This window comes from Pseudomonas sp. GW821-FHT04C07, from assembly GCF_059420325.1.
Window position 1 is genome coordinate 684,114 of record NZ_JBWKTM010000001.1, and the last position, 56,051, is coordinate 740,164.

Genomic DNA, 56,051 nt, shown 5'->3' on the forward strand with positions numbered 1-56,051 from the left:
GGTGTCCTTGACCTACTACCCTCATCTGCTGGTCATAGAGCTTGGCCCATGGCCGGAAGCCGATGTTCCCGGCGTGCAGTTGATAACGTTGACCGGCGTTGAAGTCATTGAATTTCACACTCAACTGACAGTCGCGCCAAAGCCGTTCGGTGTCCGGACCGATATTGGTCGGCTCTACCGAGAATTGGTAACGAACAGTCAACTCATGGCTACCGGGCTGAACTTCGAAATAGCGCTTGTCGGTTGAGGTTTTTCCGTCGACTTTCAGCGCTTGCAGCGTCGTGTCCTGATGAGCTTTGAGATCGATCCAGGCTTGCGCCGGATCAGGGGTGGGCAGTCCAGCACAGCCAGCTAACATCAGCAGGCCACCCGTCAGCATTAACACGCGCATAGCGAAGCTCCAGGAAGGCGAGATAGTCTTGCAGCAGACATTCACGGGATGGTTCGATTTGGATAGGCAGCAGCGTATGAGCCATGGGGTACTCGACCGTCTTTTATGGCTTTTGTTTCCAGGGTTGTTGCTTTTGCTGCTGAACGGTTGTTCCAGCGTCAGTTACTACAGCCAATTGGCCAGCGGTCAGTGGCAGCTACTGCAGGCCCGCGAGCCTGTGGCCAAGGTGATTGCCGACCCTGCTCGTGACCCGAAGCTGCGCGAGCGTCTGGCCCAATCGCAGAAAGCCCGCGACTTCGCCAGTGAGCACTTGCACCTGCCCAATAACAAAAGTTATCGCCTGTACGCCGATATCGGCCGGCCTTATGTGGTGTGGAACGTGTTCGCCACGGCCGAGTTTTCCCTGACGCCGCAACATCATTGTTTCCCGATTGCCGGTTGTGTCGCCTATCGCGGTTATTACAGCCAGGGCGCGGCGCGAGGTGAGGCGGCGTTGCAACGCCAGCAAGGCATGGATGTGTCGATCAGCGGCGTCGAGGCCTATTCGACCCTGGGCTGGTTCAACGATCCGATTATCAATTCGATGATGGGTTGGGGTGATGAGCGACTGGCGACGCTGATCTTCCACGAGTTGGCGCACCAGCGTTTTTATGTAAAGGACGACACCGAGTTCAACGAGTCTTTCGCCAACTTCGTCGAGCAGGAAGGCACTCGCCAGTGGCGTGCGGCCCGCGGGTTGCCGCCAGCCAGCGAGGCTGATGTGCAGCAGCGGGATCAGTTTATCCAGCTGCTTCTGGACACCCGCACACGGCTTGAGCGGCTATATGCATCACCGCTGCCGACCGCGCAGATGCGCCAGCGCAAAGCTGAGGAGTTCGAGCGGTTGCGCCGCGACTATCGACAACTGCGTGACAGCCAATGGGCCGGTGCGAATCGTTACGACGCCTGGATCAACGCGCCAATGAATAACGCTCGGTTGCTGCCCTTCGGACTCTACGATCAGTGGGTGCCGGCGTTTGCGGCGTTGTTAAGGCAGTCGGGTGGGGATTGGGTGAAGTTTTATGGCGAAGTGGAGAAATTGGGCGCTTTGCCGGTTGAGCAGCGCAGGGCGGCGCTGAAATCGTTGGCCGGCTCCAAAATGCCACTGGCAGTACAAAAATCATCGCGGGCAAGTCGGATCGCCAACACGCTCGCTCCTACGGGGTCAATCGGCGGCGGTTAGACATCCTGTAGGAGCGAGCGGTGCGGCGATCCGACTTGCCCGCGATGGGGCCGGAAGGATTGACCTCAAATCAAAGCCAGACTGCATCCCAAAGCGGATAGTCCGCGACCCGCTTTACCAGCCCGGCGCGCAGTGGGTTTGCAACGATGTAGCGGGCAACCGCTTGCAAATCTTCTTCTCTGCGGATAGCTCGGTCATGGTAGCCATGTTGCCACAGCGAGCCTTCGCGTTGCGCCGAACGATTCAGGGCTACCGTAATGCGGGATTTGGTGCGTGCCATCAATGTTGAAAGGTTGATGTTTTGCAGTTCGATCAGCCAGTGGAAATGATCGGGCATTACAACCCAGGCCAACGAGTCGGCGAATTGTTCTTGCTGAGCTTTTTTGAATGCATTGACCACCAAGCGACCACTTTTCAGGTTGTTGAAAACAGGCTCCCGGTTGAGGACGACCGCTGTCAGTAAGTAGATTTGGCCGGGCTCTGAATGGCGTCCTGTACGAAGTCGATGAGCGTGGGGAGAGGTAGGCATTGATGATCCTCCTTGATCGTGGCCTGTGCATTTGAGGCTAGATCGACGAAGGGGAGATGAGGGCATGGCTGTGCATCAGGATGTGTCTGTGAAGACGCCATCGCGGGCAAGCCTCGCTCCTACAGGATGTCTAACCGCCGCCGATTGCCCCCGTAGGAGCGAGGCTTGCCCGCGATTCGATTTGATTAGCGCTGCAAAAACGCCTGATGCAACTCAGCCAGCGTCTCGAAGTGATAAGCCGGCTGCTCAGCGCTTAATTCTTCACGGCTACCAAAGCCGTAGCCCACAGCTGCCGCATCCAGCCCGTTGCGCCTGGCGCCGATGAGGTCGTGTTTGCGGTCGCCGATCATCAGTGTGTCGCTTGGGTCGAGACCTTCTTCGGCCAGCAGATGGCGGATCAGCTCGACCTTATCGGTACGGGTGCCGTCCAGTTCGCTGCCGTAGATCACTTTGAAGTGCCGGGCGAAATCAAAGTGTCGGGCAATTTCCCGCGCAAACACCCAAGGTTTCGAGGTCGCAATATACAGCTGCCGCCCTTGCCCGTTCAGAGTTTCAAGCAGTGGCGTGACACCGTCGAACACGCGGTTTTCATACAGCCCGGTGACCTTGAAGCGCTCACGATAGAAATTCACCGCTTCCCAGGCCCTGGCCTCGTCGAAGTCGTAGAACTGCATGAAAGCCTGCAGTAGCGGCGGGCCGATAAAGTGTTCAAGCCTGGTCAGGTCCGGCTCATCAATGCCCAGTTTGCTCAGCGCGAACTGGATTGAACGTGTAATGCCTTCGCGAGGGTCGGTCAGGGTGCCATCGAGGTCGAACAAAACAGTTTGGTAATGCATGGTGATTCCTGAGTAATAGCGCTAGCCACACAGGCCACTAGGGTCAAGCCTGGTCGTAGCCTTCGGCCAGATGGAGATCCTTGAGCTTCACGTAATTGGCCGCGCTGTAGGTGAAAAAGGCGCGCTCTTTGTCAGTCAGCGGCCGGACCTGTTTGACCGGGCTGCCCACATAGAGAAAACCGCTCTCCAGGCACTTGCCTGGTGGTACCAGACTGCCAGCACCGATGATTACGTCGTCTTCCACCACTGCGCCGTCCATGACAATGCTGCCCATGCCAATCAGGATTCGGCTGCCAACAGTGCAGCCGTGGAGCATCACTTTGTGGGCGATGGTCACGTCATCACCGATCAGCAGAGGGAAACCGTCCGGATTGAAGGGACCTGCGTGAGTGATGTGCAACACGCAGCCGTCCTGCACGCTGGTGCGCTCCCCGATGCGGATGCGGTGCATGTCGCCGCGGATCACCGTCAACGGCCAGATCGAGCTGTCAGCACCGATTTCAACGTCGCCGATGACCACCGCCGAGCAGTCGACAAAAGCCCGCTCGCCCAGTGTAGGCGTGTGGTTCTGGTAGGTGCGAATGGCCAAGTTGCGTTACCTCTGTGACATTTATTAATGGGGTTGATAGCTGCGGTGAGCGTCGATTGTAATTAAGATGGCCCAATGTTTCTTCCAGCCAAGGTGCCAAACCGTGAGCGTGAACAACCCTCTTCTGCAGCCCTACGACCTGCCGCCGTTCTCGGCGATCCGCGCCGAGCATGTGCAACCGGCCATTGAACAGATCCTCGCTGACAACCGCGCCGCTATCGCTGGCATCCTCGAAAGTCAGGGCAAACAGCCTACCTGGGCCGGTCTGGTGCTGGCCATGGATGAACTCAACGATCGCCTGGGCTCTGCCTGGAGTCCGGTCAGCCATCTGAATGCCGTATGCAATAGTGCTGAACTGCGCGAGGCTTACGAGTCCTGCCTGCCAGCACTGAGCGCCTACGCCACCGAATTGGGCCAGAACCGCGAATTGTTCGAGGCCTATGAAGCGCTGGTCAACAGCCCGGAAGCGGCCGGTTTCGACGTCGCGCAAAAAACCATTCTTGAACACGCGCTGCGTGACTTCCGTCTGTCGGGTATCGATTTGCCTGCGCCTGAGCAAAAGCGTTACGCCGAGGTCCAGAGCAAACTGTCCGAGCTGGCCAGCCGTTTCTCCAACCAATTGCTCGATGCCACCCAAGCCTGGACCAAACACATCACTGACGAAGCAGCCCTTGCCGGCCTGACCGATTCGGCCAAGGCGCAAATGGCCGCCGCCGCCCAGGCCAAAGACCTGGAAGGCTGGCTGATCAGCCTGGAATTCCCAAGCTACTTCGCGGTGATGACCTACGCGCATGACCGCGCGTTGCGCGAAGAAGTCTACGCCGCTTACTGCACCCGTGCGTCGGACCAAGGCCCGAACGCCGGTCAGAACGATAACAGCCCGGTGATGGAAGAGATCCTAGACCTGCGTCAGGAGCTTGCAAAACTATTGGGTTTCACCAGTTTCTCGGAGCTGAGCCTGGCGACCAAAATGGCCGAGTCCAGCGATCAGGTGCTGAGCTTCCTGCGTGATCTGGCCACGCGCAGCAAACCGTTCGCCGCGCGGGATCTGGAGCAACTGAAGGCTTACGCCGCTGAACAGGGCTGCCCGGATCTACAAAGCTGGGACAGCGGTTTTTACGGCGAAAAACTCCGTGAACAACGTTACAGCGTCGCCCAGGAAGCCCTGCGTGCGTACTTCCCGATCGATAAAGTACTGAGCGGCCTGTTTGCCATCGTCCAGCGTCTGTATGGCATCGAAATCGCCGAGTTGAAAGAATTCGACACGTGGCACCCGGACGTTCGCCTGTTCGAAATCAAGGAAAACGGCGAGCACGTCGGGCGCTTCTTCTTCGATCTGTATGCCCGCGCCAACAAGCGTGGCGGTGCCTGGATGGACGGCGCTCGCGACCGTCGCCGCACTGCTGAAGGCGTGCTGCAAAACCCGGTGGCGAATCTGGTCTGCAACTTCACCCCGGCGGTCGGCGGCAAGCCTGCGCTGCTGACCCACGATGAAGTCACCACTCTGTTCCACGAATTCGGTCACGGTCTGCATCACCTGCTGACCCGCGTCGAATACTCTGGTGTGTCCGGTATCAACGGCGTGGCGTGGGATGCGGTCGAGTTGCCAAGTCAGTTCATGGAAAACTGGTGCTGGGAGCCGGAAGGCCTGGCGCTGATTTCCGGTCATTACGAAACCGGCGAGCCGCTGCCGCAGGACTTGCTGCAAAAAATGCTCGCAGCGAAAAACTTCCAGTCCGGGCTGATGATGGTTCGTCAGTTGGAATTCTCGATGTTCGACTTCGAACTCCACTCCGCTCATGGCGACGGCCGCAGCGTGCTGCAAGTGCTCGAGCGCGTGCGCGACGAAGTTTCGGTCATGCGTCCGCCGGCCTATAACCGCTTCCCTAACAGCTTTGCGCACATCTTCGCTGGCGGTTACGCGGCGGGTTACTACAGCTACAAATGGGCTGAAGTGCTATCGGCTGATGCATTCTCGAGGTTCGAGGAAGAAGGTGTGTTCAACGCCGACACCGGTCGCGCGTTCCGCGAAGCGATTCTGGCGCGCGGCGGTTCTCAGGAGCCGATGGTGCTGTTCGTCGATTTCCGCGGACGTGCGCCGTCAATTGACGCACTCTTGCGCCACAGCGGCCTGAGTGAGGACGCGGCAGCATGAGTGACAGGCCTGTGAGTAAAACCAAAAAACGCTTCATCGCCGGGGCAGTCTGCCCGGCGTGCAGCGAGCCGGACAAATTGATGATGTGGAGCGAAGACGACGTGCCGCACCGCGAATGCGTGGCCTGCGGTTATAGCGACACGCTCAACGAGCAAGGTCTGTCGGTACCCAAGGAGTTGGGTACGCGGGTCAATACTTCAGCGTTGAAAGTGCCGGATGCCAAGGTGCAGACCGTGCAGTTTTTCCCCAATCCGAAGTTGAAAAAAGACTGACGATCCCCTCGACCTGCCAGTCTCCCACGGGGCTTGGCAGGTTTTCTCGCAGAGTGCTTATTGCGTGTCGGCGGCTTTGAACCAGCTTTTGACCGAGCAGGTGGCGAACACACTGGTACTGCACGCACCGCTGACCAGCGCAGCGCGCAGCTTTTCGATGTCAGCCTTCATCATGTAGCGAATCCCGTCCTTGAAGTGGGTGCTGTCGCCAAAGCCGCCTTGGGTCATTTCGTTCAAGGCGTCCTCCTTGCTCCAGCCCTGCACCACCACCCGGTACATCGCGGCCATCAGACCGGTGCGGTCCGAGCCATGTTTGCAGTGAATCAGTACCGGACCTTTGCTTTCAGCGGACTTGATTGCCCGCAAGGCCCTCAGTACCTCGGCGTCATCGACATGGTTGGTTTTATACGACAGGTGCACCTGGGTGATGCCCGGTGCCGACAACCAGTTGGAGTCGGACTCCGGCAGAAAGTTGATGACCGTCCCGACCTTGAGTTTTTCCAGCGACGGCACCGCTGCGCGATCGGGTAGCGTGCTGCGGTAGAGCGTCGGGGACATCTGGTAGAGGTTGTACTGCGCGTCGACCGGTTGAGCCCATTCGGCGGGGCGGGTCGACTGGGTTTCGTCAGCCTGAACCTGAGCTATCGCAAAGAGCGCCATGAAAGAAAAGCACAGTGCGGGTAAGACGCGGGTTTTCGACATGCGTGAGGGGGCCGTGAATGAGAAATGGGCGAGTGGAATCTAGCGTGGGGCCGAATGGGTCAAAGGCCCGTGAGTGGCTTGTCAAAGAATCGTGAAGTCTGTTGGGACGGCGGGATTATCGAAAACTCTGCAATTTTAAGCTGAATCGATTCATCTTTATGCTTAGCCTGCTACCATTTGTAACTAAAATTTGCTGATGTGCTCTTTTCCTTCGGGTTGAGCTCGACCCACATCGCTGCCAAAAAAACGACAAGCTGCTCTTTAGATGCGGCTGATAAATCCGTGAATGCCTGATGAGGTGCACCCATGTCCGATCAAGATCGAGACAACCCGCGGCGTGAGTTTTTACGCAAATCCCTGACCTTGATCCCTGTGGTCACCGTTGCCAGCACTGCGCTGGGCAGCTCCGTGCTGCTGGCGGCACCTGAGGCGGCTCCTGCCAACCCGGGCAAGACGCCTGTCAGCAGCGCTGCCTATGAGCCGGTTTTTTTTACCGCCCAAGAGTGGGCGTTTATCCAGGCTGCGGTCGCGCGTCTGATTCCCGCCGACGAACAAGGTCCGGGAGCCCTCCAGGCGGGTGTGCCTGAATACATCGACCGGCAAATGAACACGCCTTACGCCGCTGGAGCCTTGTGGTACATGCAAGGGCCATTCAATGCCGACGCGGCACCGGAAATGGGCTGGCAGAGCAAGTTGGTGCCCAAAGAGATCTATCGCCTGGGTATTGCTGCGACGGATGCGTGGTCAAAAACGCTCAACGGTAAGCTATTTGCTGCGCAAGACAGCGCTACCCAGGACGATTTGCTCAAGCAACTTGAGGCCGGCCAAGCGCAATTCGACAGCGTACCGTCGAAGATTTTCTTCAACATCCTGCTGCAAAACACCAAGGAAGGGTTCTTCTGCGACCCGATCCACGGTGGCAATAAAGGCATGGTCGGCTGGACCATGATCGGTTTCCCCGGCGCTCGCGCCGATTTCATGGATTGGGTGGAACGCAACGAGCAATACCCCTTCCCGGCAGTGTCGATTCGCGGCGAGAGGGCTTGAGCATGGCAACTGTAATGAAGAAGGTCGACGCAGTGATCGTTGGTTTCGGCTGGACCGGCGCAATCATGGCCAAGGAGCTGACGGAAGCAGGCCTCAATGTGCTGGCGCTGGAGCGCGGGCCGATGCAGGACACCTACCCCGACGGCAACTATCCGCAGGTCATCGACGAACTCACCTACAGCGTGCGTAAAAAACTCTTTCAGGACATATCGAAAGAGACCGTCACCATTCGCCATAGCGTGAATGACGTTGCCCTGCCGAATCGCCAACTCGGCGCCTTTCTGCCGGGTAATGGCGTCGGTGGCGCTGGTTTGCACTGGTCCGGCGTGCACTTTCGGGTCGACCCGATCGAGTTGCGCATGCGCAGTCATTACGAAGAGCGCTATGGCAAAAGCTTCATCCCCAAGGACATGACCATTCAGGACTTCGGTGTCAGCTACGAAGAACTGGAGCCGTTTTTCGACTATGCCGAAAAAGTCTTTGGCACTTCGGGCCAGGCCTGGACCGTGAACGGTCAGGTGGTGGGCGAAGGCAAAGGCGGCAACCCTTACGCGCCAGATCGTTCGAATCATTTCCCACTGCAATCGCAGAAGAACACCTACTCCGCGCAGTTGTTCCAGAAAGCCGCCAATGCCGTGGGTTACAAACCCTACAACTTGCCATCCGCCAATACCTCGGGGCCATACACCAACCCTTACGGTGCGCAGATGGGCCCCTGCAATTTCTGTGGTTTTTGCAGCGGCTACGTCTGCTACATGTATTCCAAAGCCTCGCCGAACGTGAACATCCTGCCAGCGCTCAAGCCGCTGCCGAACTTCGAGTTGCGGCCTAACTCCCATGTGCTCAAGGTCAATCTCGACAGCACCAGGACCAAGGCTACCGGCGTCACCTATATCGACGCCCAGGGCCGGGAGATTGAGCAGCCAGCGGATCTGGTAATCCTGGGTGCGTTCCAGCTCCACAACGTACGGTTGATGCTGCTTTCCGGCATTGGCAAGCCTTATGACCCGATCAGCGGCGAAGGCGTGGTGGGCAAGAATTTCGCGTATCAGAACCTGGCCACCATCAAGGCCTACTTCGACAAGGATGTGCACACCAACAACTTCATTGGCGCTGGCGGCAATGGTGTGGCGGTGGATGATTTCAATGCCGACAATTTCGACCATGGCCCCCACGGTTTCGTCGGCGGTTCGCCGATGTGGGTCAACCAGGCCGGTAGTCGGCCGATTGCCGGGACCTCCAACCCACCGGGCACTCCGGCCTGGGGCAGTGCCTGGAAACGAGCGACAGCCGATTACTACACCCATCAGGTGTCGATGGATGCCCACGGTGCGCATCAGTCCTACCGTGGCAACTACCTCGATCTCGATCCGGTGTACCGCGATGCCTACGGCCTACCGCTGCTGCGGATGACCTTCGACTGGCAAGAAAACGACATCAAGATGAATCGCTTCATGGTCGGGAAGATGAGCAAGATCGCCGAAGCGATGAATCCCAAGGCCATCGCCCTGCTTGGCAAGAAAGTCGGCGAACACTTCAACACCGCGGCCTACCAGACCACTCATCTCAATGGTGGCGCGATCATGGGCACCAATCCGAAAACCAGTGCGCTCAATCGCTACCTCCAGAGCTGGGACGTGCATAACGTCTTTGTTCCCGGCGCATCGGCTTTCCCGCAAGGTTTGGGTTACAACCCCACCGGTCTGGTGGCTGCGTTGACTTACTGGTCGGCCCGAGCGATCCGTGAGCAATACCTGAAGAACCCCGGCCCGCTGGTTCAGGCTTAAGGAGCGATGACCATGAAAGCACTCGTTATCGCGACCTTTACGCTGTTGAGCAACCTGTCGGCATTGGCTGCTGAAGTTGATCAACAAGCGCTGATCAGTCAGGGCCAATACCTGGCTCGCGCCGGAGACTGTGTGGCCTGCCACACCGCCAAGGGTGGCAAACCCTTTGCGGGCGGGCTGGCGATGGAAACGCCGATCGGCACCATTTACTCCACTAACATCACGCCGGACAAAACCGGCATTGGCGAATACAGCTTCGAAGACTTCGACAAGGCCGTGCGCCACGGCGTCGCGAAAAGCGGTAGTACACTTTACCCGGCCATGCCATACCCATCCTATGCGCGCGTCAGCGAAGCGGATATGCAGGCGCTATATGCCTACTTCATGAAGGGCGTTGCACCAGTGGTTCGGGACAATAAAGACAGCGACATTCCCTGGCCGTTGAGCATGCGTTGGCCATTGGCGATGTGGCGCGGGATGTTCGCGCCGAGCGTCAAGGACTATCAGGCCGTCGCAGGTGAAGACCCTGTGGTCAGCCGTGGTGCGTACCTGGTGGACGGTCTCGGCCATTGCGGTGCCTGCCATACGCCGCGAGCCCTGACCATGCAGGAAAAAGCCTTGAGCGCCAATGAAGGCCGTGAGTTTCTCTCGGGCAGCGCGCCACTGGAAGGCTGGATTGCGAAGAGCCTGAGGGGTGACCACAAGGACGGTCTCGGCAGTTGGAGCGAAGAGCAGCTGGTGCAGTTTCTCAAGACCGGCCGCAGTGATCGCAGTGCAGTGTTCGGTGGCATGAGCGATGTGGTGCTCCACAGCATGCAGTACATGACGAATGATGACCTCACCGCGATCGCTCGTTACCTCAAGTCACTGCCATCCAATGACCCCAACGACCAGCCGCACCCCTACGACAAGCAGGTCGCCCAGGCATTGTGGAAAGGTGACGACAGCAAACCCGGGGCGTCGGTCTACATCGATAACTGCGCTGCCTGCCACCGTACTGACGGTCACGGTTACACGCGAGTATTCCCGGCGTTGGCGGGCAATCCGGTGTTGCAGTCAGATGACCCAACCTCGTTGATTCATATTGTTCTGAAGGGCGGCACCTTGCCCGCTACCCACACGGCGCCTTCGACCTTCACCATGCCCGCGTTTGCCTGGCGGTTGTCCGATCAGGAGGTGGCCGATGTGGTCAACTTTATTCGCAGTAGTTGGGGCAACAAGGGGGCCGAAGTTAAGCCCGGTGAAGTAGCCACCTTGCGCAAAGATGAGATGAAAACCATGTCGGGGGACAATGTAGGACAAATAACAAAAAATAATTAATGTTTGTTTGATGGCTGTCACTTGAACCTGTGCGGCGACGCGCCGCACAGGTTTAATCTGAAACACCGCTGAAGTGCCGAATGGTACTGGCCAGAATTTTGACACTCAAATACTGTATGCACATACAGCATAGAGGTCCGTTCGATGTTCACTCCCCTGCCTCCTCGCGGACGCGGCACCGCAACCAATCCGCACAACCGCTTCGCGCCGAACCGCTCGGTCGCCGAGGATGACGGCTGGAATCAGGAAGCGCCGATGACGCAAGGCACCGAGGTGCGCATCGAGACGGCGAAAACCATCATCACTCGCAACAACTCGCCAGACTTGCCCTTCGATCGTTCGATCAATCCCTATCGTGGCTGCGAGCACGGCTGTATTTACTGCTATGCACGGCCCAGTCATGCCTATTGGGACTTGTCGCCAGGGCTGGATTTCGAGACCAAGCTGATTGCCAAGACCAACGCCGCCGCTGTGCTGGAGCAGCAGCTTTCCAAGCGCGGTTATAAGTGCGCGCCCATCAATCTTGGGTCCAATACTGATCCTTATCAGCCAATCGAGCGCGAGCACAAAATCACTCGGCGAACCCTGGAAGTGCTGCTGCGATACCGCCATCCGGTGACTATCATCACCAAAGGCTCATTGATTCTTCGTGATCTGGACCTGCTCGTCGAGCTGGCGCAACAACGGTTGGTGGCGGTGATGATCAGCCTGACCACGCTCGATGATGAGCTCAAACGCATCCTCGAACCGCGAGCTGCTGCACCAAAGGCCAGGTTGCGGGCAATCAAGGTCATGCGTGAAGCGGGAATTGCGGTAGGCGTGCTGTGCTCACCGATGATTCCGATGATCAACGACAGCGAACTGGAAAGTCTGCTTGGCGAAGCCCACGCCGCTGGCGCACAAAGCGCGGCCTACATGATGCTGCGCCTGCCGCTGGAGGTCGCGCCGCTGTTCGAGGAGTGGCTGGCCGCCCACTACCCGCAGCGTGCAGCCCATGTGCTGAGCCTGATTCGCCAGAGCCGAGGCGGTGAGCTGTACGACAGCCGTTATGGAGCGCGAATGCGCGGCGAAGGACCGTTTGCCGATCTTCTGGCGCAACGGTTTGCCAAAGCCATCAAGCGTCTGGGGCTCAATCGAGGGGAGGGATTCAATCTCGATTGCGAGGCTTTTTGTCCGCCGGGCGGCCAGATGTCATTGCTTTGAGAGGAATTGGCCTATCGTTGAATAGTGCCAATAATAGTGAGGCAGCTGGTACTCTGGTCACGTTTTTCCATGAGCGAAAGTGGCGGACTAGAGCGTTTGATTCAGTTCGAGTCAAGTTTTGGCGGTTACCGTATTCATATAGTGACTGATTGGTCACGGTCAGTGGTTGAGTGGTTTTTAGCCAGGCACTGACCCTGTGCTGCTGAAAAATTCCCTTAATCCGTCAAAGAGGATGAATCATGCGTGACAAGGATAAACAGCCGTTGGCTGCGTCGGCTTCAGCCCTTGCGGAGGCTGAAAGCGCCGATGCAGCGCTGCAGCATATCGTTGACGGCTTTCTGCACTTCCATCACGAGATCTTCCCGCAACAGGAAGAACTCTTCAAAAAACTCGCCACGGCCCAACGGCCAAGGGCGATGTTCATCGCGTGTGCCGATTCGCGCATCGTCCCGGAATTGATTACCCAAAGCGCTCCGGGCGACCTGTTCGTGACCCGCAACGTGGGCAACGTGGTGCCGCCTTATGGCCAAATGAATGGTGGTGTCTCCACGGCCATCGAATATGCGGTACTGGCGCTCGGCGTGCAGCACATCATCATTTGCGGACACTCGGATTGCGGCGCGATGCGCGCGGTGCTCAACCCGCAAAGCCTGGAAAAAATGCCCACCGTCAAAGCCTGGCTGCTCCATGCGGAGGTGGCCAAGACAATGGTTCAGGACAACTGCGATTGTGCAGACGAAAACGAAAGCATGCAGGTGCTGACCCAGGAAAACGTCATCGCCCAATTGCAGCATTTGCGCACTCACCCTTCGGTGGCGTCGCGCATGGCTAGCGGTCACCTGTTTATCCATGGTTGGGTTTACAGCATCGAAACCAGTGAAATCAAAGCCTACGACGCGGACCAGGGCTGTTTCCTGCCTCTGGATGGCAGCCATCCGATTCCCGTTGCGACGCCCAAAGCGCGCTTCTAATCTGCTACCCCTGTGTGGTTTGGCTGCGGACGACAGTTGGCATGGGTTCAGCCGGAGTTTGAACCCAAGGCTGTTGCCCAGGGCAAGATCGCAGCCGAGGCAACTCACCGACCGCGAGGCGGGCACAAAACCCGTAGCAGTTGCCGAAGGCTACGTTCGGCTGCGAAGCAGCCGTAAATCCAGCGCTTTCATTCTTTCTGTATGAAGGCGGTTGCTGTATTGCGACCGCTTCGCGGTCGAACGTAGCCTGACGGCAACTGCTACGAGAGCAGGATGTGCCTGAAATTGCTTAATTGGCCAGCTCCTGCTCAAACAGCCGGCGTATCCAGCTCCAGCTCTACGCCCAGTTGGCGCGACAGGCACGGCCAGCGTTTCCACGCGGCTCCGGTATCCGGGCTGTTGAGTTTTTCGCGGTAAGCCTCGACGGATTCCAGCGCGAAGCTCTCTTCATTGAGCATTTCGTCTACGGCGTGGTGCACGGCCTCATCCAGTTGGTTGGCGAATGTTTCGCCGATCAGCTGGTGGGCAATCAGGTTGGCGACAGTCATATCCAGTGGGATCAATGGCTGACCGAAATGCTTGATGTAGAGATCGTTGACCTCTTCGACCAGTCGATGAGCCAGATAGGCTTCGTCCAGCAGGCTATCAAGGCCTTCATGGCCGGCCATGATTGCCGGTGGCTGGATGAAGAACTGTTCGGCGATTTTCAGAACCGGTTTGATCTGGTCTTCGATACCCGCTTCACGCGCCACTTCGTTGGCCGCGTCGAGCAGGTCCGGGACTTGTTCTATATAAGCTGTGACAAAACGGGTCAAAACGCCCTTGGCGTCGGCATCGGACAGTTGGATGGCCGGATGAAGGTGCGGCAATTGAGTTTCCAGCTGACGTGTCAAATGGCCGGTCTGGGCCTCATGTTGATGGGCACGTTGGATCTGCTCGCGCAATGCGGCGGTGTTCATGAAAACTCCAGGGAACAAGGCAATGAAATAGGGAAGACATAAGTTAGCTTGCGTGCAAAAACTGCTAAGACGCATTTGTCATAATTATTTCATGGTTATGCGCTAGCGCTATATCGATTTGCCACCATTCGTCAGGTATCCCTCTCCATCCGTGGTCTCTGGCACAAGGCCGGCGTGTCTCAGTTGATTTACGCCATCGCGTTGCGAGGTCGAAGTCGCTGTCTATACTCGGGTCTGTATGAAGTTAGCTGATAACGCCCGGCTGCAGGTGCAGCCAAGGCGTGGCGGTTTAAGTTCGTAGTCTAGGCAGCCACTCCCTTGGCCGCAGGTGAAAGCCGGCGGGATAAAAAGAACGATAAGGGGAACCCGCGATGATGCGACATCCACAAGTCTGGATGGGCCTTGTGTTGTGGTCGATATTCAGCCAGGCGCAAGCCGCCTGGACCGTGAATATGGCGCCAGGGGCTACTGAGGTGAGTCACGCGGTATTCGACCTGCACATGACCATTTTCTGGATCTGTGTGGTGATTGGCATCATCGTCTTCGGTGCCATGTTCTGGTCGATGATCGTCCACCGTCGCTCCACCGGCCAGGTAGCTGCCAAATTTCATGAAAGTACGACGGTCGAGATCCTCTGGACTGTGGTTCCGTTCGTGATTCTGGTGGCAATGGCCGTTCCCGCGACCATAACCATGATCAAAATGTACGACACCAGTGAGCCGGATGTGGACATCCAGGTCACCGGCTATCAGTGGAAATGGCATTACAAATACCTCGGGCAGGACGTTGAGTTCTTCAGCAACCTGGCCACCCCCGCCGAACAGATTCATAACCTGGCCACCAAAGGCGAACACTATCTGCTGGAAGTCGATCAGCCGCTGGTGTTGCCGGTTGGCGCCAAGGTGCGCTTTCTGGTGACCGCTGCCGACGTCATCCACTCCTGGTGGGTGCCGGCATTCGCGGTCAAGCGCGATGCGATTCCGGGGTTCGTCAACGAAGCCTGGACCCGGGTCGACAAGCCCGGTATCTACCGTGGCCAGTGTTCGGAGTTGTGCGGCAAGGACCACGGTTTCATGCCGGTTGTGGTCGAGGTCAAGAGCAAGGCTGATTACGACACCTGGCTGGCTGACCGCAAAGCCGAGAGCTCCAGGCTTAAAGAGCTGACCAGCAAAGAGTGGACACTCGACGAACTGGTGGCTCGCGGCGACAAGGTCTATCACACCACTTGCGTCGCCTGTCACCAGGCTGAAGGCCAGGGCCTGCCGCCAATGTTTCCGGCGCTCAAGGACTCGCCGATTGCTACCGGACCAAAAGAAGATCACCTGCACCGCGTCTACTTCGGCAAGCCCGGCACCGCTATGGCGGCGTTCGGCAAACAGCTTTCGGAAGTCGATATCGCTGCTGTCGTGACCTACGAGCGCAACGCCTGGGGCAACAAGAAAGGCGACATGGTGACGCCTAAGGATGTTCTGGCTCTGAAACAGGCGCAAAGCCAATGACCCAGTCTATTGCGTGCTTCAGGAACCGCTTGGGGCTTGTCGCCCCGGATCGTCCAGCCCACCCGTTTGCAGGAGACAGGACATGAATGCTGTGAGCGATGACCACGGTCATGCAATCGTTGATGCCCACGCCCACGGTCCCGCCAAGGGCCTGATGCGCTGGGTGCTGACCACCAACCACAAAGACATCGGGACGCTGTACCTGTGGTTCAGCTTCAGCATGTTCCTGCTCGGCGGCTCGTTCGCCATGGTGATCCGTGCCGAGTTGTTCCAGCCGGGGCTGCAAATCGTCCAGCCAGAGTTCTTCAACCAGATGACCACCATGCACGGTCTGGTCATGGTCTTCGGTGCGGTGATGCCAGCGTTCGTCGGCCTCGCCAACTGGATGATCCCGTTGATGATCGGCGCGCCGGACATGGCCCTGCCACGGATGAACAACTTCAGTTTCTGGCTGTTGCCGGCTGCTTTCCTGTTGTTGGTGTCGACCCTGTTCATGCCCGGTGGCGGGCCGAACTTCGGCTGGACCTTCTACGCACCTTTGTCCACGACCTACGCGCCGGAAAGCGTGACTTTCTTCATCTTCGCCATTCACCTGATGGGCATCAGCTCGATCATGGGCGCCATCAACGTGATCGCCACCATCCTCAACCTGCGTGCTCCGGGCATGACGTTGATGAAAATGCCGCTGTTCGTCTGGACCTGGCTGATCACCGCGTTCCTGTTGATCGCGGTGATGCCGGTGCTGGCCGGTTGCGTGACCATGATGTTGATGGACATCCACTTTGGCACCAGTTTCTTCAGTGCCGCCGGTGGTGGTGATCCGGTGCTGTTCCAGCACGTATTCTGGTTCTTCGGTCACCCCGAGGTGTACATCATGATTCTGCCGGCCTTCGGTGCCGTCAGTTCGATCATTCCGGCTTTTTCGCGCAAGCCGCTGTTTGGCTACACCTCGATGGTCTACGCCACGGCGAGTATCGCTTTCCTGTCGTTCATCGTCTGGGCGCACCATATGTTCGTGGTGGGCATTCCGTTGGTGGGCGAGCTGTTCTTCATGTACGCCACGCTGCTGATCGCGGTGCCGACCGGGGTCAAGGTGTTCAACTGGGTCAGCACCATGTGGCAGGGTTCGCTGACCTTCGAGACGCCAATGCTGTTCGCGGTGGCTTTTGTGATCCTGTTCACCATCGGCGGTTTCTCCGGGCTGATGCTGGCCATCGCTCCGGCGGACTTCCAGTACCAGGACACCTACTTCGTGGTCGCGCACTTCCACTACGTGCTGGTGCCGGGGGCTATCTTCGGGATCTTCGCCTCGGCCTATTACTGGCTGCCGAAATGGACCGGGCACATGTACGACGAAACCCTGGGCAAGCTGCATTTCTGGCTGTCCTTCATCGGCATGAACATGGCGTTCTTCCCGATGCACTTCGTGGGACTTGCAGGGATGCCGCGGCGGATTCCGGATTACAACCTGCAATTCGCCGACTTCAACATGGTGTCCTCGATCGGAGCTTTTACGTTCGGTGCGACCCAGATCTTCTTCCTGTTCATCGTGATCAAGACCATTCGCGGCGGTGAGCCGGCACCGGCCAAGCCTTGGGAAGGTGCGCAGGGTCTGGAGTGGAGCATCCCGTCACCGGCGCCGTATCACACGTTTGTTACTCCGCCGGAAGTGAAATGAACGCGTTTACCTGTGAGGTCTGCGCTCATGGCTGACTCAATTTCGCTCAAACGACTGGTCACTCGACTGCTGATGGTGGTGGTAGCGATGTTTGCTTTCGGATTTGCCCTGGTGCCGATCTACGACGTGATGTGCAAGGCTTTCGGTATCAACGGCAAAACCGCCGGGCAATACGAGGGTGAGCAGGTGGTCGACACTTCGCGGCAGATCCGTGTGCAGTTTCTGTCGACCAACGCCGTGGACATGGTCTGGGGCTTTTATCCCAAGGCCGATGACATGGTGATCCATCCCGGCGCGGTGAACGAAATGCTGTTTGTCGCCTATAACCCGACCGATCACCCGATGAGTGCCCAGGCGATTCCGAGCATTTCTCCAGGCGATGTGGCGGTGTATTTCCACAAGACCGAATGCTTCTGCTTTACCCAGCAAGTGCTGCAGCCCGGTCAGCGGATCGAAATGCCGGTGCGTTTTATCGTTGACCGTGACATGCCCAGGGATGTGAAGCACCTGACGCTGGCTTACACGCTGTTTGATATCACGGCTCGTCATCCGCCGGTGGCTACCAATACCGGCGGATAAGAATCAGGGCGTGTTGACGCTCACTAACGAACGCGCCCGATAAGGAGAACAATAAATGGCAAATCATGAGCATTATTACGTTCCCGCCCAGAGCAAATGGCCGATCATTGCCACGTTTGGCATGTTGATCACCATGTTCGGTCTGGGCACCTGGTTCAACGACCTCAAGGCCGCCCGCCCGGAATCCCACGGCCCGCTGATCTTCTTCGTCGGCGGTTTGCTACTGGCCTACATGCTATTTGGCTGGTTCGGCACGGTGATCAAGGAAAGTCGCGCGGGGTTGTACAGCCCGCAGATGGATCGCACGTTTCGCTGGGGCATGAGCTGGTTCATCTTTTCTGAAGTGATGTTCTTCATTGCCTTCTTCGGCGCTCTTTTTTACGTGCGTAACCTGTCCGGCCCGTGGCTGGGTGGTGAAGGCAGCAAAGGCGTGGCACACATGCTTTGGCCGAGCTTTCAGTTCAGTTGGCCATTACTGCATACCCCCGATCCGAAACTTTTCCCGCCACCCAAAGAGACTATCAGCCCTTGGGGCTTGCCGCTGCTCAACACCGTCTTGCTGGTCAGTTCCAGCGTCACCGTGACCATCGCCCACCATGCCTTGAGGAAAGGACATCGCGGCGCGTTGAAAATCTGGCTGGCGCTGACTTTGCTGCTGGGTTGGGCCTTCCTCAGTTTTCAAGCCAAGGAGTACATCCACGCCTACCACGAGCTGGGGCTGACGCTGGGATCGGGTGTCTACGGCGCGACCTTCTTCATGCTCACCGGTTTCCACGGCGCTCACGTGACCATCGGCACTATCATCCTGTTTGTGATGCTGATGCGGGTGATGCGCGGGCATTTCAATGCTGAACATCAATTCGGCTTTGAAGCCGCCTGCTGGTACTGGCACTTCGTCGATGTGGTGTGGATTGGTTTGTTTATCTTCGTGTACGTGCTCTGAGGGCCGTTAGGCAATAGCTACCAGGGAACCCTGGAGTCCAATTGGCCGCTGAAGAACCCCCAGGCAATCAAGCCGACGGTGATGGCGGCCAGGCTGACACGAACAGTCAGGGCAATGACCAGCCGGTTCGAGCTGCTTTCGTCCTTGACCAGAAAGAACAGACCGCTGAACAGGCTGATTATTGTGGCTATCAACATCAGGACGATTGCCGCTTTAAGCATGGTGGGACTCCGGGGGGAACGCGATGCGAATCAGTATAGCCAGTCGATCTCTTAACTTTGCGGCGATGCCATGAAGCGTTTTCATCCCGGCATTGCACCGACGTTGGTGGTACTTGTGTTGCTGCCTGTGCTGGTCGCTCTCGGCTTCTGGCAACTGGGCCGCGGCGAGCAAAAGCGCGTATTGCTTGCCAACTACGCCGAGCGCCGGGTGGCGGAGCCAATGCTCTTCGATCAATTGCAACGCTACGAGGATCCGGCGTTCCGTCGGGTCCGTCTGCGCGGGCAGTTCGATGCCGGGCACAGCGTTTTGCTGGATAACCGCATGCGCAATGGCAAGGTCGGGGTCGAGTTGCTGCAGCCGTTTCTCGATCAGGCCAGCGGCCTCTGGGTGTTGCTCAATCGCGGCTGGCTGCCGTGGCCGGATCGGCGTACGCCGCCGGTGTTTACTACGCCTGCGCAACCGCTGAGCCTGGAAGCCTGGGTCTACGTGGCGCCCGGCGCGACCTTTCAGCTGCATGCCGACCCTGCGGGGGCGAACTGGCCACGGCTGGTCACCGCTGTCGACCCATCGAAGCTTTGGTCGGAGTTGGGGCGTAGTGGTTTTGCCGATGAGTTACGCGAAGAAGCGGGCCCGGCGTCCTACCAGACCGATTGGCCCGTAGTGGCCATGGGGCCGGAAAAACACCTTGGATATGCCGTGCAGTGGTTCGCCATGGCGGTGGCATTGTTCGGTCTTTATCTCTATCTCGGATGGCACAACGCAAGGGAGACGCACCATGGGAGCGGCCATGAATCCACCCAACATTTCTGAGAAGTCGACGTCACATAGTCGCCGACGCGGACGTTGGCAGCTGATCCTTATTCTTCTCGGGGTGATCGGTCCGATGATCCTCGCCACAGGGATGTACAAATTGCAGTTCTGGGTTCCGGAGAGTCGCAGTTATCACGGCGAATTAATCGGCGACGGGCAGAGCCGTGCCGACCTCGGCGTCGTCACGGATGAATCCCGTTGGCAGATGTTGGTCACCGCACCGAAGGACTGTTCCGTGGACTGCCAGCAGCTTGTGTATTTGGCCCGGCAGATTCAGGTCGGCTTGGGTCGTGATGCCTCGCGCGCCAGTCATGCGCTGGCCACTGCCCAACCGTTGGACGCCGACTATGACGCCAGGCTGCAACGTGAATACCCGCAGTTGCAGCGCTACCTGCTGGACCTGTCTACATTTACTCGAGGGCCTGGGGAAAAAGCCGCACAAAGCATTGGCGCGGCGCAACTGTGGATCATTGATCCCCACGGCAACCTGGTGCTGCGTTACGACGCTCGGATAAAGGGTAAGGACCTGCTCAACGACCTGCGCCAACTGCTGAAACTGTCGAATATCGGATGAGGGCATCGTCATGGCCAAACCTGGATTTCGCCTCGCGCTGTTTGCCACCTTGCTGGCACTGATTGTGGTGTTGCTCGGCGCTTATACCCGGCTGACTCACGCAGGGCTTGGCTGCCCGGACTGGCCCGGCTGCTACGGCTTTATCAGCGTGCCGCAAAGCGAAGCCCAACTGGCCCATGCCGAACTGCATTTTCCCGAGGCGCCGGTTGTGGCCCATAAGGGCTGGAACGAGATGGTCCATCGGTACTTCGCCGGGACGCTGGGGTTGCTGATTGTATTGCTGGCCGCCCGTGCCTGGACCCATCGCCATCATCCCGGGCATCCGTTGAAGCTGCCGCTGTTTTTGCTGGCCGTGGTGTTTGCCCAAGCGGCGTTCGGCATGTGGACGGTCACCCTCAAGCTCTGGCCGCAAGTGGTCACGGTGCATTTGCTCGGCGGCCTCGCGACCTTGAGCCTGTTGTTTCTGCTGACGCTGCGCTTGTCTGGCGTGTTGCCAGCGCTGACGGTGCCGCGACGTTTGCAGTACTGGGCGACTGCCGGGTTATTACTGGTGATCGGGCAAATTGCCCTCGGCGGCTGGGTTAGTTCTAACTATGCAGCCGTGGCCTGTATCGACTTTCCCACCTGTCATGGGCAGTGGTTACCGGCCGCCGACTTCGCCAATGGTTTTCACCTGACGCAACACATTGGTCCGAATTATCTCGGTGGCCAGTTGGACAGTGATGCCCGCACCGCGATTCATCTCACACACCGCATCGGTGCGCTGCTGGTCACATTGGTGCTGCTGGGGCTTGCCTGGCAGCTGAGGTTGGTCGGCATGACCCGAATTGCCGGGCTGGTGCTGGTGGTGTTGGCCGCACAGATCACTCTGGGTGTAAGCAATGTGCTGTTTCATCTGCCGCTGCCGGTTGCCGTCGCCCATAACGCTGGCGCAGCGGTGCTGTTACTGACAATGGTACTGGTCAATTATCACGCGCGAACCAGCCTGGTTCGGGTCAAGCAGCATGTCCCTGTGCGTTGGCGGTTCAGCCCGCGTAAACACGCAGCCGGCCCCATAACAATAAAAGGAGAGCAGCCATGGCGATTTTGATTGGCGAGCGTCACAGTCAGGCGATCTGGCGTGACTATCTGGAGCTGACCAAACCCAAGGTGGTGGTGCTGATGCTCATCACCTCACTGGTCGGGATGTTCCTCGCCACGCGCGCCGGGGTGCCGTGGACGGTGTTGGTATTCGGCAACCTGGGGATCGCGATGTGCGCGGGGGGCGCGGCGGCGGTCAATCATGTGGTGGACCGGCGGATCGATGCGGTCATGGCCCGGACCCATAAAAGGCCCTTGGCCGAAGGACGGGTTTCACCGACCGCGGCGCTGACCTTCGCTTTTGCGTTGGCGCTGGCCGGTCAGGCGTTGCTGCTGACCTTCACCAACCCGTTGACCGCCTGGCTGACGCTGGCCTCGCTGCTGGGTTATGCGGTGATCTACACCGGTTTTCTCAAACGCGCGACACCGCAGAATATTGTCATCGGTGGGTTGGCTGGCGCGGCACCACCGTTGCTCGGCTGGGTCGCCACCACCGGGCATGTGAGCGCCGAACCGCTGTTGCTGGTGCTGATCATCTTCGCCTGGACGCCGCCACACTTCTGGGCACTGGCGATTCACCGCAAAGAGGAATACGCCAAGGCTGATATCCCGATGCTGCCGGTGACCCATGGCGAGCACTACACCAAAGTCCACATTGTGCTCTACACCTTCGTCCTGCTCGCGGTCAGCCTGCTGCCGTTTGTGATCCACATGAGCGGCATGCTCTACCTGATTTGTGCCCTGGGCCTCGGCGCGAGGTTTCTGCAATGGGCCTTCGTGCTGTACCGTGGCACTCGGCCGCACGCCGCGATCAACACCTTCAAGTACTCTATTTATTACTTGTTCCTGCTGTTTATCGCGCTGCTCGTAGACCACTACTTATTGTTGATCCTATGACTCGAACTCAGAAAACTGTCTTTATTCTCGTCGCCCTGGTGGCTTTGGTCCTTGGACTTACCATCAACAAAGTACTGACCGGCAAGGGCCAGGGTGACCCGACTGCACTGATCGATGCCGGGATCATTCTGCTGCCGCAAAGCCGTAATCTTCCAGAGGTAAAGATGATCGACCAGGACGGTCAGCCAGTGACGGTCAACGAGCTGAAAGACAAATGGAGCCTGCTGTTCTTCGGCTACACCTTCTGCCCGGACATCTGCCCGACCACCCTCGCCCAATTGCGGCAGATCAAGAGTGAGTTGCCCAAGGAGGTGGTCGGCAAGCTGCAGATCATTCTGGTCAGCGTCGACCCGGCCCGTGACAACCCCAAGCAGCTCAAACAGTATCTGGGCTACTTCGACCCGGACTTCAAAGGCCTGACCGGCGCTTCGGTGGAAGACGTGCAGAAGCTCGCCAATGCGGTCAGCATCCCATTCATCCCGGCCGATATCAGCAAACCCAACTACACCGTCGACCACAGCGGCAACCTGGCCGTGATCGGGCCGGACGGTACGCAGCGTGGCTTCATTCGTGCACCGCTGAACAACACGAAACTGGTGGCTCAGTTACCGGTGATGCTCAAGCGTCAGTAATGACAGAAACCTGTAGGAGCACGGCTTGCCGGCGATGGCAATCTTGCGGACGCCATCGCCAGCAAGCTGTGCTCCTACAGTGGAAGGGGTCATAGGGGCCCGACGGGCAGGCAAAAAAAACGGGGGCGCAATCAATGCGCCCCCGTTTTATTGATCGTTCCCACGCTCTGCGTGGGAATTCCTCATTGGACGCTCTGCGTCCGCTTTGTGACGCGCAGCGTCACGGGCTGCATTCCCACGCGGGAGCGTGGGAACGATCTACAGCCAATCAGAACGCTGGCAGCACGGCGCCTTTGTATTTTTCCAGAATGAATTGCTTCACTTCCGGACTGTGCAGGGCAGCAACCAGTTTCTTCATCGCATCGCTGTCCTTGTCGTCCGGACGGGCAACCAGGATGTTCACGTAAGGCGAGTCTTTGCCTTCGATGATCAGCGCATCCTTGGACGGATCGAGCTTGGCTTCCAGAGCGTAGTTGGTGTTGATCAGGGCCAGGTCGACCTGGGTCAGCACGCGCGGGATGGTGGCGGCTTCCAGTTCACGGAACTTCAGGTCTTTGGTGTTCTCGGTGATGTCTTTGATCGTCGAAAGAATGTTGTTCGAATCTTTCAGCTTGATCAGCCCGGCCTTGTTCAGCAGCAGCAAGGCGCGACCGCCGTTGGTGGCGTCGTTAGGAATTACCACGTTGGCGCCGCCTGGCAGATCCGCCAGCGCTTTGAATTTGCTGGAGTAAGCACCCAGTGGCTCCAGGTGTACGCCGGCAACGCTCACCAAGTGAGTGCCCTTGGTCTTGTTGAACTCATCCAGGTACGGCTGGTGCTGGAAGAAGTTGGCGTCCAGACGCTTCTCTGCGACTTGTACGTTCGGCTGGATGTAGTCGGTGAAGACTTTGACCTTGAGGTCGACGCCTTCTTTGGCCAGTGCCGGTTTAACGAATTCGAGAATTTCCGCGTGGGGAACCGGGGTCGCGGCCACGGTCAGGGTTTGTGCTGCCTGAGCGGAAAACGCGGCAACGGCAGCGAAAGCGACGAGTAGTTTTTTCATCCAGCAAACTCCTTGTTAGGCGCCTGTTTCAGGCGCCTGCCAGCCGTGGCCGGCAGTTGCATTTATTTTCGGGAAAAGTGCACCACCAGCTTGTCGCCGACGGTTTGCAGAACTTGTACCAGCACCAGCAGCAAAATCACCGTGACCACCATGACGTCGGTCTGGAAACGCTGATAGCCGAAACGGATCGCCAAATCACCAAGACCGCCTGCGCCGACCACACCGGCCATTGCGGTGTAGGACACCAGCGTGATCGCCGTCACGGTGATTGCAGCGTAAATACCCGGCCGCGCTTCCGGCAGCAAGGCATTGGTGATGATCTGCCGCGTGGTGGCGCCCATGGCTTGGGTCGCCTCGATGATCCCGCGATCCACTTCACGCAGTGCAGTTTCCACCAATCGTGCAAAAAATGGCGTCGCACCCACTACCAGCGGCGGAATAGCACCGGCCACACCCAGCGAGGTGCCGGTGATCAGTACGGTGAACGGGATCATCACGATCAACAGGATGATGAACGGCAACGACCGCAGGATGTTCACCACCAGCGACAGCAGCGCGTAGATGCTCTTTTGCTCAAGCAATTGGCGCGGGCTGCAGAGAAACAGCAGCACACCCAGCGGCAGGCCGAGCAACACGGTGAACAGGAGCGAGCCGCCGAGCATCATCAGGGTATCGCCGGTGGCCAGCCAGATCTCGAACCAGTCGATGTTGGCGAAGAAACTCATCAGGGCTTCCATTAGCGCAGCACCTCCATATGGACGTCTGCCGCGGTGAAGTGGGCAAAGGCCGCTTCCATGTCACCGCCAGTGACGGCCAGGGTCAGTTGCCCGTAAGGGACGTCTTTGATGCGGTCGATACGCCCGGCCAGAATGCTGTAGTCCACACCGGTCTCGCGGGCGACGGTGCCCAGCAGCGGCGCGTAGGTCGCCTCACCCTGAAAGGTCAGACGCACGATACGGCCCGGGACATGGGCGAAGTCGTCGCGCTGTTCGTTTTCGTCGATCTGCTCGTCTTCCTGCACGAAGCGCTTGGTGGTCGGGTGCTTGGGATGCAGGAACACCTCGGCCACCGGACCCTGCTCGACGATCACGCCGGCATCCATCACGGCCACCCGGTCGCAGACGCGACGAATCACGTCCATCTCATGGGTGATCAGCACGATGGTCAGGTTCAGCTCGCGGTTGATCTGCGCCAGTAATTGCAGGACCGATGCAGTGGTTTGCGGGTCAAGGGCGCTGGTGGCTTCGTCGCAGAGCAGGATTTTTGGCTTGGTTGCCAGCGCACGGGCGATGCCGACACGCTGTTTCTGGCCGCCGGACAGTTGCGCCGGGTACTTCCTCGCGTGGTCGGCCAAGCCAACCCGTGCCAGCAACTCGGCCACACGCAGGTCGATTTCGCTGCGCGACAATTCGCCGGCGAGGGTCAGTGGCAGCGCAACGTTGTCGGCAACGGTCTTGGATGCCAGCAAATTGAAATGCTGGAAAATCATCCCGACCTGCTGACGAAAACGCCGCAGACCATTGGCATCGAGCGCGGTGACTTCCTCGTCATCGACGATTATCTTGCCGCCGCTTGGGGCTTCCAGGCGGTTGATCAGGCGCAGCAGGGTACTTTTCCCCGCACCTGAATGGCCGATCAGGCCGAATACCTGACCATCCTCGACACGCAGACTGGTCGGATGCAGAGCGGGAATATCCTTACCGGCGACCCGGTAGGTTTTATGGACGTTTTGAAACTCGATCACGTAGCGAACCTTGTGGGGCGCGTTAGAAAAGGATCAGCGGTTAGCCGGGCGCGCATTTTAGCCTGTCTATATAGAGGTTCTTAGCATTTATTTCGCATTCAACCAGTCATTTGGCAATAACGCGATCAAAGGTCATAAAAAACCAACGGCTCAAATGCGCCGATAGCGCAGCTGCCTTTAGTAGTGTGCGAAGTGATATTTGAGTCGGGTGGTTAAAGGCGTTGAAGGCGTTTTTTGCGGCGATTGCTCAGCATCGCATGTGGGAGCCAGGGCCCAAGGCCAAGGCGATTGCGGTTTGAAGTTCTTTATTGATAGAGGGGATGCCATCGCGGGCAAGAACTGGGCGTCCCCCCTGCTCCATAGATCATAAAATTCCGTTGGAGCGAGGCTTGCCCGCGATGCTTTCAAGGCTTGCGCGGGCTCAGAACCAATTGCGCCGGGATGTTGCGAATGATCTGCCGTTCCAGCTTGAGATCGAACTCTGAATCGAGTTTCTTCACCCGTTTGGTCAACAGCGTGGCCAACCATGGATAGTCGTCGGTGCGCGGCGCTTGAATGCTCACATCACACTGAAAATTCACTACGTCTGTGGCGATCGCATCCAGTTGCTTGCGCAGTTGCTTGATGTTGGTGAGGTTCAAGGCGACGGTGGTGCTTGCGGCCGTAGGGTCGATCACCTTGGCGACAGGTTTGGCTTCGGCGGCTTTCAACGCAGCTTCGGCTTTATCAAGCTCGGCCTTGCGGGCGTGGGTGATAGCGCTGTTGACGCCACCCGTCAGTGCCGGCGCTTTAGGCATCAGTGCACGGGCTCGACTCAGTGCGGTGGCGGCGGCGTTGACATCACCTTTTTGCAAGACGATCTGGCTGCGTTGCAAATAGGCTTCGGCCAACTGGCGTTGATACTGCTCAAGCTGAGGGTCGTTGGGCGACTCGGCCTGTAACGCGCTCAACTGATCCTCGGCGGTGGCCAACTCGCTGCTGGCGAGGTTTTGCTCCAGCTGCGCGATGGCCACGGCCCGGGCATCCGGGGTCGCTGTGGCCGCGGGCGGCGTGCTTTGGCAGGCACCCAGCAGCAGGGAAAATGCGACAACGAGCAGATAACGGGATGCGAACGGCTTCATTCCTGCGACTCTCTAAATGCGCAAAAAACGAGCAAGTCTACACCCCTCTGCGGGGCAGGACAAAACTCAGCAGAAACAGCGCTGCAGCTGTGACCACAATCGACGGGCCGGCCGGGGTATCCTTGAGCCAGGACAAGGCCAGGCCGCCACACACCGCAAGCATTCCCAGCAGGCTCGCGCCAAGGGCCATCTGCTCCGGTGATCGAGCATGACGTTGAGCCGCGGCAGCGGGAATAATCAGCAACGAAGTAATCAGCAATACACCGACGATTTTCATCGCGACCGCGATCACCACGGCAATCAACAGCATCAAGGTCAGACGCAACGCCGCCACCGGCAGGCCTTCGACCGTGGCCAGTTCCTCATGCACAGTGATCGCCAGCAGTGGTCGCCACAACGTCACCAGCAACACCAACACCGCCGCGCTGCCGCCGAGAATCCAGGCCAGGTCAGTCGGGCTGATCGCCAGCAGGTCGCCGAACAGATAGGCCATCAGGTCGATCCGCACTTCATGCATGAAGCTTAGTACCACCAGGCCCAGAGACAGGGTGCTCGGTGCGAGAATCCCTAACAATGTGTCGGAAGCCAGAGGCTGACGCTGCTGCAAGGTCACCAGCAACACCGCCAGCGACAGGCAGCCCACGGTGACTGCCACCGTCGGGCTGACATCCAGCAGAAAGCCGAGGGCAACGCCGAGCAAGGCCGCATGGGAAAGGGTATCGCCGAAATAGGCCATGCGCCGCCAGACCACGAACGAGCCCAACGGACCCGCTACCAACGCCAGGGCCAAGCCTGCCAGCAGAGCGTAAAACAGAAAATCAGCCATGCTTGCAGCTATCTCCGTGAACATGGGCGTGGGCCGTGGGGGCCTCGCTGACCACAGCACCATGCAGGTCATGGGCGTGATCGTGATGGTGGTGATAGATCGCCAGGCTTTGCGCGTTCTTGCCAAATAGCTCGACGAACGCTGGATCGCCACTGACATGCTCGGGATGCCCGGAGCAGCAGACATGGCGATTCAGGCAGACCACCTGGTCGGTGGTGCTCATGACCAAATGCAAATCATGGGAAACCATCAGCACCCCGCAACCGTGGCGGTCGCGCAGGCGTGTGATCAGACTGTACAGCTCGGCCTGGCCGGCGACATCGACGCCTTGCACTGGCTCATCGAGCACCAGCAGTTGCGGTTCGCGCAACAATGCACGGGCCAGCAGCACGCGCTGCATCTCTCCGCCTGAGACGCTCTGCACCGGGCTGTCGATTACTTGTTCGGCACCGACTTCTTTGAGCGCGGCCAAGGCTCGCGAGCGATCCACGCCTGGCACCAGACGCAAAAAGCGCAGCACGGACAGCGGTAAAGTTGGGTCGACGTGCAGCTTCTGCGGCATATAACCGATTCGCAGTTTCGGCTTGCGCCAGACACTGCCGCTGTCCGGCTTGAGCAGACCCAGTACGGCACGCACCAGAGTAGTCTTGCCGGCGCCGTTGGGGCCGATCAGGGTGACGATCTGCCCTGGCTCGACGCTGAGCTGGATGTTGTCCAGCACGGTTTGCCCGGCAAAAGTCACCGCTACCTGCTCGAGGCGGATCAATGCAGTGCTCATCAAGCCCCCTGGCAACCGGAGCAGAGGCCGACCACTTCAACGGTTTGCGCTTCGACCATAAAACCGACATCGCGAGCGCTGGTGATGATCGCGTCGCTGATGGTTTTTTGTTCGAGTTCGATGGCAGCGTGGCATTCACGGCAAATCAGGAACTGGCCCTGGTGAGCGTGTTCCGGGTGATTGCAGCCAACGAAGGCGTTGAGGGACGAAATGCGATGCACCAGACCGTTTTCCAGCAAGAAGTCCAGCGCCCGGTAAACGGTCGGCGGCGCGGCGCGGCGACCATCCTGTTCGCTGAGCACGGCGAGGATGTCGTAGGCGCCAAGGGGTTTGTGGCTCTGCCAGACCAGTTCCAGGACGCGCCGACGCAGTGCGGTCAGGCGCAAACCTTGACGGGCACACAGGGCATCGGCTTCCGACAGCGCGCTGTGCACGCAGTGAGAATGGTCATGGGGACGGCTGGCCAGCGGTGTTTTAGGCATGAGCGGCGACGATAATTGTGAGAGACGTTATTATGTTACCCGTTCTCGCCTCTCCGAGTGGTCATCGTGTCCCGACTTTTTGCCATTTATGTCGCTTTTGCTGCCAGTTTGTTCGTGATCAGCCCTGCTCACGCCGAAGTGAAAGTACTTACCAGCATCAAACCCTTGCAGCTGATCGCCGCGGCAGTGCAGGACGGCGTCGGTGTGCCCGAGGTATTGCTGCCGCCGGGCGCCTCTCCGCATAACTTTGCCCTGCGCCCTTCCGACGTACGGCGGGTACAGTCGGTGGATTTGCTCTACTGGATCGGCCCGGACATGGAAGGCTTCCTTCCGCGCGTACTCAAGGGCCGCAGCCTGCCGTCTATCGCCGTTCAGGACTTGCCGGGCCTGAAGTTGCGCCGCTTTGCCGAGGATAGCCACTCCCATGCGGAAGAGGCCAATGAGCATGATCACGATCATCGGCCCGGTAGTCTTGACGCGCACCTCTGGCTGTCGCCGGTCAATGCCCGGGTGATTGCGGCGAAAATGGCTGCGGATCTGAGTGCGGCCGACCCGGACAATACCACTCGCTATCAGAGCAACCTCAAGGCTTTCAATGAGCGCCTCGATGCCTTGGACACACGTCTGAAAGCCCGATTGGCCGGCATTGAAGGCAAGCCTTACTTTGTCTTCCACGAAGCGTTCGATTACTTCGAAGATACCTACGGTCTCAAGCATACCGGAGTGTTCAGCGTCGCGGCCGAAGTGCAACCGGGTGCACAGCACGTGGCAGCGATGCGCAAGCGCTTGCAGGAAGTTGGCAAGACCTGCGTATTCAGTGAGCCTCCGCTGCGTCCACGGCTGGCGGAAACCCTGGTAGCCGGTTTACCGGTGAAACTGGCGGAACTGGATGCATTGGGCGGTTATACACCGGCCACTGCCCAGGGTTATGAGCAGGTGCTGGAAAAGCTGGGAAATGACTTGGCAGGGTGTCTGGAGCAGTTGTAAGCAGGGATGTTGTGGTAACCCTTTTCGCAGGCAGGAGCCAGGTGCCTGGCTCTTGCCCGCGATGCGTTCAAATGGCGAACGGCAACGGCGTACTGACCTTCTGACGTTGCGCCAAGCGCTGCTGAAACTCCATCGGATCGTGAATCAACACGTCCTGTCCGGCAAACGACTCGGCGGCGATCAGTCGTGACAACCAGAAGCGCACGCAGGCCACCCGCAACATCGTTGGCCACAGCTCGGCTTCAGCCGCGGTGAACGGACGCAACGTCGCATAAGCACCCAGCAAGGCCCGCGCACGTGGTCCGTCGATCACCCCGGCTTTATCCGAACACCAGTCATTCAAGGCGATTGCCACGTCGTAGAGCATCGGTCCTGAACAGGCGTTGTAGAAGTCGATCAGCCCGGTCAGGTGCGTGCCTTCGAACATCGCGTTATCGCGGAACAAATCGGCGTGGATGTTGGCCCGTGGCAGCGCCAGGATTTTCGCCTTTTGCTGAGCGATCTCGTCCAGAGCACCTTGCAGCAGGCTGCTTTGCTCGGGGTTCAGGTTCGGCATCAACTGCGCACCTTCGGCCAGCATCCAGTCCAGGCCACGATCGGTCTTGCGCTCCAGTACTTTGCCTTGGGTGGCCAGGTGCAGATGAGCGAGCAGGTCTGCGACCTGCGCGCAGTGCTGCGCGTTGGCCTCTTTGATGTGTTTGCCAGCCAATCGCGGTTGCAGCAATGCCGGTTTACCGGCGAGTTCGCGCAATGCGATGCCGTCGGTAGTACGCAGGGCGTAAGGCACCGGCAGATCAGCGTCATGCAGCACGTCCAGCAGTTCGATGAAGAACGGCATTTCCTGGACCGGACCGCGCTCTACCAGGGTCAGGACAAACTCGCCCTGCTCCAGACTGATGAAGAAATTGGTGTTTTCGCTACCTGCGGCAATCCCCTGAAAATCAAGCAGGCGGCCGAGCCCATAGGGGGCGAGAAAGGTTTCCAGCTCGGGCCGAGCCAGGGGGGTAAACACAGACATGGTTAAAAACTGCTCAGTTCGGGCGCCGCGATTGAGCCAGCGCCGATTAAAGTTAAGAAACTACTTCCACGTAAAAATTTCCCACGACGGAATCAGCATATCCGGCTGATCCGATCGGATGAAGTTTGCTTCTGTTCCGTCCGCGCGCACCAGAAAGTACGGTTTGCCGCCCTTCGGTGTGACTTTGATCGCATACAGGAAGCCGTTCTGACGGTATTCCTGAATGGTTTTGTCACCTTCGGTGTGGATGGTGACTTGCGGTTCTGGAGTCGGTGCATCATCAGCTGCCATCACGGCCAGGGGAGTCATGGCAAAGAAGCCAGCCAGCAACAAGCGATTTAGTGTGCGCATGATAACCTTGTCCCTTTGTCGTCAACGGTCCCGCTATTCTAGCGCCGGACCCGCCGAAAAGGTTGATCCTGCTCATGAGCCAAGCCCCCCTCGTCCTGGTGGACGGTTCTTCTTACCTGTACCGCGCCTTTCATGCGCTGCCACCGCTGACCACATCCAAAGGCCTGCCGACCGGCGCGGTCAAGGGTGTACTGAACATGCTCAAGAGTCTGCGCAAGCAGTACCCTGACAGCCCGTTCGCGGTGGTTTTCGACGCCAAGGGCGGGACATTTCGCGATGACATGTACGCCGAGTACAAGGCCAACCGTCCGAGCATGCCCGATGACATGCGGGTACAGATCGAGCCGTTGCATGCGAGTGTGATCGCATTGGGCTTTCCGTTGCTGTGCGTAGAAGGCGTAGAGGCCGACGATGTGATCGGCACGCTGGCCCGTAGCAGCGCAGCAGCCGACCGCCCGGTGGTGATCTCCACGGGCGACAAGGACATGGCACAACTGGTCGACGGGCACATTACCTTGGTCAATACAATGACCGGTAGCGCGATGGATGTGGCTGGCGTGAAAGAGAAGTTTGGCGTCGCTCCCGAACAGATCATCGATTATCTGGCGCTGATGGGCGATTCGTCCGACAACATCCCCGGTGTTCCGGGCATTGGGCCAAAGACCGCTTCCGGTTTGTTGGTGGGCGTAAATGGCGGTCTGGTCGAGTTGTACGCGCAACTCGATATCGTGCCGACCCTGCCGATTCGCGGTGCCAAGACCCTGCCGGCCAAGCTTGAAGAGCACAAGGAGATGGCCTTCCTCTCCTATCAACTGGCGACCATCAAGGTCGACGTGCCGCTGGATATCGGGCTCGACGACCTGCATCTGGGTGAGCCTGATCGCGAAAAGCTCGCCGAGCTCTACACCTTGCTCGAATTCAAAAGCTGGTTCGAAGAATTGCAGCGCGAGGCCAAGCGCACGGGGCAGGAAATCGTCGAAGCTGTGGAGGAGGTCGCAGTCGACGCTGAGGTAAAGTACGAAACCATCCTCGACCAGGCGCGATTCGATGTCTGGCTGAAAAAGCTTAACAACGCCAGCTTGATTGCCTTTGATACCGAAACCACCGGTGTCGACGCGCAGCAAGCGCAACTGGTGGGCCTGTCTTTCGCCGTACAAGCCAATGAAGCGGCCTACATCCCGCTCACTCACTCTTATATGGGGGTGCCCGAGCAACTGGATCGCGACACCGTCCTGCGAGCCTTGAAACCGTTACTGGAAGACCCGAGCAAACTCAAGGTCGGCCAGCACGCCAAGTTCGACATGAACATTCTGGCCAACTGCGCCATCGGTGGTGATCAAGCCTGTGGCATTTCGGTGCAAGGCATTGCCTTCGATACCATGCTTGAATCCTATGTACTGGATTCGACGGCGACCCGCCACGACATGGACAGCCTGGCGCTCAAGTACCTGGACTACACCACCACCAGCTTCCAGGACATCGCTGGCAAAGGCGCCAAGCAACTGACCTTCGACCAGATTTCTCTGGAGCTGGCCGGACCCTATGCGGCCGAAGACGCGGACGTGACCTTGCGTTTGCATCAGGCCCTGCAGGAAAAACTCACGGCCATCCCGAGTCTTTGTCACGTGCTGAGCGAAATCGAGATGCCGCTGGTACCAGTCCTGGCGCGGATCGAACGTCAGGGGGCGTTGGTCGATGCCAATCTGCTAGGTATTCAGAGTGTCGAACTGGGCGACAAGCTGGTCGCTCTTGAACGCGAAGCCTTTGCCATTGCCGGTGAAGAATTCAACCTCGGTTCGCCCAAGCAATTGGGCGTGATTCTGTATGAGAAACTCGGCTTACCGATTCTCAGCAAAACTGCCAAAGGCCAGGCCTCGACGGCCGAAGCTGTGCTGGCGGAACTGGCCGAGCAGGACTTCCCGCTGCCCAAGGTGCTGATGCAGTACCGCTCCATGAGCAAGTTGAAAAGCACCTACACCGACCGCTTGCCTGAGCAGATCAACCCGCGTACCGGGCGGATTCACACCTCCTACCATCAAGCGGTGGCGGCGACCGGGCGTTTGTCTTCCAGCGATCCGAACCTGCAGAACATTCCGATCCGTACTGCTGAAGGTCGGCGGATTCGTCAGGCATTTGTCGCGCCTGAGGGCTACAAACTGCTAGCGGCCGACTATTCGCAAATCGAACTGCGGATCATGGCGCACCTGGCCAAGGATGAAGGTTTGTTGTACGCCTTCCGTCACAATCTGGACGTGCACAAGGCGACCGCTGCCGAGGTGTTCGGCGTTGAGCTGGCAGAGGTCACCACCGATCAGCGCCGCAGTGCCAAGGCCATCAACTTCGGTCTGATTTACGGCATGAGCGCGTTCGGCCTGGCCAAGCAGATCGGTGTCGACCGCAAGCAATCACAAGCCTATATCGACCGCTATTTTGCTCGTTACCCGGGCGTGCTTGAGTACATGGAGCGCACTCGCGCCCAGGCTGCAGAGCAAGGTTTCGTTGAAACCATCTTCGGTCGTCGCCTCTACCTGCCTGACATCAACGCAAAAAACCCGGCCTTGCGCAAAGGCGCCGAGCGTACGGCAATCAACGCGCCTATGCAGGGTACGGCGGCTGACATCATCAAGAAAGCCATGGTCGCGGTGGATAACTGGCTGACGTCTTCAGGTCTGGACGCCAAAGTCATCCTGCAGGTACACGACGAACTGGTGCTTGAAGTTCGCGAGGACCTGGTGGACCGGGTTCGCGATGAAATTCGCGTCCATATGAGTGGTGCTGCGTCGCTCGATGTGCCGCTTTTGGTCGAAGTAGGTGTCGGAAATAACTGGGACGAGGCTCATTAACCCGTCTTGAGGATGCCTTTTGCTGCGGCATCGTGCCGCGGCAAAGGCTGGCTAAGGGCTATTAGTTCGGAAAACCGGGCCGGTTATTACCAATAGTTTTTGAACCTGTCCGGAACTAAATCCGCGCACCGCCACTCAGAGTTACTGAATGGCTGGTGAAGCCCTTCGATGCTCCTATGTTGTGTTAAGTGTTGGCAGATATCTGGACCCCGCCCTAGCGGTCCGGAATTTGAACCCCGAACTTCTCCTCCCCATACGAAGTCCGGGGTTTTTTTTGCCTGAAATTCCTTATTCCGTAGCCTCTGCGCCTTTATCGGCCAGTTCCATCCAGCCCGCCAGTACAGTGTAGGCCTCTTCCAGACCAAGGCGTTTCGGTGCGGAGAACAGCTGGATGGTGATGGTATCGCCCCAGCCTTTGCGGATGTCCGCCTGCACTTTGAGCAAGGTGTTTTTCGCTGCACCGTAGGTCAGTTTGTCGGCCTTGGTCAGCAGGATGTGCATCGGCATGCCACTGGCTACGGCCCAATCGAGCATCAGCAGGTCGAAGTCAGTCATTGGATGACGGATGTCCATCATCAAAATCAAACCTTTCAAACTCTGGCGACCGCCCAGATACGCTTCCAGGTGGCGCTGCCAGTGAAGTTTCAGCGGGATTGGCACTTTGGCATAGCCGTAACCTGGCAGGTCGACCAAACGGCGATCATCGTCTAGCTTGAAGAAGTTCAGCAGCTGTGTGCGACCCGGAGTCTTCGAGGTTCGGGCCAGGCTGGCGTGAGTCAGGGTGTTCAGAGCGCTGGACTTGCCGGCGTTGGAACGCCCCGCGAAGGCCACTTCAAAGCCTTCGTCGTCGGGACATTGGTCAACTTTGGCCGCGCTGAGCATGAAGGTGGACTGTTGGCACAGACCGAGAATGGGGTTCTTGAGTTGCATGGGATTTCCGATGTGGGCGGTGCCGAGAATGGACGCGGCGAGCAGTGTCGTTTCCGTTTCAGTAACGCCAGTATATAATGCCGCAGATTTTGTGTGCGCTTTGTCCCGGCGTAGGATGAAGTTCACGGGAGCGATTGACCGAAATTGCGCACTAGAACGCAGCTCGCTCTCAACCCTGAAAGGTCGTTTTATGACGAAATGGCTGCTAGCTGCCGGTGTCTTGATGCCGCTTTACAGTGCGCAGGCTACACAGGATCCGGAAGCTGTGTACAACCGTGTTTGTGGAGCCTGTCATTCCGGCCAACTGCCAACGGCGCCTGTAAAGGGTGATCTGGAAGCCTGGAAGCCAAGATTGGCGCAAGGTATGGGGACGCTGGTGCAACACGTGACCCAGGGTTTCAAGGCGATGCCGCCGCGTGGTTTGTGCATGGACTGCAGTGCCGAGGATTACCAGGCAATCATCCACTGGATGAGCGAGTGATCCCGGTCCATAACTCTTTAACCCTTAGCCGTAGTTGGATTAGCTGATGAACAAATTGATCGTGAGTCTGCTGTTGACCCTGGGGATCTCCGGCATTGCCCATGCTGCAGGCGATGCGACTGCTGGTCAGGCGAAAGCCGCAGTATGTGGCGCCTGTCATGGCCCGGATGGCAATAGCATGGCGCCCAACTTTCCAAAACTGGCGGGTCAGGGCGAACGCTACCTGAACAAGCAATTGCACGACATCAAGTCCGGCAAGCGCACCGTCCTGGAAATGACCGGCCTGCTGACCAACCTGAGCGATCAGGATCTGGCTGATCTCTCGGCCTACTTCGCCAGCCAGAAGGGCAGCGTTGGCGCAGCAGACCCGAAAGTCGTGGCTCGCGGTGAAGAGTTGTTCCGTGGCGGCAAGCTGGACCAGGGCATGCCTTCGTGCACCGGTTGCCACTCGCCTAACGGTGCAGGCAACACCGCTGCTGCTTTCCCGCACCTGGGTGGCCAGCACGCTCAATACATCGCCAAGCAACTGACCGATTTCCGTGAAGGTAACCGTACCAACGACGGTGACACGAAGATCATGCAAAGCATCGCGTCCAAATTGAGCAACAAGGACATCGAAGCAGTGTCCAGCTATATTCAAGGCCTGCACTAAGGGTGGATCAATTGACGTTGTGCATGACTTACATCTTTTGCAATGTTAACGCTCTATTAATCCATTGATGCAAGCATAAAAAGGGTGGCTTTGGCCGCCCTTTTTTGTGGCTGCTGCCGTTACACTAGAAATCAAGCCCGACTGGGCCTGTCTGAGTGCAGGTCGCATGAGGCGACCTTATTTGTCCAGGAGTAAAGCATGCGTAATCTGATTCTCAGCGCCGCATTCGTCACAGCCAGTCTGTTTGGCATAACCGCCCAAGCTGCCGAGCCGCTTGAAGCTGGTAAACAATATGTCGAATTGAGCAGCGCCGTTCCGGTTGCCATACCTGGCAAGATCGAAGTAGTGGAGCTGTTCTGGTACGGCTGCCCGCATTGCTACGCGTTCGAGCCAACCATCAATCCCTGGGTTGAAAAGCTCCCTGCCGATGTGAACTTCGTACGTATTCCGGCCATGTTCGGCGGTATCTGGAACGTTCACGGCCAGTTGTTCATTACCCTGGAAGCCATGGGCGTGGAGCACAAGGTTCACAAAGCGGTCTTCGACGCGATCCACGGTGGCAAGAAACTCGCGACTCCAGAAGAAATGGCCGAGTTCCTGGCGACCGAAGGCGTCGACAAGGATAAATTCCTGAGCACCTACAATTCCTTCGCCGTTAAAGGCAAGGTTGAAGATGCCAAGAAGAAGGCTCAGGCCTATCAGATCTCCGGTGTACCGACCATGGTCGTCAACGGCAAGTACCGCTTCGACCTCGGCACTGCCGGTGGCCCTGAAGGCGCCTTGAGCGTGGCTGACCAGTTAATCTCCAAGGAGCGCGCCGCTAAGTAAGCGGCGCCCACCATGCGCCGCTGGGGTACTGAGCGTGTCGTTGGCCTGCATGACCCGCAGGTCAACGCGCATCATCTGGAGTCGACGGGCTTGCCCGCAGACAGTCGTCTGCGTTTGCTCAGTTTCAATATTCAGGTTGGTATCAGCACCGAGCGTTATCGGCATTATCTGACCCGTGGCTGGCAGCATCTGTTGCCGCACACCGGGCGAGCAGACAATCTGCAAAAGATCGGCAATCTGCTGGGCGATTTCGATCTGGTCGCCTTGCAGGAAGCCGATGGCGGCAGCCTGCGGTCGGGCTACGTCAACCAGGTCGAGCACCTGGCCCAACTCGGCGCCTTTCCTTACTGGTATCAACAGCTCAATCGCAATCTCGGTCGCTTGGGGCAGCACAGCAATGGTGTGCTCAGCCGCTTGCGTCCGTGGGTTATCGAAGATCATCCATTGCCGGGTCCGAAGGGCCGTGGTGCGATTCTGGTGCGCTTCGGCGAGGGACCGGAAGCGTTGGTGGTGGTGATGATGCATCTGGCGCTGGGTGCCCGTACCCGAACCCGACAGCTGGCCTATATTCGCGAATTGATTGCTGGGTACAAACACCAGGTGCTGATGGGTGATATGAATACCCATGCCGGCGACTTGCTGCAAAGTTCCCCATTGCGCGATCTGGGTCTGCTCGCGCCACAGCTTGAGGCGACGTTTCCCAGTTGGCGCCCGCAACGATGCCTCGATCACATTCTGCTCAGCCCGAGCCTGACCCTTGAACGGGTCGAGGTGCTGGCTCAACCCATTTCCGATCACTTGCCGGTCGCGGTAGAGATTCGGCTGCCGGGTTCGCTTACGGCTGACGCATTGCCCGCATTGAGTCTTGTCCCTCGCGGATCCCTTGAATGAGCGACGAAGCGCAGCGCTGGAAAGAAAAGTACCTCAAGAGCATCGAGCAGCAAGAGAAGCTCGAGCGCCGATGGGATGCCCGCCTTGATTTGCTTCGCCGAGGGTTGGTTCGCAGCACGCTGGCGGCGGAGGGCACTGACCGGGCCGTTGACCAGTGTATGAAGGAAATGCGTGAGGCTATTCGCACGGACGATATGGACGCGGCTTTGGCAGCGTTGCTGCCACGCCTGGAAAAAGCCGTGCTCGATTCCGAGCAGCGCCGGGAAACGCGCGTTGATCAAATGGGAGCAGCGCTGACTGCTCTGGTCACTCAATTACAAGCCTTGCCGCTGCCTCGAGAAGTGAGTCGGCCGCTCAAGAACTTTGCCCGGCAACTGGATGGGCGTGTCAGCCAGGCCCGTGAAATCCCCTTGCTGCTTGGTGAGCTGAGCGGCTTGCAAGGCCGGGCGCTGAGCTTGCTGGAGAACCCTGAAGAGCCGAATCGTCCCGGCTTGTTGCAACGTCTGTTCGGTGGGCGGGAAACCGCGGACGTTGTGCCGCAGGCTAATGCTTGCTTGGTGGCGTTACCAGGTTCGAATCCCGCTGAACAGATTCAGATGCAGGCCGTCGAGACGACGCTTGAGCCTGTTCGTGACTATTTCCAGCCTGTTCCTGTCGCTCCAAGCGTTGTGGCGATCACGCAGGAAGTGCCGTTGCCGGCCGTAGAAATGCCGGTATCCGTGGTTTCAGTGGTCGAGTCGGTTTCGAATCCAGAGCTGACTGATAAAAAACCACACAGCGAAGTGCAGGCTTTTATCCCTCCAGTGCTGGAGTCAGAAGGGCTGAGGGCTCCTCAACTGTCAGGAGTCGAAGAACTCGTCGCTGCACCGCAACCGACTCTGACTGCCAGCCCCGAAGACTCACTCGCTCAGGTTGATATCAATCCTGACGAACTGATATCCCCTGTGCCCTCGGAAACCAGACACGAAACACCTGACCTCCTCGACAGCCTGCCTTCGCCGTCAGCTACGGCGCAGGCGTCGGTGGCCTTTGATCCAGAGCAGCCTGAGCAGGATGTCCACTACGCCTTGCCTGATTCACCAGAGCCTTCTTACAGCTCGGTGGCCAGGCACATAGAAGACACGCTGCTGGGTCTGCTCGACGACTTGTCCCTGCCCGAGCGCCACCGACCGCAAGCCGAGGCCATGCGTGATCGACTGCAAAACGGTCTGAACTGGTACGAACTGCTACCAATCCTCGACGATTTGGCCGTCTTGATGCTGGCGATCACCAACAGTGGACAACATGAGTTTGAGGTTTACCTCAAGCAGCTCAACGAGCGGCTCGAGTCATTTCAAAGCAATCTGCAGGCGGCCAGCGACGGTCATGCGGACAGCCGTTCAGCTGCGCGAGAAATGGATACCCAGATCCGCGAACAGGTCGATGGCTTGCAGAGCAGCGTTCAAGATGCGGCAGACCTGGACAGCCTCAAGCATGTGTTGGAGAACCACCTTGAGGGTTTGCTCGGCACCATGGATCAGCACCGCAAGCAACGCGATCAGCGTGAGCAAGAGGTCGCCGGGCGTCTGCAAGGGCTGGCCGAACGCGTGGCAAGCATGGAGCAAGAGGCTCAGGGCTATCGCGAGCACCTTGAGGAGCAACGGCAGAAGGCGCTGATTGATCCGTTGACCGGCCTGCCCAACCGAGCTGCTTGGGGGGAGCGACTGGATCACGAAGTTGCTCAATGGCAGCAGAATGGCAACACACTTCTGTTGGCAATGCTCGATCTGGACCACTTCAAGCGAATCAACGATCACTATGGCCATCTGGCTGGTGACAAGGTTCTGAAAATCATTGCCGGCGTCCTGCGCAAGCGTATGCGCGGCTCGGACTTCATCGCCCGATTTGGTGGTGAAGAATTTGTCCTGTTGGCTCCCAATACCTCATTGCCGTTGGGTTCAAAACTTGCCGAAACGCTGCGGGCAGCCATTGAGGCTTGCCCGTTTCACTTCAAAGGTGAGCGGGTAACGATAACCGTCTCCATGGGCATGACGGCATTCAAACCGGGTGAGCGCAGCGAAATGGTGCTTAAAAGAGCCGATCAGGCGCTTTACCGCGCCAAAGATGCCGGGCGTAACAGGGTGGAACTGGGCTGATCCCGATTGTTCCATTTTGTTTAATCTCGGGCTTTTGCCGGTCCATCCAGAGGGCAATACGTTACACTGTTGCATTACTGTCTTCAGCGTACTGCACACTGCCATGAAATTTTACTCTCTCGTCCTGTCGCTTCTTGTGTTGGCCGGCTGCGCCAGCGGGCCTCGACTCGACACCCGTCATCCTTCGGTCAATTACGATAACCGTGTTCAGTTCGTGGTGGTGCATTACACCAACGCTTCTCTGGAACGCTCGCTGGCACTGTTGACCCATGGCGACGTCAGCAGTCATTACCTGATTGGCGACAACAATCCGCCGACTATCTATAAGTTGGTTGATGAAAACCTGCGGGCCTGGCATGCCGGGGAAAGTGAATGGCAAGGCCGGACCTGGTTGAACTCCAGCTCCATCGGCATCGAAATCGTCAATCCGGGCTACCGCGAGACACCGACTGGCCGCGTCTGGTATCCGTATACCGAGGGTCAGGTCCAGGCGTTGATCGTTCTGCTCAAGGACATCAGCAAGCGCAACAACATCGACCCGCGCCATATCATCGGGCATAGCGATATCGCTCCATTGCGTAAACTCGACCCGGGCCCGTTGTTCCCCTGGAAGCGTCTGGCTGACGAGGGGCTGGTGATCTGGCCGAACGCTCAGGCCGTGGCACGCCAGCAAGCATTGTTTGCGGCTGAACTACCGAGCATCACCTGGTTTCAGGAAGAGCTGGCTCGTCTGGGCTATACCACGCCGCAAACCGGCCAACTGGATGTCGCGACCCGTCATGTACTGGCGGCGTTCCAGATGCATTATCGACCGTCACGCTTCGACGGTATGCCAGACGCGGAAAGTGCAGCAATTCTGCAGGTCTTGAACCAGACAAAATAATGACGCCGCCCGACGGTCCGGGCGACTTCTCAATCAGTTGCTATAACTCATTGGTAATCCTTTGGATATTCAATGATGCCGGCCGCTGGCGAGACGCTACATAGTTGGTTTCATCGCCCGTGGTTTCTGGCGATGCTGGCGGCTGTGCTCAGCGCGGCGTTGTTACTGCTGGGCAGTCTGGGCGTGGCGCTGCATCAGGTGCAACAACGCGAAAGCGAGCAGATGAATGCTCAGGGCGAGCGTTTTCTTGAGCGTCTTGAGCAACTGTTCGGCCAATTGCGTGAAGGTCTCGATGAGCTGGAAGCCCAACCATTGCGTGGATGCAATGCTGAAATGGTCGCGACATTGCAAAAGATCAGCTTCAGTTACCGCTTCGTTTATGAAGCGGCTTATATCGATGCCACTCAGTCCTGCTCAAACCGGCCGCGCCAGGACACCCTTTCTTCTCCGGGGCCTCCAGACATCAAGGGGCCGACCTACAGTTACTGGTTGAATACCTCGACAGAACCTAATGAAAACCGTGCAGCATTGATGCTCGGACGGGGCAACTTTCGTGTGGCGACCTCCCGAGGTCATTTGACCGATATGGTCGACCTGCACCCGGGCAGCAGCTTGCTGGTAGTGCTCGACCATGGCACCAGAGCGATCCCGGTACTGGGCGCGGCTCAACCCTGGCCACCGATCCAGCCGTGGCCTCCAGTGAGCCGTGACGCCCTTCAGGTCACGCAAGACCAACTGATTTACCGAATGCCGACCAACAACCCGGAGTACCAGCTTGTACTCATGACCCCGCGTACAAGTTTGCAAGTGGAAATGACTACGGCATGGCGCTGGTTGTTACCGATAAGTCTTCTATTAGCGATTTTTATCGGGTGGCTGGTCTTACAGTTGGCTCGCCAGCGTCAGTCATTGGGTGGCGAGTTACAGGGCGCTCTGCGTCGTAACGAGTTGCAGGTCTTGTACCAGCCGATTTTCGAGCTCAGCAGTCGTCAATGTGTCGGCGCCGAAGCACTGCTGCGTTGGCGTCGGCCAGACGGCACATTGACCAGCCCGGATCTGTTTATCCCTATGGCGGAAAATACCGGGCAAATCCGACAGATCACCGATTTCGTGCTGCAGCGTTTGCTTGAGCAGTTAGGCCAGCTGTTACGCGCCAATCCGCATCTCTACATCTCGGTCAATCTGGCGGCCTGCGATGTGATGGTTCCGCGCATCGGGCAGGTTATGGCCCGTTTATTGACCATGCATCGGGTCGCAGCGCGACAGATTGCCTTTGAGGTTACCGAGCGTGGCCTGATCGACGTGGTCGTCGCGCGGGACAACCTGCAGGCCTTGCGCGATGCCGGGCATCAAGTGCTGATCGATGATTTCGGCACGGGCTATTGCAGCCTTGCGTATCTGCAAACCCTGCCTGTGGACTGTTTGAAAATCGATAAAGCTTTTATCGATGCCTTGGGGCACGATGCTGCCAGCAGCGGAGTGGCGCCGCATATCATTCGCATGGCGCATGCCTTGCAACTCAAGGTGATTGCCGAAGGGATCGAATATGAAGCACAGGCCTCGCTGTTGAGTAGTGAGGGTGTGAATTACGGGCAGGGTTGGCTGTTTGCCCATGCCCTGAGCGCTGTGCAGTTCATTGAGTTGATCACCCGCGGTCGCCGGATGGCTGCGCGGCGACTGGATGATGAAGCCTGATTGTGCGCCGCGCGCCTACAAAGGAAGCGCCATGTAGAACTGCGAGCCCTGCCCCGGCCGTGAGTAGACGCCCATCCTCCCGCCGTGCAATTGCACGATTTCCTTGCACAACGCCAGGCCCAGGCCTGCGCCACCCTTCTTGCGACCGACCTGAACGAAGGGTTCGAAAATCCGCCCCTGTTGGCCGTAAGCGATGCCTTCGCCGTTGTCCTCGACGCTGATAATCACTCGCTCACCATGTCGGCGTGCTTGTAAGCGGACCTGGCCGTGCCGCGCGGTATGGCGTAGCGCATTGGCAATCAGGTTATCCAGCACCCGTTCCAGCTGTGGGTGGTCGACTTGTAGCCTGGGTAGCTGTGTTTGAACCTCCACCAACAACTCGATGTCTTGCTCGTGGGCTTGCTCTGCGAAGCGAGCTTGAGCGTGTTCGAGCAGTTCATCGATGGCGCAGGGCACAAGGGTGAGCTTTTGCAGGCCGTTCTGATAACGTGAGAAGTTCAGCAGGTCGTTGATCAGCTGCATCAAACGCTGCATTTCTTCGTTGACGGTGTTTAGCAGGTCGGCTTCGCGAGAGTCATCAGCAAAATGCACGCGTTCCTGAAGTAAGCCAAAGGCCATGTGCATACCGGTGACCGGTGTGCGCAGCTCATGTGAGGCACGTAACACGAATTCACTTCGGACCCGTTCGAAGGCCCGCTGCTCGGTGACGTCATGCAGCACCATGACCGCGCCAAGAATGTGCCCTTGGGTGTTGTGGCTGACCGGTGTCAGGCTGTAGGTCAGCAGCCGCGATTCGCCATCAACCTCGATACTCAAGTCCTCAGGCGCCCGTTCCAGACTGCCGCCACGCAGGATCAGTTGCAGTTGCTCATCGAGCTCCGCGCGTTCAAGGGCGCTGCCCAATCCCTGACCCAGACGATCTTTGTCCCAGCCCAATTGCCGTTGCGCTACTGGGTTGAGATGTTCCAGACGGCCCTGGCGGTCGATCATCAGCAAGCCGTCATCGATGCTGTCGAGTACCGCTTGCAAGCGTTGCTGGCCGGCGAGTAACTCATCGACGTTGGTGGCCTGATGCTGACGCAGGGCTTCGGCCATGATCCCGAAACGGCGGGTCAACAGGTTCATTTCCGCCACCGCCGATATGGGCAGCGTCACGTCGAAATTCCCTTGACCGATATTGTCCGCAGCCTTGGCCAGCGCCTCGATAGGGGCACCGAAGCGTCGGGCAATGCCGTGGGCAGTAATGAAACCGATGATCAAGACCGCCAATCCCACCAGCCCGAGCAATCCTGAAATCAATAGTGCGCGCTCGCGAGTCTGGTACTGGGCTTCATTGATGCTATCCAGTGTCAGTTTGTGTTCGGTGATCAGGCCGTTGCGCAGCACATTGAATTTTTCGGTCAGATTATGGCTGCCGGTCAGGCTGCCCGAGAGATCCCGAGAGTGGCCGAATGCTTCGAGAAATTTCAGGTAGTCAGCTCGGGCCTGGCTGAAGCCGGTGTGCTGGCCACCGGTGCTTTGCTCGTGCTGGATGCCTTGATCGAGCAGCTCGAAGTAATGTTGCCTGGATGCCTCCAACGCCGCCAGGTCAGGTTTTTCGTTGAGCATGATGATCAACTGGTCGTCCAGGGTCTGTCGCAGTTTGAGTCCCAGATCAAGGGTGATGAAGTCGTTGTGGATCAGCGAATCCTGGGTACTGGCCATCTGTATGATGCCCATGAACCCGAGCAGAAGCCCAAGCAGGGCGACGGTGATCAGCGCCGAGATACTCAGAAACAGCCGAGTATGCAGTTTCATCGCGAGCTTCATGGGGCGCCGCTCATAGGTTGTACTGTTTGCGTTTTCGGTACAGCGTCGAAGCATCGATGCCGAGGGTTTTGGCGGCTTGATCAAGGGTGTCGCTAGTGGCCAGCACTGCGCCGATATGGGCTTTCTCCAACTCGTCCAGGCTTAACGCCGCACCAATCCGCGGAGCGTTGCTGGTCGCTTGTTCGGCCATGCCCAGATGGTTGATTTCTACCCGTTCCTGAGGGCAAATGATGCTCGCGCGCTCGACCACATTGCGTAATTCGCGGATGTTGCCCGGCCAGCGATAGTTGAGCAGTGCTTCGCGCGCTTCATCGCTGAAGCCGCGCGCCGGGCGCGCGTATTCCTTGACGAAGCGGGCCAGAAAGCGATCCGCCAGGGTCAGAATGTCTTCACTGCGCTCACGCAGCGGCGGCAGGTGCAAGGTGATGACATTGAGCCGGTACAGAAGGTCCTCACGAAAACGTCCGTCACGGACCATGTCTTCGAGATTGAGGTTGGTCGCGGCGAGGATGCGCACGTCCGCGCGACGGGTCACCGGGTCGCCGACGCGTTCGTATTCCTTGTCCTGAATAAATCGCAACAGTTTGGGTTGCAAGGTCAGCGGGAAGTCGCCAATTTCGTCGAGGAACAGTGTCCCGCCATCGGCCTGGTTGACCCGTCCGAGGGTGCTTTCGCTGGCCCCGGTAAAAGCCCCGCGGCTGTGGCCGAACATCTCGCTTTCCATCAGCTCGGCGCTCAGCGACGGACAGTTGATGGTGACGCAGGATTTCTTCGCGCGTTTGCTCCAGCCATGAATGGCTTGGGACAGCTCGCCTTTACCGGTGCCGGATTCGCCAAGAATCAGAATGTTGGCATCGGTACCGGCGACCTGGCGTGCGGTTTCCAGTACCACTTTCATCGCCGGGCTGTGAGAGTCCAGGCCGTCCCTGGATTTGCGTATTTCCCCTTCGAGCGCTTCCAGGCGCGCCGAGAGCTGGCGCATTTCCAGTTGCTTGGCAGTGGCAAGGCGCAATTGGTCCGGGCTGCAGGGCTTGACCAGGTAATCCGCGGCACCGGCCTGGATCGCATCGACTGCGGTATCCACCGCCGAGTGGGCGGTGACGATCACCACACGCATCCACGGTGCTTGAATGCGCATCTGCGCGAGCACATCGAGGCCATTGTCTTCACCCAACCGCAGGTCGAGGAAACACAGGTCAAACACCTGACGTTGTAATAAGGCGTCGGCTTGGGCTGCGCTGTTGGCAGTGGCTACGGTATAGCCTTCGTCTTCCAGGCAGAAACGGAAGGTGCGCAGGATGGCGGACTCATCATCTACCAGAAGAATACGGCCTTGATGTTCCGTGGCTGATTCCATTTCCCACGCTCCATTAGTGAGTCATCTTATTTAGTCCCGGAAAAATCGGGCAAGTTGCATGGTCGATTCTGATTGATTCCACTAGATGCAGGTTAGCGACCTATTGATTTGTTTATAACGTGCTGATTAATAAGGGTTTTATGTAGAAGCCTGATTGCTCCTTGACCCTCCCTTCTGACATCCACCGCTATCTTCCGGCTCCAGGGCTTTTCAATTCCCTCCCTATGGATCGTGCATTACGCACGACCCATAGGGAGTCATCGTGCAAGATGCGTTTGAAAGCACTTTTGTAACGTTTATAACCTACTGATTTGTTTAACTTATTGTGAAATGAAAGCTGGCATGCAGGCTGCAACAGTTTGAATAGCCAAAGGCGCTATTGAAGGGCGCCTTCTTCCGAATGACCACCCGTATGGGAGGAGCTTGAGGATGAATCGCCAACGTCTCGCCCAAATGCATATTTCACTACTGCATATACAGCAAGGACTGTTTGCAAGTTTGGCACTGCTTGTCATGCTCATTGGTGGTCAGCAGTTTCAGCGTTGGGGTCAGAGCCAGCAGGAAATGGCGCTGCGTTTGCCACCTCAATACACAAACCAAATGCATTTCAGCGCGCTCAGCGGCCAGTTTGCTGACTCTGCCCCAGTGCACCTGATGGGTGTTGACCAGGCACAGGCAGTAGTTGAATCCATTCCTCAGGAGCGTTGGGTGTTTTAGGCATAAGACCGGCGTGGGGGAAGCTGCACCAGGAATCGCGATACAAGCAACACTCCATTAGACGCGTAAGGAGAATTGTTATGTTGAGCTGGGCAATCACATTCTTGATCATTGCCATTGTGGCTGCGGTGTTGGGCTTCGGTGGAATCGCGGGCACCGCCACGGGTATCGCCAAAATTCTCTTTGTCGTGTTCCTGGTGATGTTTATTGCGTCTTTCTTCTTTGGCCGTCGCGACCGAGGTTGAATACGAGCGTTTTGTTAAAGACACCGAGTTCTGCTCTGGAAAGAGGCCCTGGCTTCTTTCTATTTGCGCCACCCGATGAAGGCAGGCGTATGACCAAGGGGTCGGGACGTTCTGATTGATGTGGAATCGGAGTGACCTAGGGGTACAAGGGGTGCCTCCGTAAGGGCCGGGTCAGGAAAAGCTGCGCCGCAAGTTCACGAGTCGTTGAGGATTTCGCGGACCTGCGGCGCGCTTGAACACGCAAAGGCTTGTTCTAGAGCGATCCGCTGGATCCTCATGCGCTTATCCCCTGAAATGTCCTTTCTGCGTTTTTCTCAACCGGTTTACGGTGCTTTATCGCGACCGTATATCGAGAAACTCGTCTTTTATTCGGGCTCTGTTTTCGCTCCTAGGCGTAGGAAATTTCCCGGATTTCGTCGTTATTCATGCCGCCAATAAATCCCGCATATCGCCTGTAATGGCCGTCTCATGGCGCTTATGACTTCTTTAGTGTCGTATTCGAACCGGTTGGGACGATGGGTTTGTTCAAAAAAGCTCATGCCGATTCGGCATAGGGTAGGCGTTTACAGCATTAGACGCGCCTCTCTTGCATCGGAATAGTTGCGCCTTTTTCCGCCAGCCAGAGAGCCGTAAATGCTCGCTCGCGGTGATTTTTTACGGGGGCAGATGCACAGACTTTTCCGCACTTGAGCGTTCCAGTTCGCGCATCTTCCCGAGTCCACTTATAAGAAAGGGTAATGATATGAAGAAGGCAAAGCTTAGCCTCGCCTGGCAGATCCTCATCGGTCTGGTTTTGGGGATTGCAATTGGGGCGCTGCTCAACCATTTCAGTGCCGAAAAAGCCTGGTGGATCAGCAACGTCCTGCAACCGGCGGGCGATATCTTTATCCGGCTGATCAAAATGATCGTGATTCCGATCGTGATCTCCTCGCTGGTCGTCGGTATTGCCGGCGTGGGTGATGCGAAGAAGCTCGGGCGCATCGGTCTCAAGACCATCCTTTACTTTGAAATTGTCACCACCATCGCCATTCTGGTGGGGTTGGTGCTGGCCAACCTGTTTCACCCAGGCTCGGGCATCGACATGAGCACCCTGGGTACTGTGGATATCTCCAAGTACCAGGCGACCGCAGCCGAGGTTCAGCATCAACACGCGTTCATCGAAACCATCCTCAACCTGATTCCATCGAACATTTTTGCCGCCATGGCGCGTGGCGAGATGCTGCCGATCATCTTCTTCTCCGTACTGTTCGGTCTCGGTCTGTCGAGCCTGCAATCGGATCTGCGCGAACCGCTGGTGAAGATGTTCCAGGGCGTGTCGGAAAGCATGTTCAAAGTCACCCACATGATCATGAGCTACGCCCCGATTGGCGTTTTCGCACTGATCGCGGTGACTGTTGCCAACTTCGGTTTCGCTTCCCTGCTGCCGCTGGCCAAGCTGGTGATCCTGGTCTACGTGGCAATCGCCTTTTTCGCCTTCGTGGTACTGGGCCTGGTTGCTCGTCTGTTCGGCTTCTCGGTGATCAAGCTGATGCGCATCTTCAAAGATGAGCTGGTACTCGCCTACTCCACTGCCAGCTCGGAAACCGTGCTGCCGCGAGTGATCGAGAAGATGGAAGCCTACGGCGCGCCGAAAGCCATTTGCAGCTTCGTAGTGCCGACCGGCTACTCCTTCAACCTTGACGGTTCGACCCTGTATCAAAGCATCGCGGCGATCTTCATCGCGCAGCTGTACGGCATCGATCTGTCCATCAGCCAGCAATTACTGCTGGTGCTGACCCTGATGGTTACCTCCAAAGGTATCGCCGGTGTGCCGGGTGTGTCCTTCGTGGTGCTGCTGGCGACCCTGGGCAGTGTCGGCATTCCATTGGAAGGTCTGGCGTTCATCGCGGGTGTCGACCGCATCATGGATATGGCCCGTACTGCGCTGAACGTGATCGGCAACGCCCTCGCTGTATTGGTCATCTCCCGTTGGGAAGGCATGTACGACGACGCCAAGGGCGAGCGCTACTGGAACTCCCTGCCGCACTGGCGCAGCAAAGAGCCGTTGCCCAAGGGTGAAGTCTCCAACAGCTAAGCTCCTTCGAGCCACGCACCTACAACAAACCCCGGGAAACCGGGGTTTGTTGTTTCTGGTATCTGACCGCTATTATTCGCCGCATCTTTTGGGGGATTTAACTGATGCTCAACGGCCTATGGCTTGGCTTCTTCATCGTGGCTGCCGTTTCGGCACTGGCGCAGTGGCTGATTGGCGGTAATGCCGGGATATTCGCGGCGATGGTGGAAAGTATCTTCGCCATGGCCAAGTTGTCGGTGGATGTAATGGTTCTGCTGTTTGGCACCCTGACCCTCTGGCTGGGCTTTCTGCGGATCGCCGAAAAGGCCGGGATCGTCGACTGGCTGGCCAAGGTGCTGGGTCCACTGTTTCTGCGCCTGATGCCGGAAGTACCCGCTGGCCACCCGGCCATTGGTTTGATCACCCTGAACTTCGCCGCCAATGGCCTGGGCCTGGACAATGCGGCCACGCCGATCGGCTTGAAGGCCATGCGCGCCTTGCAGGAGCTCAACCCCAGCACGACCACGGCGAGCAACGCACAGATTCTGTTTCTGGTGCTGAACGCTTCATCGCTGACCCTGCTGCCCGTAACGATCTTCATGTACCGCGCGCAGCAAGGCGCTGCCGATCCAACACTGGTATTCCTGCCGATCTTGCTGGCCACCAGCGCCTCGACCCTGACGGGTTTGCTGTCGGTGGCAATCGTGCAGCGCTTGCGGCTGTGGGACCCGGTGGTGCTGGCTTATCTGATTCCAGGTGCGCTGGTGTTGGGCAGCTTCATGGCGTTGCTGGCGACGCTTTCCTCCACAGCTCTGGCAAGCCTCTCGTCGATTCTCGGTAATCTGACGATGTTCGGGCTGATCATGCTGTTCCTGGTGATTGGCGCGCTGCGCAAGGTCAAGGTTTACGAAGCGTTCGTCGAAGGCGCCAAGGAAGGCTTTGATGTCGCCAAGAACCTGCTGCCATATCTGGTGGCGATGCTCTGTGCGGTAGGCGTATTGCGGGCGTCGGGGGCGCTGGACTTTGGTCTGGACGGGATTCGTCACCTGGTGGCATGGGCCGGCTGGGACACGCGATTCGTCGACGCGTTGCCGACGGCGATGGTCAAACCCTTCTCTGGCAGCGCCGCTCGGGCAATGCTGATCGAAACCATGAAAACTCAGGGTGTGGACAGCTTCCCGGCACGGGCGGCGGCCGTCATTCAGGGCAGCACGGAAACCACCTTCTATGTGCTGGCAGTGTACTTCGGTGCCGTCAACATTCAGCGTGCTCGCCACGCCGTGGGCTGCGCGCTGCTGGCTGAATTTGCCGGTGTAGTGGCGGCAATCGGGGTGTGTTACTGGTTCTTTGGCTGAGCCGGAAAGCGAAAGCACACATGCCCCCGCAGCAGCTGCCGAAGGCTGCTACAAGGGGCTTGTGCCGCTCTTGATAACCAGAGCATGTCTCTGCCCCTGCTCTACTGCCCAGCTAATTACCTGGCCAGTCAGCTTGTCGCTGGCCTGACCGAAACCTGCGACCACCGCCGGGACTTTCGGATCGCTCAGCGGTTGACGCACTTCAAAGCGGCGGCTGGCGATGATCCGTTGATCATTGCCGCGCACCAGTCGTGCATCCAGGCGAACCACCACTTCCACGGCGCCACCCTGATACTCGGTCTGAAACGCCTGCAATTCCCCGCCTAACTCGAAATCAGCCTGCAGATTACTGTCGTCGGTACTGAGCAACTGCACCCGTCCGTCATGTTGAAAGGCGTCGAGCAGACGGTTGCGTAACAGGATTGGCGCCGGGTCGCTCCAGCGTGAAGCCTTGTAGCTGCTGATCAGATCGCCCTGTGGCACGACGGCAATTTTCGGACTGTTCAAGGTTTCGCTGGCTTGCGGTTTGGCCAGGCGCAATGACCATGGCAGCGCACTGCCGCGAGGCGTCGATGTGCTGCTCTGCGCCGTGGGTAGCCGATAGACATCGGCCGGTTCCGACTTGGGCAGGATCGAGCAGGCGCCGGTCAGCGCGAAGCTGGTGATCAGTGTGAGGTGGCCGACTACACGGCAGGCGAGCTTCATGGCGTGAACTCCTTGTTCTTGTCGCTGCCGAGCAGGTAACCACTGGGGTTGGCTTCCAGACGGTTGGAGATAGCTCGTAGCGAATTCAGGGTCTCGCGCAGTTCACGCACGGCCGGGGCCAACCCGTTCAATCCCTGCATACCGTTGTTGAGCGAGTCCTGATTGTCTGTCAGCAGTTTGTTGATGGTCGCGCTGCTCTGCTCCAGAGACTGCATGGCCTGTTTGGCACTGCCGAACATCTGCTTGCCCTGATCGTTGAGCAAACCGTTGGCATTGCGCATCAGTGTGGTGGTTTGTTCCAGGGTGGCACTGGCTTGTTTTCCTACAGAAACAAGCTGCTGCATGGTCTGGCGAATGTCTCCACGCTGATCGGCGATGGCTCCGGTAGTTTGCTCCAGATGCTCGAGAGTGCTGCTGATGCGCTCAACGTTATCTGGCGACATCATTTGGTTGGCGTTGTTAAGTAGCAAGTTGACGCTGCTAATCAGGTCATCGCTATTGGTCAGCAGCCGGGCAATCGGCGACGGCGAGGCGACGATCTCCGGCAGATTACCGTCGTGCCCTCTGAGTTCGGGGCTTTGCGGCGTACCACCGCTGAGCTGGATGATTGAGGTTCCGGTGATCCCGGTCAGGGCCAGTTTGGCCTGAGTGTCTTCCTTGATCGGGGTTTCGCCGCTCAGACGGATTCGCGCCAGCACCCGACGCGGGTCTTTCGGGTCCAGTCGCAGCGAGATCACGTCACCAACCTTGATTCCGCTGTACTGCACCGGGCTGCCCTTGGACAAGCCGCTGACCGCCTCATTGAAGACGATCTCGTAATCCTTGAATTCGGTGTCGACACTGGATTTGGCCAGCCACAGACCGAACAGCAAGGCGCCTACCACCACAATCACGGTGAACAGGCCGATTAATACATGATGGGCTCGGGTTTCCATGTCATACCTCGTTGAGCTGTGAAGCAGCTTGGAATGCCGCGCGGCCGCGAGGGCCATGGAAGTATTCGTGAATCCAGGCGTCGTCGGTCTCGGCGACTTTGTCGATGGCGTCCGCCACCAGCACTTTTTTTTGCGCCAGCACCGCGACCCGGTCGGTGATGGTGTACAGCGTGTCGAGGTCGTGGGTGACCAGAAACACGCTCAGGCCCAACGCATCGCGCAGGGTCAGGATCAACTGATCGAAGGCGGCGGCGCCAATCGGGTCGAGACCGGCAGTCGGCTCATCGAGAAACAGGATGTCCGGATCCAGCGCCAAGGCCCGGGCCAGCGCCGCGCGCTTGATCATGCCGCCGGACAGCGAGGACGGGAATTTTTCCGCGGCCGACAGCGGCAGACCGGCCAGCGCGAGTTTCACCGCTGCCAGGTGTTCGGCGTCGGGACGGCTCAAACCCGCGTGCTCGATCAGCGGCAGCGCAACGTTTTCGGTGACCGTCAGCGAGGAAAATAACGCGCCCTTCTGAAACAGTACACCCAAGCGCCGTTCCACCCGCGAACGCTCGTGTTCTGGGAGGTTCGGCAAATCCTGGCCAAACACCCGCACCGATCCTTCGCTGGGCCGACGTAGACCAATGATGCTGCGCAACAGCACGGACTTGCCACTGCCGGAGCCGCCGACCACGGCGAGAATCTCGCCCTTGTACAAATCCAGGTCGAGATTTTCATGCACGCTCTGGCTGCCGAAGCGATTGCACAGCCCACGGACCTCGATCACCGCCTCGGCGGGCGTACGGGGTAAACGACTCACCAGCCCATCTCCATAAAGAACAACGCGGCCACGGCGTCGAGAACAATCACCACAAAGATCGACTGCACCACACTGGAGGTGGTGTGAGCGCCTACTGATTCGGCACTGCCACTGACCTTGAAACCTTCCAGACAGCCGATCGCTGCGATCAGGAAAGCGAAGATCGGTGCTTTCACCATCCCGACCAGAAAGTGCTGAATCCCGATATCAGATTGCAGCAGTGAGAGAAACATCGCCGGCGAAATACCCAGCGAGAGCGCACAGACCACTCCGCCGCCGACAATGCCCGAGAGCATCGCCAGAAAGGTCAGCATCGGCAGCGCCACGAGCAGCGCCAGAACGCGGGGCAGTACCAGCAGCTCGACTGGATCGAGGCCGAGTGTACGAATCGCGTCGATCTCTTCGTTGGCCTTCATTGAGCCGATTTGCGCGGTGAACGCACTGGCTGTTCGCCCGGCCATCAATATCGCGGTGAGCAACACGCCGAACTCCCGCAGGAAGGAGAACGCGACCAGGTCCACGGTAAAGACGCTTGCACCAAAACTGGCCAGCACTGTGGCACCGAGAAAGGCCACTACCGCACCCACCAGAAAGGTCAGCAAGGCAACGATAGGCGCCGCGTCGAGGCCGGTCTGCTCGATGTGCGCGACCGTCGGAGTGATGCGCCAGTGCTTGGGCCGCAACAGGTTGCGCACCAGCGTTTGGAGGATCAGACCAATAAAGCCCAGCAGTTGCAAGGTGTCCTGCCAGACCGCGTCGACGGCGCGGCCGATTCGGGTCAGCAGTTGGATACCGACGCTCACCTCAGGTTCTTTGACCGGTACACAGAAGTCGGTCAGCGAGCAGTAGACGGTTTGCAGCAGCGCGCGGTCGGCGGAGGACAGGCTGCAATCGGGATGTTCGGTGGATTTGCCAAGCCGCTCGGCGCCCAACAGTTCTACCAGCAGCGACGCTCCGGCGGTGTCGAGCGCGCCGAGGTTATTAAGGTCGATGTGGGTAGTGTCGTCGTACTGGCCGTGAAGATCATCGGTCAGCCGCTTGAGATCGGTGTAATGGGCAAGCGTCCAGTCGCCCGTGACCCGCAGCCGCACAGGGGTGTTCGACGTATCCAGTTGGGCGTTGCCGGCCATCGTGCTACTGCTCATAAGCTCTGTGCTTGTTCGGCTATTACACAGTGCTACGTAATAGCACGATCACGGTTACTTTGCCTCGCCAGGCGTCTCGACGCCTTGGCCTTTGTCGGTCACGTCAAAGCGCAATACGCCGATCATCTGACCGTCTTCGGTCAGCACGCGAACCTGCCAGCGGCCAACCGGATTGTCCGGAAAGTTCTGTTTGTGGGTCCAGGCCCGGTAGCCTTCCTTTCGCCCACCGTGAATATCCAGCGCGATGCGGTCGACCTCTTTACCCTCAAACTGCCAGACGTGGTAAATCCGCTCGTCCAGCCCCCGTGGCGCGTTGATCGCCGTGTAGGCATACAGACCGCTGCTGCGCACCTGGCTGGCACTGACTTCGTCCAGGTCGTCGCCAGGGGTTCTGCCCTGGAGTTCAGTGCTGATCGCCACCTCGGTCATCCACAGGGTCGCCGGTGGCACCCAGGAGCGCAGCAGCCAACCGGCGCAGCCGATAGCCAATGTTATCCCCAGTAACATCAGCCCTCCGCGCCAGTTGCGGATTGGAAAACTCGACGCCAGGCTCGGGAAAGACAACAGCATGGCGATGCCCAGCGCCAGCATGAAGCTTTGAGTGGTGGTCAGGTGCACAATGATCGGCAACGCCGTCAGCAACGCGGCAAACAACGTCAGGGTGTGCAGTGCCAGAAACAGCCAGCGGCGTGGTGCCAGCCATTTGTAATACAGCGGATCGGTAATCGAAATCAGTGCCGCCGCGCCGAGTAGACTGGTGAATACCAGTTGCCCGCTGTTCCAGGTGGTGGTGATAAAGAAGAACGGCAGGACGAAGAACAGACTTTCCTGATGGATCATCTGCGTCGCATAACGCAGCAAGGGCTGCGGGATCTCGCGCTTGAAGACCTTGGTGAACAGTTGGGTGAGACTGTTTTCCAGCATCAGCCAGACCCAGCTCACCAGCATGATGGTTGTGATCCAGGTCGCCAGGCTTTGCTGGCGATCCACCAGAATGAAGCTGCCGATCCCAGAGATAAAACCGCCGAGTGCTATCACTCCTGGATAGCGTTTCATCAGCTCCAGCATGCGCTGTATGTAAAGAGTCCAGTCAGGCATTCGGCGGTTCGCAGTCTCAAGGGAAAAATCCCCGACAGAATAACGTCTTAGCTGCGTCTAGAGCGGATCTGTTTACGATAAAACCGCCCGCCGAGCAGTAACGTCATCAACAGAGCGAATATGCCTGCAACCAGCCCGCTCAACGCGTCATAACTGAGCAAGGACTTCTCGATGCGCAAGTAGCCGGGCTGGTTGAGCAACTGGCGCATGGCCTGGTTGGCTTGCTCCAGGCTGACTGCTTGCAGGCGTCTGGCCGGGTCGGCAAAACGCCCATCCTCGTAATCGCCCAGCGCGCTCCAGTAGTAATCGGCCAGAGCGCTATTGCCTTGCACTGCCCACGCCTGACGGGCAACGGCGGCCTGCTGCAGGCGAGCGAAGGTGGTGGGGTCGAGTCCGTCCTTGAGCAGGCGGGCCTTCATGTCATTGAGCACTTGCTCAGCCTGCGGCAGATCATCGCGCTCCAGGTCGGCGTTCAGGCTGAAAAAACCGACGCCACCGAACACTTCGCGTTCGCTCCAGGGGCCGTAGGACAGCCCATGGTCCAGGCGCAGTTGGCGATACAGCTCCCAATCCAGGTAGTCCTTGAGCAGGTCGAAGGTTTCGTCGGGTTGGTTGTCCAGTACTGGCTCGGGGAATAGCCAGTGCAGTTTGGCGCCACCACCGGCCCAGCCCTGGATCAAGCTGCGCTGCGGGGCAGCTTTGGTCTGGATTTCGGGCAGTGGCAAGTGCTCGCTGGGGTCGACCGGATCCAGTTGCCCATAGGTGCGTTCCAGATACGCCGGCAGCAGGCGGTCAAGTTCGCCGACGACGATCAGGGTCATGTTGTTGGGGGCGTACCAGGCTTTGCGCAGTTGCTCCAGTTGTTCGCGGGTCAGGTGGTCGACCTCGGCCCGCTCGGTGCATTTGAGACCGAGTTCCACCGCCAACTGATTGCTGGCCTTATGACCCAGGTCCTGGCGGTCCAGCCAGCGCTGCAGGTGCGAATAATGACCGCCATCTTCACGTTCGATGACTTGTTTGGCGGCAGCGATGGCAGTGTCGTCAATCTCGGTGCGGGTCAGCAGTGCCAGTAACAGATCGAGGACTTTGCGTTGGTTCTTCGCTGGGGCTTCGATGACGAAAGTGGTGTCGGCGTTGCTGGTGTAGGCGTTCCATTCGCCGCCCAGTGCCTGCATGCGTTCTTCCAGCCCGCCCTCACCGCTGGCATCGATGCCGCTGAACAGCAAGTGTTCGAACAGGTGCG

General features: G+C 58.3%; 55 protein-coding genes (2 of these 55 cut by a window edge). 30 read left to right on the top strand and 25 right to left on the bottom strand.

Annotated elements, in window-relative coordinates; translation table 11 throughout:
• A protein-coding gene (locus tag AC07UI_RS03230; protein ID WP_494991102.1) for a PA0061/PA0062 family lipoprotein crosses the window boundary here: on the bottom strand, positions 1-391 show its 5' portion. The gene continues 23 nt to the left of window position 1, outside the view; 391 of the gene's 414 nt are visible here — the first part of the coding sequence; the start codon lies at positions 389-391; its stop codon lies off the left edge, out of view.
• 76 nt (positions 392-467) lie between these two features.
• Between AC07UI_RS03230 and AC07UI_RS03235 the strand changes: the two genes are divergently transcribed.
• On the top strand, positions 468-1,613 hold the full coding sequence (locus tag AC07UI_RS03235) for an aminopeptidase (protein WP_494991103.1): 1,146 nt from the start codon (positions 468-470) through the stop codon (positions 1,611-1,613).
• A 70-nt stretch (positions 1,614-1,683) separates the two neighbouring features.
• On the opposite strand, the gene AC07UI_RS03240 is transcribed toward AC07UI_RS03235, so the two are convergent.
• From AC07UI_RS03240 to AC07UI_RS03250, 3 genes are all read right to left on the bottom strand, one after another.
• Positions 1,684-2,142, bottom strand: a complete 459-nt coding sequence (locus AC07UI_RS03240; RefSeq protein WP_494991104.1) for an REP-associated tyrosine transposase — start codon at positions 2,140-2,142, stop codon at positions 1,684-1,686.
• A 185-nt stretch (positions 2,143-2,327) separates the two neighbouring features.
• On the bottom strand, positions 2,328-2,978 hold the full coding sequence (locus AC07UI_RS03245) for an HAD family hydrolase (protein ID WP_494991105.1): 651 nt from the start codon (positions 2,976-2,978) through the stop codon (positions 2,328-2,330).
• Between the two features lie 43 nt (positions 2,979-3,021).
• Complete coding sequence (locus AC07UI_RS03250) at positions 3,022-3,567, bottom strand: gamma carbonic anhydrase family protein (protein ID WP_494991106.1); 546 nt, start codon at positions 3,565-3,567, stop codon at positions 3,022-3,024.
• Between the two features lie 67 nt (positions 3,568-3,634).
• On the opposite strand from AC07UI_RS03250, the gene prlC reads away from it, so the two are divergent.
• A complete protein-coding gene (prlC, locus tag AC07UI_RS03255) occupies positions 3,635-5,722 on the top strand; it encodes an oligopeptidase A (protein ID WP_494991107.1) in 2,088 nt (695 codons plus the stop codon).
• Positions 5,719-5,994: a YheV family putative zinc ribbon protein gene (locus AC07UI_RS03260; RefSeq protein ID WP_494991108.1), complete on the top strand. Its 276-nt coding sequence runs from the start codon at positions 5,719-5,721 to the stop codon at positions 5,992-5,994. Before prlC ends, AC07UI_RS03260 begins: the two co-directional genes overlap by 4 nt.
• A 57-nt stretch (positions 5,995-6,051) precedes the next feature.
• On the opposite strand, the gene AC07UI_RS03265 is transcribed toward AC07UI_RS03260, so the two are convergent.
• Positions 6,052-6,696: a dual specificity protein phosphatase family protein gene (locus AC07UI_RS03265; RefSeq protein WP_494991109.1), complete on the bottom strand. Its 645-nt coding sequence runs from the start codon at positions 6,694-6,696 to the stop codon at positions 6,052-6,054.
• Positions 6,697-7,002: 306 nt separating this feature from the next.
• Here AC07UI_RS03265 and AC07UI_RS03270 point away from each other — a divergent pair, with 306 nt between their 5' ends.
• The 5 genes from AC07UI_RS03270 to AC07UI_RS03290 all read left to right on the top strand — a co-directional run bounded on the left by AC07UI_RS03270 (position 7,003) and on the right by AC07UI_RS03290 (position 13,024).
• Positions 7,003-7,743, top strand: coding sequence for a gluconate 2-dehydrogenase subunit 3 family protein (locus AC07UI_RS03270; RefSeq protein WP_494991110.1), 741 nt, complete (start codon positions 7,003-7,005; stop codon positions 7,741-7,743).
• 2 nt (positions 7,744-7,745) lie between these two features.
• Positions 7,746-9,530 carry a GMC family oxidoreductase gene (locus AC07UI_RS03275; protein WP_494991111.1) on the top strand — a complete coding sequence of 595 codons (1,785 nt, stop codon included), beginning with the start codon at positions 7,746-7,748 and terminating at the stop codon, positions 9,528-9,530.
• A 12-nt stretch (positions 9,531-9,542) separates the two neighbouring features.
• Complete coding sequence (locus AC07UI_RS03280) at positions 9,543-10,850, top strand: c-type cytochrome (protein WP_494991112.1); 1,308 nt, start codon at positions 9,543-9,545, stop codon at positions 10,848-10,850.
• 144 nt (positions 10,851-10,994) lie between these two features.
• Positions 10,995-12,053 carry a PA0069 family radical SAM protein gene (locus AC07UI_RS03285; RefSeq protein ID WP_494991113.1) on the top strand — a complete coding sequence of 353 codons (1,059 nt, stop codon included), beginning with the start codon at positions 10,995-10,997 and terminating at the stop codon, positions 12,051-12,053.
• 239 nt (positions 12,054-12,292) lie between these two features.
• Positions 12,293-13,024 (top strand): carbonic anhydrase, encoded by a 732-nt coding sequence (locus tag AC07UI_RS03290; protein WP_494991114.1) that lies wholly within the window; start codon positions 12,293-12,295, stop codon positions 13,022-13,024.
• Between the two features lie 308 nt (positions 13,025-13,332).
• On the opposite strand, the gene AC07UI_RS03295 is transcribed toward AC07UI_RS03290, so the two are convergent.
• Positions 13,333-13,983 (bottom strand): hypothetical protein, encoded by a 651-nt coding sequence (locus AC07UI_RS03295; RefSeq protein ID WP_494991115.1) that lies wholly within the window; start codon positions 13,981-13,983, stop codon positions 13,333-13,335.
• Between the two features lie 371 nt (positions 13,984-14,354).
• On the opposite strand from AC07UI_RS03295, the gene coxB reads away from it, so the two are divergent.
• From coxB to AC07UI_RS03315, 4 genes are all read left to right on the top strand, one after another.
• A complete protein-coding gene (gene coxB / locus AC07UI_RS03300) occupies positions 14,355-15,482 on the top strand; it encodes a cytochrome c oxidase subunit II (protein ID WP_494991116.1) in 1,128 nt (375 codons plus the stop codon).
• A gap of 82 nt (positions 15,483-15,564) precedes the next feature.
• Positions 15,565-17,160: a cytochrome c oxidase subunit I gene (ctaD, locus tag AC07UI_RS03305; protein ID WP_494991117.1), complete on the top strand. Its 1,596-nt coding sequence runs from the start codon at positions 15,565-15,567 to the stop codon at positions 17,158-17,160.
• Between the two features lie 27 nt (positions 17,161-17,187).
• Positions 17,188-17,739, top strand: a complete 552-nt coding sequence (locus AC07UI_RS03310) for a cytochrome c oxidase assembly protein (protein ID WP_494991118.1) — start codon at positions 17,188-17,190, stop codon at positions 17,737-17,739.
• 55 nt (positions 17,740-17,794) lie between these two features.
• Positions 17,795-18,682, top strand: coding sequence for a cytochrome c oxidase subunit 3 (locus tag AC07UI_RS03315; RefSeq protein ID WP_494991119.1), 888 nt, complete (start codon positions 17,795-17,797; stop codon positions 18,680-18,682).
• Positions 18,683-18,699: 17 nt separating this feature from the next.
• Here AC07UI_RS03315 and AC07UI_RS03320 read toward each other — a convergent pair whose 3' ends face one another.
• Positions 18,700-18,903, bottom strand: a complete 204-nt coding sequence (locus AC07UI_RS03320) for a twin transmembrane helix small protein (RefSeq protein WP_494991120.1) — start codon at positions 18,901-18,903, stop codon at positions 18,700-18,702.
• Between the two features lie 70 nt (positions 18,904-18,973).
• Here AC07UI_RS03320 and AC07UI_RS03325 point away from each other — a divergent pair, with 70 nt between their 5' ends.
• Genes AC07UI_RS03325 through AC07UI_RS03345 form a run of 5 tightly spaced genes read left to right on the top strand, consistent with a single transcriptional unit; the run spans position 18,974 to position 22,897 of the window.
• A complete protein-coding gene (locus AC07UI_RS03325; RefSeq protein WP_494991121.1) occupies positions 18,974-19,714 on the top strand; it encodes an SURF1 family protein in 741 nt (246 codons plus the stop codon).
• Entirely contained in the window at positions 19,680-20,288 is a 609-nt protein-coding gene (locus AC07UI_RS03330; protein ID WP_494991122.1) for a PA_0111/PP_0108 family redox-active disulfide protein, read from the top strand. Before AC07UI_RS03325 ends, AC07UI_RS03330 begins: the two co-directional genes overlap by 35 nt.
• Positions 20,289-20,298: 10 nt before the next feature.
• Positions 20,299-21,378 (top strand): COX15/CtaA family protein, encoded by a 1,080-nt coding sequence (locus AC07UI_RS03335; protein ID WP_494991123.1) that lies wholly within the window; start codon positions 20,299-20,301, stop codon positions 21,376-21,378.
• Positions 21,366-22,265, top strand: a complete 900-nt coding sequence (gene cyoE, locus AC07UI_RS03340) for a heme o synthase (RefSeq protein ID WP_494991124.1) — start codon at positions 21,366-21,368, stop codon at positions 22,263-22,265. The genes AC07UI_RS03335 and cyoE overlap by 13 nt, the downstream gene beginning before the upstream one ends.
• Entirely contained in the window at positions 22,262-22,897 is a 636-nt protein-coding gene (locus tag AC07UI_RS03345) for an SCO family protein (protein ID WP_494991125.1), read from the top strand. Before cyoE ends, AC07UI_RS03345 begins: the two co-directional genes overlap by 4 nt.
• A 268-nt stretch (positions 22,898-23,165) precedes the next feature.
• Here the strand turns inward: AC07UI_RS03345 and AC07UI_RS03350 are convergent, their stop codons facing one another.
• The 7 genes from AC07UI_RS03350 to zur form a co-directional block, all read right to left on the bottom strand.
• Positions 23,166-23,939 carry a MetQ/NlpA family ABC transporter substrate-binding protein gene (locus AC07UI_RS03350; RefSeq protein WP_494991126.1) on the bottom strand — a complete coding sequence of 258 codons (774 nt, stop codon included), beginning with the start codon at positions 23,937-23,939 and terminating at the stop codon, positions 23,166-23,168.
• A gap of 62 nt (positions 23,940-24,001) precedes the next feature.
• Positions 24,002-24,676 (bottom strand): methionine ABC transporter permease, encoded by a 675-nt coding sequence (locus AC07UI_RS03355; protein WP_494991127.1) that lies wholly within the window; start codon positions 24,674-24,676, stop codon positions 24,002-24,004.
• Positions 24,676-25,683: a methionine ABC transporter ATP-binding protein gene (locus AC07UI_RS03360; RefSeq protein ID WP_494991128.1), complete on the bottom strand. Its 1,008-nt coding sequence runs from the start codon at positions 25,681-25,683 to the stop codon at positions 24,676-24,678. Before AC07UI_RS03360 ends, AC07UI_RS03355 begins: the two co-directional genes overlap by 1 nt.
• A 404-nt stretch (positions 25,684-26,087) precedes the next feature.
• A complete protein-coding gene (locus tag AC07UI_RS03365; RefSeq protein ID WP_494991129.1) occupies positions 26,088-26,804 on the bottom strand; it encodes a PA5502 family lipoprotein in 717 nt (238 codons plus the stop codon).
• Positions 26,805-26,841: 37 nt separating this feature from the next.
• A complete protein-coding gene (gene znuB, locus AC07UI_RS03370; protein ID WP_494991130.1) occupies positions 26,842-27,630 on the bottom strand; it encodes a zinc ABC transporter permease subunit ZnuB in 789 nt (262 codons plus the stop codon).
• A complete protein-coding gene (znuC, locus tag AC07UI_RS03375; RefSeq protein WP_494991131.1) occupies positions 27,623-28,408 on the bottom strand; it encodes a zinc ABC transporter ATP-binding protein ZnuC in 786 nt (261 codons plus the stop codon). The genes znuB and znuC overlap by 8 nt, the downstream gene beginning before the upstream one ends.
• The gene (zur, locus tag AC07UI_RS03380) at positions 28,408-28,890 is read right to left on the bottom strand and encodes a zinc uptake transcriptional repressor Zur (RefSeq protein WP_494991132.1); all 483 of its coding nucleotides are present in this window, start codon (positions 28,888-28,890) and stop codon (positions 28,408-28,410) included. The genes znuC and zur overlap by 1 nt, the downstream gene beginning before the upstream one ends.
• Positions 28,891-28,947: 57 nt before the next feature.
• Here zur and AC07UI_RS03385 point away from each other — a divergent pair, with 57 nt between their 5' ends.
• On the top strand, positions 28,948-29,877 hold the full coding sequence (locus AC07UI_RS03385; protein ID WP_494991133.1) for a zinc ABC transporter substrate-binding protein: 930 nt from the start codon (positions 28,948-28,950) through the stop codon (positions 29,875-29,877).
• A gap of 67 nt (positions 29,878-29,944) precedes the next feature.
• Here AC07UI_RS03385 and AC07UI_RS03390 read toward each other — a convergent pair whose 3' ends face one another.
• Both AC07UI_RS03390 and AC07UI_RS03395 read right to left on the bottom strand, forming a co-directional pair.
• Entirely contained in the window at positions 29,945-30,895 is a 951-nt protein-coding gene (locus tag AC07UI_RS03390) for a homoserine kinase (protein ID WP_494991134.1), read from the bottom strand.
• A 60-nt stretch (positions 30,896-30,955) separates the two neighbouring features.
• On the bottom strand, positions 30,956-31,246 hold the full coding sequence (locus AC07UI_RS03395; protein ID WP_489073875.1) for a DUF2782 domain-containing protein: 291 nt from the start codon (positions 31,244-31,246) through the stop codon (positions 30,956-30,958).
• 74 nt (positions 31,247-31,320) lie between these two features.
• Here AC07UI_RS03395 and polA point away from each other — a divergent pair, with 74 nt between their 5' ends.
• Positions 31,321-34,089 carry a DNA polymerase I gene (polA, locus tag AC07UI_RS03400; protein WP_494991135.1) on the top strand — a complete coding sequence of 923 codons (2,769 nt, stop codon included), beginning with the start codon at positions 31,321-31,323 and terminating at the stop codon, positions 34,087-34,089.
• 288 nt (positions 34,090-34,377) lie between these two features.
• On the opposite strand, the gene yihA is transcribed toward polA, so the two are convergent.
• Entirely contained in the window at positions 34,378-35,019 is a 642-nt protein-coding gene (gene yihA, locus AC07UI_RS03405) for a ribosome biogenesis GTP-binding protein YihA/YsxC (RefSeq protein WP_494991136.1), read from the bottom strand.
• A gap of 190 nt (positions 35,020-35,209) precedes the next feature.
• Between yihA and AC07UI_RS03410 the strand changes: the two genes are divergently transcribed.
• The 7 genes from AC07UI_RS03410 (at position 35,210) to AC07UI_RS03440 (ending at position 42,584) form a co-directional block, all read left to right on the top strand.
• The gene (locus tag AC07UI_RS03410; RefSeq protein WP_494991137.1) at positions 35,210-35,500 is read left to right on the top strand and encodes a c-type cytochrome; all 291 of its coding nucleotides are present in this window, start codon (positions 35,210-35,212) and stop codon (positions 35,498-35,500) included.
• 46 nt (positions 35,501-35,546) lie between these two features.
• Positions 35,547-36,152 (top strand): c-type cytochrome, encoded by a 606-nt coding sequence (locus AC07UI_RS03415; protein ID WP_494991138.1) that lies wholly within the window; start codon positions 35,547-35,549, stop codon positions 36,150-36,152.
• Between the two features lie 198 nt (positions 36,153-36,350).
• Positions 36,351-36,980, top strand: a complete 630-nt coding sequence (locus tag AC07UI_RS03420; protein WP_494991139.1) for a thiol:disulfide interchange protein DsbA/DsbL — start codon at positions 36,351-36,353, stop codon at positions 36,978-36,980.
• A 12-nt stretch (positions 36,981-36,992) separates the two neighbouring features.
• Positions 36,993-37,871, top strand: a complete 879-nt coding sequence (locus tag AC07UI_RS03425) for an endonuclease/exonuclease/phosphatase family protein (protein ID WP_494991140.1) — start codon at positions 36,993-36,995, stop codon at positions 37,869-37,871.
• Positions 37,868-40,006, top strand: a complete 2,139-nt coding sequence (locus tag AC07UI_RS03430; protein WP_494991141.1) for a GGDEF domain-containing protein — start codon at positions 37,868-37,870, stop codon at positions 40,004-40,006. The genes AC07UI_RS03425 and AC07UI_RS03430 overlap by 4 nt, the downstream gene beginning before the upstream one ends.
• Positions 40,007-40,109: 103 nt before the next feature.
• Positions 40,110-40,889, top strand: a complete 780-nt coding sequence (locus AC07UI_RS03435; protein WP_494991142.1) for an N-acetylmuramoyl-L-alanine amidase — start codon at positions 40,110-40,112, stop codon at positions 40,887-40,889.
• A 75-nt stretch (positions 40,890-40,964) separates the two neighbouring features.
• Positions 40,965-42,584 (top strand): EAL domain-containing protein, encoded by a 1,620-nt coding sequence (locus tag AC07UI_RS03440; protein ID WP_494991183.1) that lies wholly within the window; start codon positions 40,965-40,967, stop codon positions 42,582-42,584.
• A gap of 15 nt (positions 42,585-42,599) precedes the next feature.
• Here AC07UI_RS03440 and AC07UI_RS03445 read toward each other — a convergent pair whose 3' ends face one another.
• Both AC07UI_RS03445 and algB read right to left on the bottom strand, forming a co-directional pair.
• Positions 42,600-44,393 (bottom strand): ATP-binding protein, encoded by a 1,794-nt coding sequence (locus AC07UI_RS03445; protein ID WP_494991143.1) that lies wholly within the window; start codon positions 44,391-44,393, stop codon positions 42,600-42,602.
• Between the two features lie 10 nt (positions 44,394-44,403).
• On the bottom strand, positions 44,404-45,750 hold the full coding sequence (gene algB / locus AC07UI_RS03450; RefSeq protein WP_494991144.1) for a sigma-54-dependent response regulator transcription factor AlgB: 1,347 nt from the start codon (positions 45,748-45,750) through the stop codon (positions 44,404-44,406).
• Between the two features lie 429 nt (positions 45,751-46,179).
• Between algB and AC07UI_RS03455 the strand changes: the two genes are divergently transcribed.
• The 4 genes from AC07UI_RS03455 to AC07UI_RS03470 all read left to right on the top strand — a co-directional run bounded on the left by AC07UI_RS03455 (position 46,180) and on the right by AC07UI_RS03470 (position 50,120).
• Entirely contained in the window at positions 46,180-46,467 is a 288-nt protein-coding gene (locus AC07UI_RS03455; protein ID WP_494991145.1) for a hypothetical protein, read from the top strand.
• Positions 46,468-46,547: 80 nt separating this feature from the next.
• Positions 46,548-46,712: a DUF1328 domain-containing protein gene (locus AC07UI_RS03460; protein WP_494991146.1), complete on the top strand. Its 165-nt coding sequence runs from the start codon at positions 46,548-46,550 to the stop codon at positions 46,710-46,712.
• Positions 46,713-47,454: 742 nt separating this feature from the next.
• Positions 47,455-48,786, top strand: coding sequence for a glutamate/aspartate:proton symporter GltP (gltP, locus tag AC07UI_RS03465; RefSeq protein WP_494991147.1), 1,332 nt, complete (start codon positions 47,455-47,457; stop codon positions 48,784-48,786).
• 104 nt (positions 48,787-48,890) lie between these two features.
• On the top strand, positions 48,891-50,120 hold the full coding sequence (locus tag AC07UI_RS03470) for a nucleoside recognition domain-containing protein (protein WP_494991148.1): 1,230 nt from the start codon (positions 48,891-48,893) through the stop codon (positions 50,118-50,120).
• A gap of 48 nt (positions 50,121-50,168) precedes the next feature.
• Here AC07UI_RS03470 and AC07UI_RS03475 read toward each other — a convergent pair whose 3' ends face one another.
• The 6 genes in view from AC07UI_RS03475 to AC07UI_RS03500 are tightly spaced (at most 54 nt apart) and all read right to left on the bottom strand, a layout consistent with a single transcriptional unit that may run on beyond the window.
• Positions 50,169-50,825, bottom strand: a complete 657-nt coding sequence (locus AC07UI_RS03475; protein WP_494991149.1) for an ABC-type transport auxiliary lipoprotein family protein — start codon at positions 50,823-50,825, stop codon at positions 50,169-50,171.
• Positions 50,822-51,760, bottom strand: coding sequence for an MlaD family protein (locus AC07UI_RS03480; RefSeq protein WP_494991150.1), 939 nt, complete (start codon positions 51,758-51,760; stop codon positions 50,822-50,824). Before AC07UI_RS03480 ends, AC07UI_RS03475 begins: the two co-directional genes overlap by 4 nt.
• 1 nt (position 51,761) lies before the next feature.
• Positions 51,762-52,565, bottom strand: a complete 804-nt coding sequence (locus tag AC07UI_RS03485; RefSeq protein ID WP_494991151.1) for an ABC transporter ATP-binding protein — start codon at positions 52,563-52,565, stop codon at positions 51,762-51,764.
• Positions 52,562-53,710: an ABC transporter permease gene (locus AC07UI_RS03490; protein WP_494991152.1), complete on the bottom strand. Its 1,149-nt coding sequence runs from the start codon at positions 53,708-53,710 to the stop codon at positions 52,562-52,564. The genes AC07UI_RS03485 and AC07UI_RS03490 overlap by 4 nt, the downstream gene beginning before the upstream one ends.
• Before the next feature lie 54 nt (positions 53,711-53,764).
• A complete protein-coding gene (locus tag AC07UI_RS03495) occupies positions 53,765-54,808 on the bottom strand; it encodes a DUF5924 family protein (RefSeq protein WP_494991153.1) in 1,044 nt (347 codons plus the stop codon).
• Between the two features lie 47 nt (positions 54,809-54,855).
• On the bottom strand, positions 54,856-56,051 hold the 3' portion of the coding sequence (locus tag AC07UI_RS03500) for a M16 family metallopeptidase (protein WP_494991154.1). It continues 199 nt past the right edge of the window; the window shows 1,196 of its 1,395 coding nt (coding positions 200-1,395); its start codon lies off the right edge, out of view; its stop codon occupies positions 54,856-54,858.

Excerpts from the sequence above, each read along its gene's own strand:
- AC07UI_RS03310 (WP_494991118.1), top strand. The coding sequence starts at position 17,188 with ATGGCTGACTCAATTTCGCTCAAACGACTGGTCACTCGACTGCTGATG.
- AC07UI_RS03460 (WP_494991146.1), top strand. The coding sequence starts at position 46,548 with ATGTTGAGCTGGGCAATCACATTCTTGATCATTGCCATTGTGGCTGCG.
- AC07UI_RS03365 (WP_494991129.1), bottom strand. The coding sequence starts at position 26,804 with ATGAAGCCGTTCGCATCCCGTTATCTGCTCGTTGTCGCATTTTCCCTG.
- AC07UI_RS03470 (WP_494991148.1), top strand. The coding sequence starts at position 48,891 with ATGCTCAACGGCCTATGGCTTGGCTTCTTCATCGTGGCTGCCGTTTCG.
- AC07UI_RS03320 (WP_494991120.1), bottom strand. The coding sequence starts at position 18,903 with ATGCTTAAAGCGGCAATCGTCCTGATGTTGATAGCCACAATAATCAGC.
- AC07UI_RS03285 (WP_494991113.1), top strand. The coding sequence starts at position 10,995 with ATGTTCACTCCCCTGCCTCCTCGCGGACGCGGCACCGCAACCAATCCG.
- AC07UI_RS03330 (WP_494991122.1), top strand. The coding sequence starts at position 19,680 with ATGGGAGCGGCCATGAATCCACCCAACATTTCTGAGAAGTCGACGTCA.
- znuB (WP_494991130.1), bottom strand. The coding sequence starts at position 27,630 with ATGGCTGATTTTCTGTTTTACGCTCTGCTGGCAGGCTTGGCCCTGGCG.
- AC07UI_RS03235 (WP_494991103.1), top strand. The coding sequence starts at position 468 with ATGAGCCATGGGGTACTCGACCGTCTTTTATGGCTTTTGTTTCCAGGG.
- AC07UI_RS03430 (WP_494991141.1), top strand. The coding sequence starts at position 37,868 with ATGAGCGACGAAGCGCAGCGCTGGAAAGAAAAGTACCTCAAGAGCATC.
- AC07UI_RS03260 (WP_494991108.1), top strand. The coding sequence starts at position 5,719 with ATGAGTGACAGGCCTGTGAGTAAAACCAAAAAACGCTTCATCGCCGGG.
- AC07UI_RS03325 (WP_494991121.1), top strand. The coding sequence starts at position 18,974 with ATGAAGCGTTTTCATCCCGGCATTGCACCGACGTTGGTGGTACTTGTG.
- AC07UI_RS03345 (WP_494991125.1), top strand. The coding sequence starts at position 22,262 with ATGACTCGAACTCAGAAAACTGTCTTTATTCTCGTCGCCCTGGTGGCT.
- AC07UI_RS03435 (WP_494991142.1), top strand. The coding sequence starts at position 40,110 with ATGAAATTTTACTCTCTCGTCCTGTCGCTTCTTGTGTTGGCCGGCTGC.
- AC07UI_RS03265 (WP_494991109.1), bottom strand. The coding sequence starts at position 6,696 with ATGTCGAAAACCCGCGTCTTACCCGCACTGTGCTTTTCTTTCATGGCG.
- AC07UI_RS03395 (WP_489073875.1), bottom strand. The coding sequence starts at position 31,246 with ATGCGCACACTAAATCGCTTGTTGCTGGCTGGCTTCTTTGCCATGACT.
- AC07UI_RS03440 (WP_494991183.1), top strand. The coding sequence starts at position 40,965 with ATGCCGGCCGCTGGCGAGACGCTACATAGTTGGTTTCATCGCCCGTGG.
- AC07UI_RS03270 (WP_494991110.1), top strand. The coding sequence starts at position 7,003 with ATGTCCGATCAAGATCGAGACAACCCGCGGCGTGAGTTTTTACGCAAA.
- cyoE (WP_494991124.1), top strand. The coding sequence starts at position 21,366 with ATGGCGATTTTGATTGGCGAGCGTCACAGTCAGGCGATCTGGCGTGAC.
- AC07UI_RS03390 (WP_494991134.1), bottom strand. The coding sequence starts at position 30,895 with ATGTCTGTGTTTACCCCCCTGGCTCGGCCCGAGCTGGAAACCTTTCTC.
- AC07UI_RS03425 (WP_494991140.1), top strand. The coding sequence starts at position 36,993 with ATGCGCCGCTGGGGTACTGAGCGTGTCGTTGGCCTGCATGACCCGCAG.
- AC07UI_RS03355 (WP_494991127.1), bottom strand. The coding sequence starts at position 24,676 with ATGGAAGCCCTGATGAGTTTCTTCGCCAACATCGACTGGTTCGAGATC.
- yihA (WP_494991136.1), bottom strand. The coding sequence starts at position 35,019 with ATGCAACTCAAGAACCCCATTCTCGGTCTGTGCCAACAGTCCACCTTC.
- zur (WP_494991132.1), bottom strand. The coding sequence starts at position 28,890 with ATGCCTAAAACACCGCTGGCCAGCCGTCCCCATGACCATTCTCACTGC.
- AC07UI_RS03410 (WP_494991137.1), top strand. The coding sequence starts at position 35,210 with ATGACGAAATGGCTGCTAGCTGCCGGTGTCTTGATGCCGCTTTACAGT.
- AC07UI_RS03455 (WP_494991145.1), top strand. The coding sequence starts at position 46,180 with ATGAATCGCCAACGTCTCGCCCAAATGCATATTTCACTACTGCATATA.
- AC07UI_RS03315 (WP_494991119.1), top strand. The coding sequence starts at position 17,795 with ATGGCAAATCATGAGCATTATTACGTTCCCGCCCAGAGCAAATGGCCG.
- AC07UI_RS03245 (WP_494991105.1), bottom strand. The coding sequence starts at position 2,978 with ATGCATTACCAAACTGTTTTGTTCGACCTCGATGGCACCCTGACCGAC.
- AC07UI_RS03295 (WP_494991115.1), bottom strand. The coding sequence starts at position 13,983 with ATGAACACCGCCGCATTGCGCGAGCAGATCCAACGTGCCCATCAACAT.
- AC07UI_RS03415 (WP_494991138.1), top strand. The coding sequence starts at position 35,547 with ATGAACAAATTGATCGTGAGTCTGCTGTTGACCCTGGGGATCTCCGGC.
- AC07UI_RS03240 (WP_494991104.1), bottom strand. The coding sequence starts at position 2,142 with ATGCCTACCTCTCCCCACGCTCATCGACTTCGTACAGGACGCCATTCA.
- AC07UI_RS03475 (WP_494991149.1), bottom strand. The coding sequence starts at position 50,825 with ATGAAGCTCGCCTGCCGTGTAGTCGGCCACCTCACACTGATCACCAGC.
- AC07UI_RS03275 (WP_494991111.1), top strand. The coding sequence starts at position 7,746 with ATGGCAACTGTAATGAAGAAGGTCGACGCAGTGATCGTTGGTTTCGGC.
- AC07UI_RS03420 (WP_494991139.1), top strand. The coding sequence starts at position 36,351 with ATGCGTAATCTGATTCTCAGCGCCGCATTCGTCACAGCCAGTCTGTTT.
- prlC (WP_494991107.1), top strand. The coding sequence starts at position 3,635 with ATGGCCCAATGTTTCTTCCAGCCAAGGTGCCAAACCGTGAGCGTGAAC.
- AC07UI_RS03280 (WP_494991112.1), top strand. The coding sequence starts at position 9,543 with ATGAAAGCACTCGTTATCGCGACCTTTACGCTGTTGAGCAACCTGTCG.
- AC07UI_RS03495 (WP_494991153.1), bottom strand. The coding sequence starts at position 54,808 with ATGCCTGACTGGACTCTTTACATACAGCGCATGCTGGAGCTGATGAAA.
- algB (WP_494991144.1), bottom strand. The coding sequence starts at position 45,750 with ATGGAATCAGCCACGGAACATCAAGGCCGTATTCTTCTGGTAGATGAT.
- ctaD (WP_494991117.1), top strand. The coding sequence starts at position 15,565 with ATGAATGCTGTGAGCGATGACCACGGTCATGCAATCGTTGATGCCCAC.
- AC07UI_RS03480 (WP_494991150.1), bottom strand. The coding sequence starts at position 51,760 with ATGGAAACCCGAGCCCATCATGTATTAATCGGCCTGTTCACCGTGATT.
- gltP (WP_494991147.1), top strand. The coding sequence starts at position 47,455 with ATGAAGAAGGCAAAGCTTAGCCTCGCCTGGCAGATCCTCATCGGTCTG.
- AC07UI_RS03290 (WP_494991114.1), top strand. The coding sequence starts at position 12,293 with ATGCGTGACAAGGATAAACAGCCGTTGGCTGCGTCGGCTTCAGCCCTT.
- coxB (WP_494991116.1), top strand. The coding sequence starts at position 14,355 with ATGATGCGACATCCACAAGTCTGGATGGGCCTTGTGTTGTGGTCGATA.
- AC07UI_RS03445 (WP_494991143.1), bottom strand. The coding sequence starts at position 44,393 with ATGAAGCTCGCGATGAAACTGCATACTCGGCTGTTTCTGAGTATCTCG.
- AC07UI_RS03350 (WP_494991126.1), bottom strand. The coding sequence starts at position 23,939 with ATGAAAAAACTACTCGTCGCTTTCGCTGCCGTTGCCGCGTTTTCCGCT.
- polA (WP_494991135.1), top strand. The coding sequence starts at position 31,321 with ATGAGCCAAGCCCCCCTCGTCCTGGTGGACGGTTCTTCTTACCTGTAC.
- AC07UI_RS03490 (WP_494991152.1), bottom strand. The coding sequence starts at position 53,710 with ATGAGCAGTAGCACGATGGCCGGCAACGCCCAACTGGATACGTCGAAC.
- AC07UI_RS03335 (WP_494991123.1), top strand. The coding sequence starts at position 20,299 with ATGGCCAAACCTGGATTTCGCCTCGCGCTGTTTGCCACCTTGCTGGCA.
- znuC (WP_494991131.1), bottom strand. The coding sequence starts at position 28,408 with ATGAGCACTGCATTGATCCGCCTCGAGCAGGTAGCGGTGACTTTTGCC.